Raw genomic sequence first — 56,247 nt, 5'->3', positions numbered from 1 at the left:
CGCGATCCAGCCATCCAGCGTGATATTTGTGCCACGGTCATTTACGTCGTAGAGGATAGGCGTCGCACCAGCGGCACCCGCAAACAGGAGTGCTGCCAAAGCGAGTGAAGTCCGTTTCGTCGATATCATGTCCATGTTCCTCTGTGCGGCGAGATCACTAGTGGGATAGCAAGCACATATCGTGCCAAGGCGGCTATAGACACAATTTTCAATACCTTGCCGCCGCGACTAAATCAGTTACAGAGGACACTGTAAGATATTTCGACACCCGCGAATCAAGGCGCCTCTCTGTTGAGGCGCCGGACAATCGACTAGCCGGTCTCGGCGCTCTGTATGGATTCGGTGCCTGGCTGCGTCCGCAGCAATCGAATCGAGCCGAGCTCACTGATGAACTGGTTGATGTGACTATAGTTCGGGCGGGTCGTACCAACGAGAGCAGTCACTACGGCGAAAAGCGCTGGGCCGATAGCGCCGCACAGCAACACCAGTTTTCGTCGACTCGTAGACACGATTGATACCAGGGAGGCAAACAACCCGCTCATCCCGCGAGCTTCTGCGTAAGGTCGCTAGCGGTAATCCTGCCTCAGAGCGCCGCCGGGGTCGCTGCCCAGGTATCGCGTTTGGAAGGCAGGAGATGGCCCCCCGAAAGAGGCCATCTCTGGTCGGCTCAGTCCTGCGGGCGCGGCGTATCGGCAACGCTCGGCGGCAGTACCGGATAGACCACCTGCGGCTGCTCGCCGGTCAGGCTGAGCAGGAACCCGGTGATGAGATCGATCTCTTCTTCGCTCAATTCGGCGCCGAGCTGGCTCACGCCCATGATGCCGACTGCCTGACGCAGGTCCCAGACCTTGCCGCTGTGGAAATACGGCGGGGTCAGTTCGATGTTGCGCAGCGTCGGTACCTTGAAGACGTACTCGTCACTCACGGTGTTGGTGACCTGGAAACGACCCTTGTCGTCCGGCGGCAGGATATCGGCGCCGGGTTTCTCCACTACGCCGAACGGCGCGTACTGGCCGCCGCCGATGTTGATGCCGCTGTGGCAACCGGCGCAGCCCTTGTTTATGAAGAGCTGCAGCCCGGATCGCTGATCCGCCGTGAGCGCAGATTCGTCGCCGGTGAGGTAGCGATCGAACGGCGCGTCCGGCGTCAGCAGCGTCGCCTCGAACAGCGCAATGGCGTCGCGGACGTTCTCGAAGGTGATCGGGTCGTCGGCCTCAGGGAAGGCGCGGTCGAATGCCTGCACATAACCGGGAATGCCCCGCAGCTGCTCGACCACGTGTTTCTCGGTCGTGCCCATCTCCACCGGATTCACCAGCGGGCCGCCGGCCTGCTCCTCGAGGTCTTCGGCACGGCCATCCCAGAACTGCGCGGTGTTGAATACGGCATTCAGTACCGTGGGCGCATTACGTCCGCCCCGCTGCCAGTGATGGCCGATGGAAGTCTGCTGCAGGTCCACGCCGCCCAGACCGACCATGTGGCAGGAGTTGCAGGAGATGGCGTGGCTCTCCGACAGCCGGGGCTCGAAGTAGAGCATCCGTCCGAGTTCGAGTCGCTCCGGTGTGGCGGCCACACCTGAGAGGGTGGGCGGCTCCTGCGGGATGGGTTTGAACAGGCTCTCGGCCTGGCTGCGCAGCGCATCCTGCGCATGGGCACCTGCGGCGGCCGCGAGCAGCACGCCCGCGGACAACAGAACTCTCAGTCCATTCCGTTTCATGAGGGATCTCCTTTTCCTTCGGCGTTGCACTCCGATTTTCGCGCCGTGAGACGGGCAGCGTCATGAGGGTTCTCCGCAAGACGCGCGGGATCGGAACCCCGGGGCCGGCCGTATCGGCACGGCCGGCACCGGGGGTTCGGGACGGGTTTACGGTTGCAGGTCTGCCGTACGATCCGCCGGCATCGTCGGGATCATCCAGAGATACGGGGTGGACGGCTCCACGTCGGCCGCCAGTGCCCCCGGCGTCGGCTCACCCCTGGCGCCCAGGAAGCGTACGTACCGGTACATCGCGCGCATGTCCTGCTCGCTAAGGCGGTTGACGTTCATCCAGGGCATGGGCGGACGGTCCTTGCGGTGCGTGAGCATGGCTACCCAGCCGTCTTCGTCGACCGACTGGGCCAGCAGCCTGAGATTGAAGGCATAGGTGGTGCCCCACGGGCCGCGCCAGCCGAGCGGCGAACCGGTGAGCCAGTCGCTCTCGGCGACCTGCCCGCCGTTCTCGGAATAGCCGGCCGTATGACAGTCGTTGCAGCCGGCGACGGTTATGAGATAGCGGCCCGCCTCGATTTCCGAGGCCGCCTGGACATGGGGTTGCGACTGGCGGGCGGCCTCTGCGCCGGGGTCCGGTCCCTCGGCGAGGCTGGAAGAGGCAACGAGACACAGGGCGATTGCGGCGAGCGCGTTGCGCTCAGGCGTGAAATGGGTCGTCATGGGTGTGGATCTCTCGCAGAAAAGCCAGAGACACTGGTCTGGCGGCAGGCCTGATCTCTCCATTCATCCCCCGCCCTCGGGCCGGGGAACCCGTCAGGCCATATTAGTCTACGCCGATCGCCGATGCCGGCAAGAACAAAAAAATTAGGCAAAACAGCCGGTTGAAGTGCGTCGGAATCGGCGGCTTCGCGCGCAGACGGGGCCTCGGGCCGGTTCCATGGCTGCTACCACAGGGCCCTCGCGGCTGGCGCTGATGTCATGCTGTGCGGAAGCGCTCGCCGCCATGCCGAGTGCGAAACATGTTGCGGCGGCCAATTTGTAGCGCATGGACTCTCTCCCCCTCGGATCAGTGTCGCCGCCCACTATAACGGAAGGTCTATTCGCGGCCCGTTCGGCTCCTCGAACAGCGATTTCTTCGGGAAGCAGATCAGGCCAGTGATGTGCGCGGTCAGCCAGCAGGTTTCCCGACGGTCAGGGCAGTCCACTTCGGAAATTCCTCTTTGAAGGCTACGCCGGTCGATTTGAGATCGTGAGGCGACTCCACACAAGCGACGGCCAGATGGACTTCGCCGGGCCATTTATCCGATCGGAACAGAATCCTCGTTCCACATGCCGAACAGAATCCCCTTTCCGACTCGGGTCCGGATCGATACCAGGTGAGCAGATCCTCGCCGGCGTCGATGCGGAACGCAGGCGTTTTCACGCCGACCCAGCAAACAGCTGTTGCACCGTGGGCTTGCCTGCAGGATTGGCATACACAATCGGCAACGAACCTCGGCGGGCCGGAGAAAGAGAACCGGACCGCGCCACACATACATGCTCCATGATATTCCTTGTTCACGTCGATCCCCCGGCACCAGAATCTCGAGCAATAATGAGGTCGCGCTCATCTACGCCGCCGTGCGGCCCGGCGACCCGCTGCTGCTACTATAGACCCCTCGCGGGGAGTATACGGATACCCGCCGAAACAGCATGCGCGACACCCTCATCTACCTGGACCCCGACAGCCAGCTGAATTTGCAGAACCAGATTCGCCGGAAGCTGGTGGACGGCATCCTCTCGGGCGCGCTGCCGCCGGGCCACAAGCTGCCCTCCAGCCGCAAGCTCGCGCAGCAGCTGGACGTGGCGCGAAACACGGTGGTGCTGGCGTATCAGCAACTGATCGCGGAGGGTTATCTCGTCAGCCGCGCGCGCAGCGGCATCTTCGTGAGCGAGGAGATGCTGGAGAACCGGGTGGGTTATCGCGGTGAGGTGGTGCCGGCGAGCGCCGCCCAGTCGGAGGCGTGGCAGAAGCGAACGAAGCGCCCGCTGATCGCGAGCCGCGCCCTGGCCCAGGACCTGCCCAACTGGAACCGCTACCCGTATCCGTTCATCGACGGCAAGTTCGACGCCTCGCTGTTCCCGCTGGCCGAGTGGCGCGAGGCCTCGCGGCTGGCGCTGAGCGTCGACGACGTCCGCCAGTGGTCGGCCGGCAGCGGCGATGCGGACGATCCCATGCTGATCGAGGAGATCCGCAGCAAGATCCTGAGCCGGCGCGGCATCCAGGCGGGCTCCGACGAGATACTGATCACCCTCGGCACCCAGAACAGCCTGTACCTCATCAGCCACCTGCTGGCGGATGCCAGCGTGACCGCGGCGATCGAGGAGCCCGGCAACAGCGAGATGCGGGAGCTGCTGCGCCAGAACGCGGCCCGCATCCGGCCCCAGCCCGTGGACGCCGAAGGCCTGGTGGTCGACGAGCATCTGGAGGACTGCGACCTGGTCTACGTGACGCCGAGCCACCAGGTGCCGACCGCCGTGCTCATGTCGGCGGAGCGCCGCCGCGCGCTGCTGGCGGCGGCGAAGCGCGACGACTTCCTCATCGTGGAAGACGATTACGAGTGCGAGATCAACTACCGCGACCAGCCGATCCCGGCGCTCAGAAGCATGGACGAAAGCGGCCGGGTCATCTACGTGGCGAGCCTCTCCAAGGTGCTGGCGCCGGGCATCCGCCTCGGGCTGATCGTGGCCGACGCCCAGTTCATCGAGCGGGCGCGGGCGCTCCGACGCACCATCATGAATCACCCGCCGCTCAACAATCAGCGCGCGGTGGCGTTCTTCCTCTCGCTGGGCCATTACGACGCGCTGATGCTGCGCCTCGGCCGCGTGCTGCAGGAACGGCGCATGGCGCTGCGCGACGCGCTGAACTGGATGCGCGGCGTGCCCATGGAGATATCGCCGGAAGTGGGCGGCACCACCTACTGGGTGCGCACGCCGGATCACTTCGACGTGGAGGGTTTCGCCCATGACGCCGCCCAGCACGGCATCCTGATCGAGCCGGTGCGCCATTACTACGCCGAGGCGGCGAACGCCGAGAACTGCTTCCGCATGGGCGTGACCAGCCTGCCCGTGGAGCAGATCCGCCCCGGCGTCACCCGGCTGGTGGAACTCATCAGGAAGCGGGTGAAAGGCCAGGTGGAGCATCTCTCCACCACCACCGGCGAGTGGCTCAGGGGCGAGGATCTCGTCGCCACCATGAGCGGTGCCACCATCCTCTACCGGGAGGTCTACGGCGCGCCGTGCACCATCACCTACCATCCCGGCGGTGCGATGAGCGGCGTGCTCGGCTATTCCAACGAGGAGCGCGACCAGGGCCGCTGGCGCATCGCCGACGACGTCTTCTACCGCCAGTGGAGCCGCTGGAACTACGGCGAGAAGAAGGGCTACTCCATCGTCATCGACGAAGACCAGATCAAGTTCTTCAATGCCGAGGGGCAGATGGTGGATTCCGCGTTCCTCCTGCGCGGCAGTGACGCCGCGGAGCCCGACCGGGCCGTCTGGACCGGCACGGACCGCGGATCTGGACCTATCTAGCACTGCCGATCGCGAGTAGTTTGAGCCTCCGGACCCGGGGGAGTGCACGGATGAGCGTGATCGGAATCGCTGCGCTGCAGCTCGAAGCCGCTAACGGCGACAACACGGATTCCATGGCGGCGGAGATCGACGCGGTGATGCGCCGGTTCCCGTGGGTGGACATGGTGCTGCTCGGCGAGCTGAACGCCTACGGCTCCGACCCGAAGTACGCCCAGCCCATGCCGGGCGAGTTCGAGACCCGTTTCGCCGTGCTGGCGCGCCGGCACGGCATCTGGCTGGTGCCGGGCTCCATCATGGAGCGGGACGGCGACGCCTGTTACAACACCGCGCCGGTGATCGATCCGGAGGGGCGGGTCGTCGCCCGCTACCGCAAACAGTTCCCCTGGCGTCCCTACGAGAAGGGCGTGACGCCGGGTTCCGAGTTCGTGGTCTTCGACGTGCCGGGCATCGGGCGCTTCGGCGTCTCCATCTGCTACGACATGTGGTTCCAGGAGACGCTGCGCACGCTCGCCTGGATGGGCGCCGAGGTGATCCTGCATCCCTCGCTCACCAGCACCATCGACCGCGAGGCCGAGCAGTGCATCGTGCGGGCGAGCGCGGCCATGTACCAGTGCTACTTCGTGGACGTGAACCTGGCCGGTCCGCTCGGCGTCGGCGGCACCATCGTGGCGGGGCCGGGCGGCGAGGTCATCCACCAGGCCGGCAAGGGGCGCGAGATCATGGTGATGCGCCTGGACCTCGAGCAGGTGCGCGAGGCACGCAGGAACGGCTGGCACGGACTCGGCCAGCCGCTGAAGAGCTTCCGCGACAGCCGCCTCGAGTTCCCGCCCTACGTGGAAGGGCACGACTCGGAATATCTGCGCTCGCTCGGCCCGCTGGGCCCGGCGGCCTCCGCGCGCAGGGACGAGAACGGCTGATGCGGGCGGTCGCGCCCAACAGCATGGCGGCGCGGATCTTCCTCGGGTTCCTCGCGACCGCGGGCCTGTTCTACGTGAACATCATGCCGGCGATTGTCGACGGCCTGAAGGAAGGGCTCGACTTCACCGATCGGCAGGCCGGTTTCGCGGCGTCGGCCAACGTCTACGGTGCCGCGCTCGGCGCCCTGCTCATCGTCTTCATCGTGCGGCGCATCCGCTGGCGGCCGGTCGCCTACACGCTGCTCGCGACCCTGATCCTGATGGATCTCCTGTCCATGCTGGTCGCGGCCCCCGGGGTCATGATCCCCACGCGTTTCGTGCACGGCTGCGTGGGTGGCGCGCTGGTGGGCGTCGGCTTCTCGGTCATCGCGCGGACGCTGCATCCGGACCGTACCTTCGGCGTGCTGCTGTTCATCCAGTTCGGGCTCGGCGGCTTGGGCAACCTCTACATACCCCGGCTGGTCCCGGTGTTCGGCACCGACGTGCTGTTCCTGTCGCTGATCGCCTTCAGCCTGGCCACCCTGGCGATGGTGCCGTTCCTCGGTCCCTACACAGCCGATCCGGCAGCGAGCCCTGTCGCCGACCCGGAGAAGGCGAAATCGGCCCTCGTGCCGATCGCGCTCGTGCTCGCCTCGATCTTCCTCTTCCAGGCGGCGAACAACGGGCTGTTCGCCTTCATCATCGGGCTCGGCAAGTTCGAGGGTCTCACCCTCAACTTCATCACCATCACGCTGGCCGTGGCGGGCTGGATCGGGCTGGCGGGCGCCGGTCTGGTCATCGTGTTCTATACCCGCTACGGGCGCACCATCCCGCTGGCGGCGGCCATGCTGGTGACCATCGCCGCCACCTGGGCCCTGCATTACAGCGAGAGCGGCATGGTCTACCTGCTGGCGAACTGCGCCGTGGGCATCACCTGGGCGTTCTGCATGTCGTATCTGCTCGGCCTCGTCTCCGCCTTCGACGAGACCGGGCAGATGGCGGCGCTCGGCGGTTTCGCGTCGAAGCTGGGCCTGGCCAGCGGCCCGCTCGCGGGCGGCCTGCTGCTCGGCGACAACAACTACGGCCTGCTCATCAACCTGGCCGTCATCGCGCTGGTGCTCAGCACCATCGCCAGTGTGATACCGGCGCGCCTGAAGGACCGGCCGGCGCCGCCGGTGCCACCCGTGTCCGATGCGCTGGCCGAAGAACTGGACTAGCGGGCGACCCGGAACTGGTACTACGCGGCCTCCGGGGGCTCGGGTAATTTGAAATTGCCAACGAAATAGCCGACGAGATCATCGAGCGGGATCGGGGGGAGAACCCAATGGAGAAGCAACTGGAACTGCGGCGCAAGCCGCTGGCCGTCGCCGTCACGGCGGCGTGCATGGCGATGTCGGCGAACGCGCCGGCTCAGGAAGGGGCCGGCCCGGTCATCGAGGAGATCCTGGTCACGGCCACCCGGCGCGAGGCGAGCGTTCAGGACATCCCGTACAACATCTCGGCGATGTCCGGGGACTACCTGGTCGATGTCCACAACGTCGTCAATCAGTACGACGTGCTGCGGGCCATGTACGGCGTGACCGTCGTGGACCGCGGCTACCGGAACTCCGGCACGGTCAACAACATCGTCATCCGCGGCCTGAACGTGGATAACGGCGCGAACGGCGACATCATGCTGAATGCCGTGCCGACCGTGGCCACCTACTACGACAACACGCCCCTGTTCGCCAACTTCCTGGTGAAGGACATCGAGCGGGTGGAGGTGCTGCGTGGGCCCCAGGGCACCCTGTACGGCTCCGGGTCGCTGGGCGGCACGGTGCGCTACATCGCCAACGTGCCGGACCCCCAGGCCTTCGACGCCAGCGTAGAGGTGGACTTCGGCACCACGTCGGGCTCCGGCGGCAACAACCTGGCCTTCGACGGCATGATCAACGTGCCCATCGGCGACCGCACCGCACTGCGGGCGGCCTACAGCCGCATCGATAACGACGGCGTCATCGACTACGTCAACGTCTACCAGCTGAACGAGTTCCGCGAGCCGCTGATCGATGTGGACGGCCAGTGCGTGGATCCCCGCGACGCTACCGACCAGCAGATCCTGTTCAACACCGGCTGCTTCCGGGAAGCCGAGGACGCCGATACCGTCGAGATCGACTATTACAAGCTGGCGCTGCGCAGCAACATCACGGACTCGCTGAGCGTACAGCTGAACTATCACCGCCAGGAAGACGAGATCGGCGCGCGGCGCTCGACCACCGTGGGCGACAACGGCCAGCCGCCGGGCTCCGACCTGTTCTTCGCCTACGGCGACGACGACAGCGGCCAGGTGATCCTGGAGCCGTCCTCGCGGGAGGTCGACCTGGCGAGCCTGGACGTGGAGGTGGACTTCGGCTTCGCCACATTCACGTCGACCACCTCCACCTACGACCACACGGGCGTGGGCGAGAGCGACAACGGCGGCCTGTGGGCGAGCGGCGGCCGCGACTGGAACTTCCTGTTCTACGGCGGGCAGTGGCCGCGGCCCATCCAGCGTGCCGAGCGCGGCTACGAGGACGAGGCATTCATCCAGGAGTTCCGGCTGGTGTCGAAGACGGGCGAGAGCTTCGACTGGATCCTGGGCGCCTATTGGATGGACCAGGAGACCAGCGTCTACCAGCTGAGCTGGAACCCGGGCATGAACCTCTTCAAGAATGCCTGCCGGGATACGGGGGACGTCATCTGCACCATCGGCGGCATCTACGGCGGCTTCTGGCCGCGCTTCTACGCCGGCGATCTCAGCGAGATCGACTTCGAGTACGTGCGCGACACCGATTACGAGGAGCGCGCCGTCTACGGCGAGGTGACGTACCACTTCAGCGATACCTTCCGGCTGACGGGCGGCTTCCGCTGGTTCGACAACGAGACGGTGAACGACACCATCCTGGGCTTCCCGCTGCCGCCGGGATCCACCTCGCCGGCTGCGCCCCAGTCCACCGACAGCGACGACGACGTGCTGGTGAAGCTGAACGCCTCCTGGGACCTGAACCCGAGCGCCATGCTCTACACCACTTACTCCGAGGGCTACCGCCACGGCGGTGCGCAGGCGGTGCCGAGCCTCGAGAACGGCGATCCCTTCGGCGAGCCGAATGCCGAGGCCATCCGCACCTTCGAGTCGGACTCGGTGAAGAACTACGAGATCGGCATCAAGGGCGGCACGGACGCATTCCAGTACACCGCCGCGGCCTTCTACGTGGACTGGGAAGACCCCCAGCTGAACACGACCTCGGCGTTCTTCGGCTTCTTCCTCGCCGCCAACGGCCAGGAGGCAACCACCCGGGGCATCGAGCTGGAATTCGAGGGCTACCTCACCGATACGCTGCACTACCGGGTGGGCTACACCTGGCTGGAGGCGGAGCTCGACAAGGACTTCATCAGTCCGCAGACCGGGGCCGTGGTGGCGCCGCAGGGCTCGGACCTGCCCGGGGCGCCGAACAACACGCTGAGCTTCAACGTGGACAGCCGCTGGCAGCTGGGCACCGACATGGAACTCGTCGCCGGCGTGAACGGCTACTACCAGAGCGAGGCGGAGAACTTCATCAACCAGTCGAGTGTGCTGAACGAGACCTACGAGTCGTTCCTGCTGCTGGGCGCCTCGGCCTCCCTGACCCGCGACAACTGGCAGGCGACGCTGTACGTGCGCAACCTCACCGACGAGGAGGGCGTGAGCGGCGGATTCCCGTCGGCCTACTGGAGCTACGACACCGGCATCTTCGAGAACTGGTACGGCAACGGCAATCGCCGGTTCATCGTGGAGCCGCGCACCATCGGGCTGAGGCTCGGCTACCGGTTCTAGTGTCGCATAATGTCCGGGCCATGCGCCCGCATCATCCGGACAAGCCGCCACCGGACGCGGCCTCCACGCTGGAGGCCCGGGTGCGCGAGCGGATGCGCAGCGGCGACCTCCGCGGCGCCGCCGCGGTCTGCCGGCAGCTGAATCATCAGCATGCGGATTACGCGCCGGGCTGGCTGGCGGCCAGCCAGCTCGCGCTGCGCATGCAGAACCCCGGGGGCGCGCTCGCCGCGGCGGAGAAGGCGCTCGAGCTCGAGCCCGAACGCACCGTCCTGCTGTTGCAGCAGGGACTCTGTCTCGCGGCGCTCGGCCACATCGAGGCACTCGGCGAACTCGTCGACCGGCTGCAGAGCCGGCGGCTGCGCACGGCGTTCGAGCATTCCACGCTCGGCCTGCTGCTGACCCGGCTGGAACGCCGGGAGCAGGCCGTCACGCACTACCGGCAGGCCGTCGCAGCCGAACCCGGACACGCGAAGCACCATTACAACGTGGCGGCGCTCGAGCGCTCCCTCGGCCGCATCGAAGCGGCGGAGTCGTACTTCGACGAAGCCATCCGGCTGGACCCGACCGACTACGAGGCATGGAAGATCCGCTCCGAGCTCCGCGGGCAGACGCCGGAGAAGAATCACGTGGCGGCGCTCACGCAACTGCTGGAAGCGGGTATTGAAGATGCCCGCGGGCGCGTCCACATCCTCTACGCGCTGGCAAAGGAGCTGGAGGACCTCGGCGAGTCGGTCCGCTCGTTCCGGTATCTGAAGGAGGGTGCGGATACGCGGCGCGAGTACATGCGTTACGACGTCGGCCGCGACGTCGAGACCATGGCCGCACTCGAGCACGAATATGGGGCGGATCGATTCGAGGGCGCCGTGCCCGGCCAAGACAACGCCGAGGCCATCTTCGTGCTCGGGCTACCCCGCACCGGCACCACGCTGGTCGAGCGCATCCTCGCGAGCCACACCGACGTCTTCGCGGCGGGCGAACTGACGAACTTCGCCGAGCAGATGATGCAGCAGGTACGAGCCGTCGGCTATGCGCCGCCGAAAGACCGGGACGAACTGGTCAGGCGCAGCACGCAGCTCGACTTCCGCGCGCTGGGTCGGGCCTACGTCGAGAGCACGCGGCCGTTCACCGGCCATACGCCGCGCTTCATCGACAAGATGCCGCTGAACTTCCTCTACGTGGGGCTGATCCACCTCGCCCTGCCGAATGCGAGGATCGTGAGTGTGCGGCGCCATCCGCTGGATACCTGCTACGCCATCTACAAGCAGCTGTTCGTGGACGCCTATCCGTTCTCCTACGACCTCACCGAACTCGGCCGCTACTACGTGGCCTACGACCGCCTGATGAAACATTGGGAACGCGTGCTGCCCGGCGTCATACATACGGTCCGCTACGAGGATCTCGTGAACGACCTGGAATCAGAGGCGCGCAGGCTCGTGGACTATTGCGTGCTCGACTGGCAGCCCCGCTGCCTCGAGTTCCACACCAACCCGGAGGCGTCCACCACGGCGAGCACGGTGCAGGTGCGCCGACCCGTGTATCGCACCTCGGTCGGCCGCTGGAAGGACTATCGGCGTCAACTCGCTCCACTGATCGAGGTGCTGGAGGCCGCCGGTGTGCCGCTGGAGGAATAGCGCAGCCGGGACGTGCGCGATCCTCGTTCTTCTCCTCGCGGCGACGGGTCACGCGGCGGAACCACGGGTTCTGTCCGCTGCGTTTCTCCTCGGTGACGCTCCGCTCGCCGAGCCGGTGCCGATGTCCGAGTACGCGCCGCCAGCCGAGGCGTCGTCGCCGCGGCATCGTTTCTCCGGTACGCTCCGACCGCAGACGACGTCGGCCGACGGCTTCCGGCTGTTACAGGACGAGTTCGACCGGGCGGCCGGCGTGGGCGAGGCGCTGCGTTCGCTCCCGCGCTTCGACCTCGGCTACCTGCAGGACGGCGGCGACCTCGTGCCGCTGACGCTCGGCGTGCTGCGCACCGACCATCCCTACTGGGAGCTGATCCTGCAGCCGGGCCGGGCCTGGCAGGAACCCGGCGACGGCGGATGGAGCCGGGCCTCGGTACCGTTTGCACTGCAGGAGCGTGCCGCCAACTGCACCCACTACGGGGTCATGACCTGGCTGTTCGACGATGCGGGGCGGGTCTCCCGGGCCGCGTGGCAGATCGTCAGCGAGACCTGCGCCTATCTCCGCTTCGACGCCTGGGGCGTCATGGATATCGACTACGAAGCGGCGGAGGCCGGGGCGTCGGCGGAGGCACAGGTCGCGCGCTTCCGCCGCCACGAGGCCGCGCGCCTGCCGGTGCGCCCGCTCGCCCGCCTGGCCGAGGACCATCCGGGCGTGAACCCCTCGTCGCTCGGTGATGCCGACGGCCTGAAGCGTGGCGACCTCACGGTGATGGGCCTGGTCGCCGGCGGCATCCACTACCGCAGCGATTGCCCGACGCGCTACGGGCCCTACCCCTGGTGCACGAGTCTGCCGCTGCCGTCCTATTCCACGGCCAAATCCCTGTTCGCGGGTGTCGGGCTGATGCGGCTCGAGCAAATCAGTCCCGGCGCATCACAGGCGCCGATCGCCTCGCTGATCGAGGCCTGCGATCGCGAGCGCTGGGGCGACGTCACGCTCGAGAACGCGCTCGACATGGCCACGGGCAACTACGACTCGGCGCGGCCGTACGAGGACGAGGATGCCGCCGGCCACCTGCAGTTCATCTTCTCCGACAGCCACGCGGAGAAGCTCCGCCTGGCCTGCGGCCTGTTTCCGCGCCGGGCCGAGCCGGGCGCGCGTTTCGTCTATCACACCTCCGATACGTATCTGGTTGGCACGGCGATGCAGCGCCTGCTCGACAGGGGAGGACAGGCCGACGTCTATCGGGAACTACTGGTCGACTCGGTCTGGCGTCCGCTACGGCTGGGCCCGCTGCTGGACGATACGAAGCGCACCTACGACCGCGCGGCCCAGCCTTTCACCGGCTACGGCCTGACCTACGAGGCGGACGACGTTTTGCGCGCTGCCCGCTGGCTTATGGACGGCGCCGGCCGGATCGGCGGCACGCAGGTGCTGGACCGTGCATTGCTGGACGCCGCGCTGCAGCGGCGCCCCGACGACCGCGGGCTCGCGGCCGGGGATGCCCGCGTCCGTTACAACAACGGGTTCTGGGCTTACGATGCCGGCCCCGATTTCGATTGCGGGCATCCGGTGTGGGTGCCCTTCATGTCCGGTTTCGGCGGTATTGCCATAGCCATGTTCCCGAACGACGTCATCTACTACTACTACTCCGACGGCCACCTGCACCGCTGGGGCAGCGGCCGGGAGGCGGCCCAGGCCATCGGGGATCTCTGTGACGCGGCGGCGCGGCCCGCCGGATGATCCGGTGCCGGGCCGCTTGCCGGACGCCCGTCAGTTATTCGCCGTCAACGGATCGATGATCTGCGGCACCTCCGTGATGCTCGCCACCGGAATCCCGCTCAGCTCCGCATGCTTGCGCACGGTGTCCTCGTCCTTCGCCAGGTACACGCAGTAGGTCTTGTCGCCGCCCACGTAGCTGTGTTGCCACTGGATGTCCTTGCCCAGCTGGTCGATGGCCTGATTCGACGCCCGGGCGGCGCCGCAGAGCTCGGTGGTCGACATGGCTCCGACGCCCGGGATCTCGCGCTCGATGATGTATCGCTTCAGTTGTCCCATGGTTCTGCTCCGCCGTTGTGCGGGGAACTATTTTCTCCGATCCGACCGATCGATCAATGTAAATATTCTTCCTCTTGCTAAAGCTGACCTTTATTATTGGCCGATGCCCGGGACGACCCATCTCAGAGCATTGCAGGCCCTGGAGCTGGCGCTACGCACCGGCTCCATGAAGACCGCGGCGCGGGAACTGGCCATTTCGCCGGCCGCGGTCGGCCAGCGTATCCGCGCCCTGGAAGACTACCTGGGCTACGACCTGCTGGTGCGCGGCCGCTCCGGATTGCGGCCCACGCGCGAGCTGGAGGCGGCCATGGCGCACCTCGGCGCGGCCTTCCGCGAGCTGGATACGGTCTCGCAGATCCTCGACTTCCAGCGGGTCGAGGAGATCCACATCACGGCCGACCCGGACCTGGCCGAGCTGTGGCTGCGTCCGCGTCTCGAGGCGTTCAGGGCCGAGAACCCGAATTCGCTGTTCTGCCTGAACGGCATCGGCGACGTGCCCGTGCGACTGGGCGACGCCGACTGCGAGATCTGGTTCGGCCGCAGCCGGGGAGGCGAGGAAGAGCAAACGCTGTTCCATGATTACCTTCTTCCGGTGAGCTCACCGGCCAACACGGAGCGCATCTCGAAGCTGCCCGAAGAGAGCCGGCTGGAGGGTTTCCCGCTGCTGCACCTGGACCGCTACACCGTGGATGCCGGGGAGATCGGCTGGAAGGAATGGATCCGGGAGTACGGGCATCGCCGCACGGCACCGGATCGCGGCATCCGCTACAAGCGTGTGCAGCATGCGCTGGAAGCGGTCTATGCCAACGCCGGGCTGATGATCTGCGGCCTGTCGCTCGTGCTGCCCGAAGTGGAGGAGGGCGGTCTCTCGCTGCCCTTCGACGTCGACAAGGGAACCTGGACCAGGGCCGCTTACTGCGTGGCGTTCCGCCCGGACCGCCTGCGGCGTGGCTCGGTGGACCGGTTTCGCGAGTGGTTGGGAGAGCAGGCCGAGGAAACGCTGGGCCGGCTGCAGGCGCGAGTCGGTGTCGCGTGAACCGGGTGATCCGGTGGGTGGCGCCGGAGCGGCCGAGCCGCCCCATGGGAGCGGCCCGGCCGGCGCCGCAGCGTGGCTACTCCAGCAGCCGCGGATTAACCTTCGTGAATATCCCGTCCGGGTTGTGCCGCCACACCCAGACATGCAGAGTCCAGAGGCTCCCATCCGTGAACGGCGTCCAGAAGTCGCTGTCGCCGGTGAATCCCTCCGGAGCCGGGAGCGTGCAGACCGGCGGTCCGCCACAGAGAGTGACGTACTCGATCGCGCGCAGCTCGGCCTTGCCGCCCTGTCCCGGGGTGCAATCCGCGTAGATGAGGATCTCGGGCCGCTCCGCTTCGAACCGGTCGTCCAGCAGGCCCTGGTTGAGCAGATGGCAGCCAACGCCGTCCAGGAAGAAGCCGATGTCCACGAAACCGTCGGCGTAGGCGGCGTCGATATCGTGGTACCGGGCCGTGGCTTTGCGGGCCGCCGCCAGCTCCGCGTGCATTTCAGCCGCTGCCGGTGGTGCGGCGGATGCGACCTGTGCGAGCGTGATGCTCTGCACGAGCAGCATCAGCGCTGCGAATGTCGAAAATGCCCTTGTGCTGATCATTTTTGTTGTCATGGCGAAACCTCCAGTTTGTCTTCTGTACTCGTCGACGCCCGATCGGATTGCGGTCGACCGGACGTCGATTCGATTTTCGGTAAGGGAGATTTTTCGGCAAGCTAAGATTTCTTTTTGCCATTAAAGATAATCTTTACCGGGAGCGGAGCATCCCGCGCGCGCGCCGTTCCGGACGGTCGTCGCTTGAAATTTTGCTTTTGGCATCAATGTCTAACGTATAAGCGGTCGATACGAGACCAGCGCCGACCGTTCCCGATCACACAGCCGGCGAGCAGGAGCAAATGCGATGACCGAAGAAGTGACAGCGACCTACGGCGACGCGACGCCCGTTAAGAATGTCGAAGAAGATCTTCGTGCGCTTGGTATTCCCAGTGAGACCATCTACGTCGACCGGGACAACCGGAAGATACGGGTGAAGACCGCCGAATCGACGAAAGCCGAGATCATGGAAGTGCTGAAGCGGCACGAACCCGTGGAATTGAGTTGAGAAGGCCACGGGAAGATTCCGACAACGGGGTGTAGGCGTTACTCCGGCCCGTTCCGGCTACTGACTGTCCCCACGCAGCGTTTGGCCTGTGGCCTGCGGCTGCCCCCCGCCTCTTACCCGAACCGGCGCATGGCGGCGCGGTTTCGGCTACCCTCCTGCATGACGGGTAAGTCTCGCAGGATGACAGCGTGGCCGCCGACCGCTTCCAGCGCGTAAAGCAGATATTCAATGAGCTGGCCGAGCTCCCGCCGGACGAGCGCGCTGCGCGACTGGATGCCGCCTGCGAAGGCGACGAGGAGCTGCGTGCCGAACTGGAGGCGCTGCTCGCCGGACTCGACCTGAGCGACGATACCGTGCGCCGGGTCGTCGGGGGCGCTGCCTCGAATGCCCTGGGTGACGCGCCCCCTTCCGGCGCAGGCCGTGTCTACGGCCCGTGGAAGCTCACGCGGCTGATCGCGCGCGGCGGCATGGGCGCGGTGTATCTGGCAGAGCGTGCCGACGGCAGCTATGAACAGCAGGCGGCGGTGAAGCTGGTCAACGCGGCGTTGATGTCGCCGCTGGCCCTGCGGCGCTTCGACGACGAACGGCGGATTCTGGCGCGGCTCCAGCACCCGAACATCGCCCGCCTGATCGACGGTGGCACCACGGCCGACGGCGAGCCCTGGCTCGCCATGGAATACGTCGACGGGCTGAGGATCGACGAGTACTGCCGGGCCCGCGCTCTGGATATCCCTGCGCGGCTCGCGCTGTTCCGCAAGGTATCTGCCGCCATCGACTATGCCCACCGCAACCTGGTGGTCCACCGCGACATCAAGCCCTCGAACGTCCTCGTGGATGGCGAGGGCGAACCGAAGGTGCTGGACTTCGGGCTGGCCCGACTGTTCGAGGACGAGAGCAGCCAGGCGGCGCCGACGGTGACCGAGCACCGTGCGCTCACGCCCCGCTACGCGAGCCCCGAGCAGCTGAAGGGCGAGCCACTGACCATCTCGACCGATGTTTACTCCCTCTCCGTCCTGCTGTACGAACTCCTGGCCGGCGCGAGCCCCTACGAGGCCACCGCCAACGACCCCGCGGCATTGCACTTCGCCATCTGCGACGGCGATCGCGAACCGCCGAGCGCAGCCGTCACGCGGGACGGCGGCGACGGGTACGGGAACGGGCGCGAGACCGCACGCGAGCTCAAGGGCGATCTCGACAACATCGTGCTGAAGGGCCTGCGCGCCGAGGTGGAGCGCCGCTACGGCACGGTCGGCGAGCTGGTGGAGGACATCGGGCGCTACCTGCGCGACGAACCGGTCATGGCGCGGTCGGACACCTGGCAGTACCGCACCGCGAAGTTCATGAAGCGTCGCCGCACGCCGGTGCTGGCCGCGCTGGGCGTCATCGCCGCCATCGCGACTCTCAGTGCGCTGTTCGTCGACCGCATCCTCACCGAGCGCGACGCGGCCGAGGCCGCCCGGGCGCGGGCGGAGCAGGTGACGGATTTTCTCACCGATCTGTTCGCCGGCGCCGATCGCTTCGAGAGTGCCGGCGAGGAGGTGACGGTGCGCGATCTTCTCGATGCGGGCGCCGCGCGCATCCGCACCGAACTCGCGGACCAGCCGGTGGAGCGGGCGCGGCTGATGCAGCGCATCGCCGACACGTACAACGCGCTCAGCCTGCGCGAGGAGGCCGCGGCACTGTCGCGGGAAGCGTGGACTGTGCGGCGCGAGACGCTCGGCGACAAGCACGCCGAGACGCTTGGTTCGAAGCGGAACTACGCTGATTTCGTATGGTTGGCGGGCAATGACGTCGACGAGTCGATTGCCTTGCTGCGCGAGGTGCTGGCCGCGCAGATCGACACCATGGGCCCGGCTTCCCACGAAGTGGCATCCACGCGCAACGCCATCGCCAAGGCGCTGCGCCACAAGGGGGATCAGCTCGGCGCGCTGGAGGAGTTCCAGGCGGCGCTCGCGATACTCGAGGACCTGCCGCCGGGACACCGCGATCGCCGTTTCCGGGTGAACGTGCTGAATCAGATCGGCAACATCGCCGAGTCCCTGGGCGACGTCGACGGAGCCATCGACCACTACGGCCGGGCACTCGACATTCTGGAAGAGCGCGGCGAGCCGAACCATCCCCTGGTGGGGGCGCTGCTGAACAATATCGGTGTCGCCCTCCGTCGGCAGGGCGACCTGGAAGAGGCGCTGACGTACCTGGAACGGGCGGTGGAGCACACCCGCCGGGTGCTCGGCGAGGAGAGCGAGGACTACGAGGTGCAGCTCTCGACACTCGGCAAGTCGCTGGGTCAGCTGGGCCGCTTCGAGGAAGCCAACCAGGCGCTCGACCGGGCGCGCGGCGTGGCGGAGAAGCTCTACGGCACCGATCATCCGTTCTACGCGTGGCACCTCGTCAACAAGGCACGGATGCGCCAGCTTCAGAACGACCATGCGGCTACGCTCGCCCTGCTCGACCAGGCGATCCCGATCTACCGGGCCGCCTACGGCGACTATCACCCTTTCCTCGCCGCTGCGGAGATCGGCTATGCCGAGTCTTCTTTCGAGACGGGAGACGTGCAGGGCGCCGCGGCACAGGCCCGCGAGACGCTGGAGCGCATGCGTGAGTATCCCGACCACGAGCGCCACATCGAGGCGCTGGGCCGCAGCATCCTGGGCCGCGCGCTCGGCCGCCTCGGTCAGGATGCCGAGGCACGCGAACTCCTGACCGGGGCGGTGGCAAGCCAGCGCGAGCTGTACGGCGACGAGCACCCGCTCACGGCGAAGACCGCCGGTTACCTCGTGGAGTTCCTGGATGCTCGGGGCGAGACCGGCGAGGCCGATCGGTACCGGGGGCTGACGGTGGCTCGGTAGCCCGACTCTACTGCATCGCCTATGCTTGGAGGCATTATGGGTGTTTCCGAAGAAATAACCGGGCTCCTGCAGGCCTGGCGCGGCGGCGACGAGAGTGCGCTGGAACGGCTGGCACCTTTCGTCTACGACGAGCTGCGCCGGCTGGCCGGCAGTTACATGCGCTCGGAACGGGACAACCATACGCTGCAGCCGACTGCGCTGGTGAATGAGGCCTTCATGCGAGTTGCGGGCAGCGCCATCGACTACGAGGATCGAAAGCACTTCTTCGTAGTGGCGGCCCGGATGATGCGGCGGGTGCTGGTCGACCATGCCCGCCGCACGAATCGGGAGAAGCGCGGCGACGGCGCGGCGAACGTCACGCTGACCGGAGCAGCAGGCGTGGACGATACTGCGTTGGAGCTACCGATCATCGCGCTGGACGAGGCGCTTACTTCGCTGGCGGATTCGGATCCCCGTTCTGCGAAGGCGCTGGAACTGGTCTACTTCGGCGGACTCTCGGTCGACGAAGCGGCGCACGCCCTGGAGGTGTCGCAAAGCACGGCCTACGAGGACGTGCGCTTCGCGCGTGCATGGGTGAGGAAGGCGCTGAGATAGGTTGCGGCGCCGGGCCGCCGGGGCGTCTCATCGTTCGGTCGTGCCGCCGGTCCTCAGCCGGTTGATCCAACCGGCGAGTGCGCGGTAGCGTCCGCTGTCGCCGATCTCATCTTCTTCGTTCAGCAGGGATCGGACCGTACTGTCGACCGTCGTGCGGATGATCTCCCTGTCATCGTTGGCCGCCTCGAGGAGGGTGTCCAAGAGTTCGCGCAGGTCTGCGTCATCGCCGCAGGCGCGATCCAGCCATCCCCGCCGGTCGTGCTCTTCGACGGCCAGCGCGCGGTCGAACAGCTGCCTGAGGCGACTCTGGTCCACGATAGGGTTCCCAGTGGCTGAATCCGGAAAAGAGCCCGGGCGGCCATGTGGCCGCCCGGGCGTGTCAGGGTTACCCGTTGCTCACTCGAACTGTGTCACGTAGGGCATTGGCTGGTAGACGATACCGGCACGATCGAACCCGACCAGGTCCGCCCGGTTGTCGCCGTCGACGTCTCCCACCTGGCGCGGGAAGAACTCTCGGCAGGGTGTCAAATCGCAAGGTGTCGGGTCGTCAGCGAACCAGCGGTCGTCGCCGTTCCCGTCCAAGTTCGCACCGAGTTTGAAGTCCGTGGCCACGATCCTCTCCTGTGCGAAGGCCGGCGTGCCGTCGATGCCGAGGCGATTGATGCCTATGGCAGCACCCCCGCCATTATAGCCGACGAGATCCTTGTAGCCGTCCGCATTCACATCCGCCAGGTAGCGGACATGAATATCGCGAAAGGGCGCCCAGCCGCTGCGGTTGGTGAAGGCGTCACCGAAGTCCCGTAGTTCGGCAAATTTGATATCGCCCGACGCGGACTGGTTGACGAGCACGAGGATCCGATCCGAGCCGACGGCCACGATGTCCGGCAGTCCGTCGCTGGTGATGTCGTCCACCCAGCGCTCGTTGCGCACCACGTCCCAGCCCCGGTCGTCGTTCCGGCCAAAGTTGGGGGTGAGGACCACGAAGTCCTCGAACGAGCCATCGCACCGAGCCTGCGCTACCCAGGTATCCGTGCTGCCGAAGTAGACGACATCCGCGCAGCCATCGCCGTCGAGATCCGCGACCTCGAGTGGATAGGTGGTCCGATCGATCACCTCGCCGGCTGGCAGGGGCGTGGCGTCGCGCTGGGTCAGCTCCAGACTCGAGCCGCTGCTCGTGTAGGCCTGAATGGCGTCGAGTTCGGCGCTGGCATGGACGAAGTCCGGGAAGCCGCTGTTGTCGACGTCAGCGACATACGCGTTGTCCGACGCTCCCCTCCAGGCCAGATCGGCGATCCAGACCAAAGGATCCTCAAACGCCGAGCCGCTGTTGCGTCCGTACCGGACGACAGCAGTACTCAAGGCACCACCCCCGGTGATGTCGACGCCGACGATCTCCAGGCCCCGGGCGCCGTCGATATCGGCGAACAGCCTCGGCTCCGAGTTCACGTCATCGTAAATGCCGTAGTGCCAGTTGCCGGTCGACCACACTTCGCGCGGTGAGAATCCGCCCGGGGAACCCAGCGCCACCGTGGTGTCGCTGTTCGAGAGGCCGACGATGTCGGCATGCCCGTCCTCGTCGATGTCGATGACCTGCCGAACGTGCCGCTGCGTCCGCCACCCGTTCACGTAGCCGTAGACGTTCTGCGGACGGGTGGGCTCCGTGAATACGATGGTGGCGGTTTCGGTCAGGCTGTTGGGCGGCGTGGAGTCGTCCACCGCGTCCAGCGTGAGCGTCCACTGCCCCGCTCCGTCATACAGGAACTTGCTGTCGATACTGAGGCTCGCGTTGCCGCCGCTCAGCACCTGGAACGATGTTACGTCCGTGCCATCGGAGCGCCAGTCGATGTCCACATTGGCGGGGACATTCGGCGCGTTCGCCGTGACGCTGCCGGTCAGCTGAACCGCGTACTCGCTCTCAAGCGCGGCATCACCGAAGGGATCGCTACCGAATGCCACTACCGTGCTGTTCACGAGCGGCAGGTTCCCGTTGTCCGTGTCGGTGAAGTCGTCGATCCCGTCGCCGTCCGTGTCCCGGTTGTAGGGATCGAGGCCGCGGTCGCGCTCGTCGGCATCTGCGACCAGGTCGCCGTCATAGTCGGCTGCAATCGGCGACGACGAGACAGTGGCAGGATAGCGGTTCGGGTCGATCTGGTTCACGGCGGTCACGGTCCAGGTTTCGCGGATCTCTTCGAAGTCGCTGAGACCGTCGCCGTCGGTGTCCGGTTCGTCGGGGTCGGTGCCGTGCAAGCGCTCCTCGCGATAACCGATGCCATCCCCGTCGGAATCCTCGAGCAGCACCAGCAGCACCTCGTCACGCGCCCGCACCTCGATGTCTGCCAGGGCGTAGTTTGCGTCCTCGGGATCGAAGATGGCGGTCTCGGTCTCCGTGTCGCGCTTGCGATTCCGCGTGACCACCCAGCGGCCGACCGCCGACTGCTCGCCGCGCACGGTGGTGAGGCCGCTGCCATCGCTGGTGGTCGGCACGCGCAGAAACTCGTCGAGCAGGACCTGCAGCGTCTGACCCGGCGCGTTAGGCACCGTATTCGTCGCCACCTGGTAGAACTCGGTCTCCCGGTATGGGCCGTAGTCGATCACGATCTTGGCCGTGTTGTTCGCGATATCCTGCTCCTGGAAGGGGAAGGGCAGGCCGTTGCGGTCGGCGATCTCGTACAGGGGCTCGACCTGGATCGAGCGCGTGTTGTTGAGGAGACTCCTGACCGTGCCCAGGTCGATGTCGTTCTGTTCGAAGGTCAGCAACGGCGTCTCGTTGCCCTGGCTGATGCTCGTGGCGGGAAACGATTGCGCGCCGTCGAGATTTAATGTGCCCGTCGGAGTGAAAGGGTCCTTGCCCTCGCTGGTGCGAGTGGAGGCGAGCGACAGACTCTCGATGCGGAAGGTGAGATGGCCGCCGTTCTCGATGCGGACGCCGAAGCGCATGAAGCCGCTCTCGGTGTCCCTCGTCGTCTCCACGTTGTTCGCCTGCATCTCCTCCCAGGCCGTCCGGTTCTCACTGGTGTTGGTCTGGTCGAAGCTGACCGTCGCGGAGGCCGACACCGATACGGACTGGCTGACCTCAGCGGAAGGCCCGGAGACGCTCGCGCCGACAGTCGCCGTGGTTGTTGCCTCCACGCCGATCGTCGTGCTCGCGCCATAGGAGGTAGACGTCGAGTTGGTCTGCGCCTGCGATCGGCTGGTGCTCGTCGTCGTGCCCTGAGCCGTCCCCTCAACGTAGTTCCAGCCGATGATCGGGGTCTCCTGGATACGGATGAGCACAACCGGGACGTCGGCGACCCGGGGGTTGAAGACGAAGTTGTTCACCGCAGGATCGAAGCCGTTGGTGATGAGCTCGTCGAAGTCCGAGTAGCCGTCACCGTCAGTGTCGGCCAGGATCGGCGAGGTACCGTACTGTTGAAGCTCTGCGCTGTCGGTCAGGCCGTCGCCGTCGGTGTCCGTTGCCGCCGTATTCGTCTCGCACGCGACTGCGACGTCGGTGACATCCGCCGTGGCAGTGCCGGAGCCGTTGGTCACCGTACAGGTCTGATCCGGAGAGGCAGGCTGAGTGGCGACCGTGACGCTGTAGGTGTCGCCGCTGTCAATCTCGGTGGCGAAGGCGAAACTGCCGTTCGCGGAGACGGCTAGATCGTCGCCGCCGTTGTTTCGCAAGGTGAGTCCGCTGCCCGCGAGCCCGGACACGGTACCACCGATGCTGTAGGTCGATGGGGGCGGTGGCGGCGGCGGTGGCGGAGGAGGGTTGGTCGTGGTGTCCCCGCCACCACCACCGCCGCCGCAGGCGGCGAGCGCGAGCAGCAGGGCGAGGCCCGGGATGGCTTTCAGGCCGGCAGCCGGCAGGGTATCGATTCTGGTTTTCATCGGAACGTCCTCTCTCCTCGAATGGGTGGTGCCTTACCCATTCATGCGACGCGGAGGCGGGATATTCCGACGGGAGATCGAAATTCTGCGGAGAGGGAGGCAGCACGGGTATCCGACCTGATTCGGGCCGCAGGGGCCAGGCCGAATAGTTGAACCCGTTTCCGACCAGACGGCGCCATCGTTGGTACGTTCGCACGCGCGGTGCCGCACTCCGAAGGACTATGTTAAATCGCTGGTCGCGTATTGACGCGGCGCAACATGCGTGTCTCGCCTCGTTGTCTATACTCCCGGGGGACACGCTGCACGAAAACAAGAGGGGGAGTCATTATGCGCAAGCTGTTCACGCCTGGTCTCGCACTCGCACTGCTGTCCATCACCGCAACGCCGGCGCTCGCCGACGGCTGGGAGCGGATCGACGCGCCGGATCACTTCACCGACCGCAACGGCGTAGAGCGTAGTCCTTCCTGTTCAGGCGGGCCCGTGCCGGTCCCCGGCGCTTTGCCTGATCAGGCGGACACTGACTATGCATTCTTCGTCCGTCCCGGTGATCCGCGTCGCTTGGCGATCTTCTTCGATGGCGGCGGTGCCTGCTGGGACAAGAACACCTGCATCGGCACACCGCTGCTCGGCTCGTCGGTCTATACCCAGGAGATCGACGAGACGGTCGAGTCGCTGAATGCCTCGCCGGGGCTCGCCGATGCCTCCAACCCCGATAATCCCATCGGTGACTACACTCAGGTCTACATCCCTTACTGCACGGGTGATCTGCACACGGGCTCCAATGATCAGGAGTACACGCTGCAAACGGAGCTGGGGCCGCTAGACTGGACCATCCGTCACCGCGGCGCCGACAACGTGGCCTTCGTGCTGGACTGGCTGGCGAAGCATTACGGCGAGCTCGGTTATGCCCCCGGCAAGGTCTTCCTCAGCGGCGCCAGCGCCGGTGGCTACGGTGTCACTTATCACTACCCGGCGATCGCGCGGATGCTGCCCTGGTACACCCGTACCCGCGTCCTGGTTGACGCGGCCAACGGCGTCATTACTGATGATTTCTACAACCGCACGCTCACGCCGGACGGCGTCTGGGGAGTCTGGGAGAACCTGGCACCGGAGCTGCAGTCCGCGTTCTCGTCCGGCGCCGACCAGATCACGGTCGAGCTCTTCAAGTCGCTGGCCTGGAACTATCCGGGCGCGCGGTTCGGGCAGTACACGACGGCCTTCGACGAGGTTCAGATCGGTTTCTTCAACCTCGCGCGGAATACGGACCGACCGGATCTGTGGGAGGATCCGAACGAGCTCGCGCTGTCCGCGTTCGAGTGGACCATCCGGGCCCGGACTTACATGAACCTGGTGGCGTTGCAGACCTGGAATTATCGCTACTACATCGCGGCGGGCGGCGATCACACCGTTGTCGGCAGCGACAAGTTCTACGCCGAGGACTCGGCGGCCGGCGTGCCGTTGGTCGACTGGGTCGACGACATGATCAACCGCCGCTGGCTGTGGTGGGGCAGCGACTGGCGCAACGTGTCCTGCACACCCAATTGCCTCGAATGATGGCTTGAGCCGCGCTCCGGCGCGCTTTGGATGAATGCCCTGCGCGGTTACCATTTCCGCGCAGGGCATTTCTTCCTGGTTGCGCGCGTGGCGGGTTTGCGACGATGACCGACGAGCTGCATGGTTCCCTCTCGGATCGGCTGCTTCGGCGGGTGAATCTGCTGGAGGGCTGGCTCGAGCGCACGCAGTCCCGCATGAGCCTTCTTCCGCTGCGTCTGCTTGGCTATGCTTCGATCGTACTGCTCCTGCTGACCAGCAATTTGATCGCCGTCATCCGCTGGCCGTTCGCCGCGTTGTTCCGGCCGCGGCCCGTTGCGGTGGGGCCGACGGAGGACGAATTCGCCGGGTTGCGCGGGGGGAAGCCGCTGGATGCCGACGAGCAGACGCTCAGAAGGATGATCGCTTGCGGCCGGCCCGTGCTGGTGGATTTCTGGGCGGCCTGGTGCGGGCCCTGTCTCATGATGAATCCGGCGCTGGAGCGTCTGGCCGCGGAGCTGGGTGATGCCTGCATCGTGGCGAAGGTGGACACGGTGCGTCACTCCGCGCTGGCGGGGGAATACGGCGTACGTGGCTTGCCGGCACTGGTTGTCTTCCGGGATGGTATGGAGATCGCGCGTCACGCCGGCGCCCTGAGCTACGGCGAGTTACGCGAATGGATTTTGAAGGCGGGGGTCTCGGCGCCGGCCGAGGAGAGCAGGGTCTGACCGAATTACCGGGCAACAGGCTCACGCAGCGGGACCGGATGCCGCACTGCCGGCGTCGCTCTTCAGTGTCTTGTGGGCGACGAGGTTCGCGAATCCGTGGGGCATCCCGCGATCGGTCGATTGTATGCGGTTATCATGGCGGCGGTGCATTCACCTTGGGAGATGCTGATATGTCCTGCCCCATGCGCTATGCCGCAGCCTTCGCCGTAGCTCTGCTCCTCGCTTTCCTGCCCGACGCCGCGACCGCGGAGAACGACTCCATCTATGTGCCCCTCGACGAGATCGGTGTCTATTCCGCGGACGACTATTCCTCCGGGATCACCGATTGCGACCGGCTCGCCGGACATCCGTCCGACCCGAATTCGGTCACGGACGGCGTGAGCCGGGCCGGGATGGACAAGCCCGCCGCCATCGAAGCCTGCAAGAAGGCACTGGCCGTGGACCCGGACAACCCGCGCCTGAACTATCAGCTGGCCCGCGCGTATGGTTACTCCGGCATGCATGCAGCGGCCGAACCGTACCGCGAGGCCGCGCTGCGCGCCGGCTATCCCCAATCGCTGTTCGTGATGGGCTACATCCTCGTCACCGGCTGGAGCGGCACCGAGACCGATCCCTGCTACGGCGGCGAACTCATCCGCCGTTCGGCCGAGGCCGGTCGCTATGCCGGTCTCGTGGGCTTCCCGTATTACGCGGTGAAGGGCACGTTCACCGATTGCGACGGCCTGGAAGTCTCCGCCGCCCAGCTCGAGGCCATGCTGGACGCGGCCACCGAGCGGGGCCCGGACTACTATCAGGGCCTGCTGATCGACCTGCTGCGAGACCGCGTCAAGACTCAGTTCCGCTGATTTGCGAGCCCGCTCTGCAACCGGTCGGCCTTCCCGGACGCCGGCAAAAAACTGCGCTCTTCCTGATCGGATTCGGACCGGGATCCTGCTTGTACGGATAAGGCCCACCGAATCACCGTCAGGGAGAGATGAACAGGCACCATATATTCGATCGCTGCTCGACCCGAGTGACGCCGATGGGTCGATTCAGTGGCCGGAGACTTCTGCTCGCACTGAGCGGCTCTCTCCTGATGCCGTTGGGCAGCGCGCATGGCGACCTGCAGGAGCGGCACGGGCAATTGCTGCCGACCCCACAGGAGCGCGAGGGTTCGTTCTATCCCACCGCGCTGCCCGTCGACGTGGACAACGATCTGCTGCGCATCGTGCCGCCTCGCTCGAGCCCGGCGCACGACGCGCGCCGAGGAGCGGAAGCGGATGGCCGCAGCTTTCCCCTCGCCGCGGGCCGCGCCGTCTATCTGTCGGGCCGCGTGCTCGACACCGGCGGCGGAGCTGTCCGTGCCGCGCGGGTCGAGATCTGGCAATGCGACGCCGGGGGCGTATACCGTCATCCACAGGCCTCGGGGCGCCCCGATCGCAACTTCGCAGGTTATGGCGTCACCACCGCGGACTGGGCTGGAAATTACCACTTCCGCACCCTGCGCCCCGTGCCCTGCGCGGAACGCACGCCGCACGTTCACATGCGTGTGACGGCGCCCGGCCACGTGCCGCTCACCACCCGGATCTACGACGCGGGCCAGCCCGAGCGTAACGCCGCCGATTCGATCTACCGGCGGCACTCGCCGGAAGCGCGCAGACAACTGACCGTCGAATTCCAGCCGCTCAAGACGGGCCCCTCGGCCCCGATGAGCGCCACCTTCGACGTAGTACTCGCTCTGGACTGACCGATGTCGGCGCCCCGTCAGAGTCTCGTTTCCACTTGGGGTCGGTCGCCGGCCCGAACTTCCGCCACCCGCCGCCCGCATGCCGGGCCTGGATTCATGGAGTCAGCATGTACCGTCTCGTCATCCACCTGATCGCCGGCTTCGCACTTGCTGCGCTGTTCGCCGCGCCTGAAACCAGCCACGCGGTCGACTTTGCTGCCATGGAATGCGGCAGTCTCGGCCAGCCGGCGTGCTCGGTCGCGCCCGCAACCTACGAGAGTCAGAAACCGAAGGGTTGCCCGGACGGGTCGTTCTTCGATCCCATCAACGGCGGTAGCTGCTGGAGTTGCCCGTCGGGCACGGTCCGCCAGGTGACGCCGGTGAATTCCGGTAACGCCTGCCTGCGCCCGCCGGGTGAGACGACGGCACGGGCGAAACGTAACGGGCGCGGGACGGGCCTGCTCGGCACCGATTGCCCGAAAGGCCAGTTCTGGGACCCGAACGGCTCTTGCTGGAGTTGTCCGAGCGGTTACGCCCGCACCGCCGCTCCCGTCACCGCGAAGAATGCCTGCACGAAATGGCGAGGTCCGTCGTTTGCCCGAGCCACGTTGCGCAAGCGCCTTGCCTGCCCGGACGGGTCCTTCTTCGACCCGACCCGTGACGGCAGCTGCTGGTCCTGCCCCGAAGGATACGTGCGCACGCTGGTACCGGTGAACGAACCAAACGCCTGCGCCGCAGGCAATCTCGTGGCCGGGGCCAGCCCGGTGTTCGGGCTGTGCGACGACGGTCTTGCCAATGTCGGCGGACGCTGTTTCGAGCGCAACCGCTGCGGCGCCCTCGGCGAGCGTCCGTGCCTGCTCGTGGAACGCCTTCCCTCCTGCGACGCCGGATTGGCCGAAGACTTCCTCAACAACCGATGCGTGGAAGATCGCCTCGGCCAAACGGCCTGCCGGGCACTCGTCGATGCGCTGTGGGGCGGTCAGGAAGTTGCGGCGTTGCTGAGCCAGGCCCCCAAACCTGCCGACCTGCTCGATCTGGCCCTCGATCAGCATCGCACCACGGCGGAGCTAAGGCGTAAGGCGGAGGCGGCACGCCAGCGCGGCGAAGAATTCATGAGTGATGCCATCGTAAGCCGGGTCATTCCGGAAGCGGGCCCGATCCTGGCGAAGCTCAACGATCCCGCCAGCCGCACTCTGGTCCGGGAGATGTTCTCGGCCGAGACGGTCTGCGGCGGTGATCTGGCGAGGATGGACCGCCTGGTCACGATGTACGACCTGGTGCCGCCGAGCCTCCTCGCGGAGATCGAGCAGGCGCGCCCGAATCCGGCCATCATCTTCGGCGCGCTGCCGATGCTGGGCATCTCGAGTGCCCATGCCGACGACAACTGGGACCCGATTCCACTGGCCGACCCGCTCTGGCGACATTTCTTCATCGGCTACCAGGTGACGTTGTCCGGGGCCAAGGGCCTCGGCGGCGGCATCAGCATCATTGGCGTCACGGATCTTCGCGGCAATGGCGGCTTCTATCTCGAACCGCAGGTCAAGGCGGTGACCAATGTCGGCGGTGGTGCGGATGTTCGGGTCCTGTTCTTCTGGGAGGCCAACATGAACACTTTCGGAGGACTGGGGTTCGGTATCGGCGGCACCGGGCCCAGTCCAAAGGGTCAGGGCGTCGTGAGCCTGGGCGTGGACCTCATCCTCGAATCGAACCTGTTCCTGCCCGGTATCGGTCTCGGCGCCGGTGTCGGCAAGTCGAAGCTGCCTGTTGATGGGAGCCTCAGCGCGGCCTGGGCCTTTCCGCTCAGCCAGTACTGCGCCTCCACGCCCGAGAGGTCCTGTGATAACTGCAGCTGCCTGAAGTGAGTCGGCCGGTTGTCAGCAGATCGGTATTGCCGCGGCCGGATTGACGAATCCGAATGACACCCGGGCGATCGGCGTGCATTGGTAGACTATGACTGCACTACGATCGCCGGGCTCGCCTCGGCACTCACTGCAAGGGAGGCGTTCATGAAGATCACGTACCGTAGCACTACCATCGGGTTCGTCGCGCTGCTGCTCACCGCCTGCGGCGGCGCGGGCGACGCGCCGGAGTCTGTTGTCGTGGCTGAAGATGCTGCCAGGGAAGGTGCGGCAAAGGAGGCGGAGTCCGCGCCGCCGGCGCCGGTTGCCGAAGAAGAGACCGAAGCGCGCGGTGGCCCCGCACTGACGCCGGAGTACCTGGAGGGCACCTGGTGCTTCGCCTACACCGATCTGGGCAAGGGCAACCGGGAAGAGCAGGGCATCGAATACGTCTTCAACGCGGACGGCACGCTAACCTACCAGCGCAATCCGACCAGCGGCGAGATGGATCCGGGCAGCTACGAGATCCAGGGCGACATGGTCGACCTGCGGCCGATGTTCATGGTGTTCGATCTCAGGATCGACTCCGTGGAAGACGACGAGTTCGTGCTGAAGGGCATGGGGCGCCATTACTTCATACGCGGCGTCTGTCCCGAATAGCGCCCGGCACCCTGCAGATCGTTTGCCGAACGGCCGCGTAGCCGGCCTGACATTGCGGGCTCCCGCCGGTACGCTTGGGGCGCAGGTTACGGACAGGGAGATTCGCCATGGCGGGTATCGACATCACGAAGCACCCCATCCACCTGGGTCCCGGTGCCACTGCCGAAGTGGAGCCTGCGTTCACCGGCGACATGGACTGGTACCAGGGCTATGGTGAGCGGCACGGTGCCGACGGCGTCGAGGCGCGGCTCGTCTCCATGCACTCGTTCAGCGAGCCCTGGGACACCTGGGAGGTTCATCCCCATGGCAGCGAGGTGGTGCTTTGCATCGCCGGGTCGATGACCCTGCACCAGGAGCGGCCGGACGGTTCGAAGACGACTGTCGAGCTGCAGGCCGGCGAGTACGCGGTGAACGAACCGGGGGTGTGGCACACCGCTGATGTGGATAGCAAAGCCACCGCCCTGTTCATTACGGCGGGGCTGGGAACAGAGCACCGTCCGAGAGACTGACGCGGAGCGATCCGCCAGACCGGGAGATATCATGGCCAGACTGATCGAAGCCCCCACCGTCGTGCCCGCCGTCGGCGAGCCGCCGAAGCGCATCGAGGAATACGTGGGGCATGCCAACACGCCGGAGCACGCGCCGGTGAGCGTCGCCCGCATGGTGAGCCCGGAGGGCTGGTCTGAACCGGGCCAGCGGCCGGAGTTCGACGAGTTCACCGTCGTGCTGCAAGGCGCGTTGCGGGTGGAGACCGAGTCGCAGGCGTTCACCGTGGGCGCCGGCCAGGCGGTCGTCGCGGAGAAGGGCGAGTGGGTGCGCTACAGCACGCCGGACCCCGGCGGCGCGGAGTACGTCGCCGTGTGCCTGCCGGCATTCTCGCCGGACACCGTGCACCGGGACGACGACTGACCACCGGAGGCAGCTCATGGAACTCGAAGGCTCCTGTCACTGCGGCGCGGTGCGTTTCCGCCTGCAGTCGAAACACCCGTATCCGTTCAACCTCTGCTACTGCTCCATCTGCCGCAAGACGGCGGGCGGCGGCGGCTACGCCATCAACCTCAGCGGCGACTCCCGCACGCTGGCGGTGGAGGGCGGCGAGCACATCACCGTGTTCCATGCCAGGGTGCCCGATGGTGAGACCGGGGAGCGGCGCGAGAGCCGGGGCGAGCGCCGTTTCTGCAAGCACTGCGGCAGCGCCCTGTGGGTATGGGACCCGCGCTGGCCGAACCTGGTGCATCCGTTCGCCTCGGCCATCGACACCGACCTGCCGCAGCCGCCGGAGCGCACCCATCTGCTCACGGGCTCGAAAGCCAACTGGGTCCCGGTGCAGGCCGAGGAGCAGGACAAGGTGTTCGAGGGTTATCCCGACGAGTCCATCGCCGAATGGCACCAGCGCCTGGGCCTGGAAACGTGACACACATGTAGGAGGGCCTTCAGGCCCGACCCCGTGATGGGCATGTAGGAGGGGCTTTAGCCCCGGTTCATTAAACAGTCGGGCCTGAAGGCCCTCCTACATGATTCTGCAGGTATTCGCGGTGGCCGTAGTAGCGGCCCACCTCGCCGCGGTAGGGGTTCTCCGCCTTCTCCCCGGCTGCCGCTCCCTCGGGATACCGGCCCATGCCGGACAGGATGCAATACCAGGAGTAGGGCGCGTAGGACGAGCCCCGGACGTGGCGCTGCAGCACCGGGAGGAAGTCGGGCGCGTCGCTGTCCCAGCCTTCGATCACGCCGCGCATGACGTCGGAGACGTTCTCGTTCGCCGCGCAGTCGCGCCAGTAGGGGGTGTCCCTGCGCGTCGTGAGCTTGTAGTGCATCTGGATGTAGTCGAGCGTCGAGTCGAAGGCGTCGTTCACGATGCGGTTGAAGTGATCCCGATACGTCGGCTCGAAATTGCCCCGGACGAACTGGGTGACGAAGCGATTGATGCTGAACTGCACCAGGCCGAGTGCGGTGGCCTCCAGCGGTTCGATGAAACCCTGCGACAGGCCGATGGCCACGCAGTTGTTCTTCCAGTGCTCCGAGACCCGACCGGTCTGCATCTTCAGGTGGCGGGCCGGCTGTTCCTCCGCCGGCGCGCCGATGAGCTCGCGCAGCTCCCGTTCGGCCTCCTCGGGCGTGATGTAGTCCGAGCTGTGCACGTAGCCCCAGCCGATGCGGTTGGTGAGGGGGATGCGCCACGCCCAGCCGGCGCTGAGCGCCCGGGACTCGGTGTAGGGCGGGATGTCGCCTTCCCCGGGCAGCGGCGTGCGCAGGGCCACGGCGCTGTCGTTGAAGAGGCGCGGCTTGTAGGAGGTGAATTCCGCGCCCAGCTTCTGGCCCAGCAGCCGCCGCGCGAAGCCGGTGCAGTCCACGAAGAAATCTCCGTGCAGGTCGCCGCCTTCCTCGGTGACCAGGTGGCTGATGTCGCCGTTCTCTTTCAGCACCACGTCGTTGACGTGATCGATGACGTGATTGATGCCGTTGGCGCGGCAGCGCTGTTTCAGGAATTCCGCTAGCAGGCCGGCGTCGAAGTGGTAGGCGTAGTCGATCTTGTCCGGCGTGCGCGGCGGCGGTCCGGCAGGTGCCTTGCGCTGGGCGGCGAGTTCCGCAGCGAAGAAATACCCGGCGGGATCCGTGTCTGCGGCCTCGCCCCGCCGCCGCCGGTTGCAGGCCTCGAAAAACGTCCCGTCGTATTGGCTGAAAGCGGGCGAGGCGAAGGGATGGAAATAGCTCGCGAACTGGTCGTTGGCCGTCCAGTCCGGGAACTCGATGCCGTGCTTGTAGGTGGCGTTGCAGGCCGCCATGAACTCGGCTTCGGGGATGCCGAGGAAATTCAGGAAGCGCTTGAACAGCGGCGTCGTGCCCTCGCCGACGCCGATGGTGGGCACGTTGCTCGATTCGATGAGGCTGATCCTGCTGCCCTGACGCCCGAAGCTCGCCAGGAAGATGCTCGCCGCCATCCAGCCGGCGCTGCCGCCGCCGACGATCACGATGTGTTCCGGGGGTCTGGCCATCTCCGCTCCGTATCAGCCTTGCCGGTATGGACGCGGACGACTTTACCAGAAGCGCTCCCGCGTGCCCCGGGGTGCGACCGGTCGGGTACCGGACGGGTCAGGCGAAGGCGGCCACGCCCAGGATGACGACCATGACGCCGCCGATGATCATCTTGGCGACGGTGCCCCAGAAGCGGCCGACCGCGGCGCCCTTGCCCGCCTCCATGGTGTGGATTAGCGGCCGGCCAGCCCAGACATCGCCCAGGATGGAACCGGCGAACGCGCCTATGCAGGCGCCGATGAGGGTGCCGAGCAGCGGCACCACCGGCGTGCCCAGGATGGCGCCGACGATGCCGCCGACGATGGCCAGAGCAGCGGCCCGCCGCGAGCCGCCGGCGCTGCGAGAGCCCGCCGCCCCGAGGACGAACTCCAGGATCTCGCCGAGCGTGGCCAGCCCGGCGCAGGCCAGCAGGATGGTCCAGCCGAACATCGGCGCGTCGGCCAGCAACCAGTCGACGAGCGCGGCTGAGAGCAGCATGAGCCAGGTGCCCGGCAGCCCGAACAGGATGGATGCCCAGAACACGAGGTTCAGCAGGATCAGCAGGATGGCGTAAGCGGCGGTCAGCATGGTGGGCGATAGGTTCGCGGCGATGCGGTCACTATAACGCAGCGGGCCGGCCTTACTCGATCGCCATGGACTCTTCCCGCACCTCTTGCTCGGCCGCTTCCAGTGCCTCTTCCTTCCTCTCCGCCTCGACGATCTCCGCCGCGGTTCCTTCCCCGTTGAACAGCGTCTCCCCGCCGAACACGCCGCCCGGCAATACGAAGAACACACCCAGCAGATAGCCCAGCGCCCAGCCCCGGTTGACCTCCACCCGGCGTCCGAGCCATTCGGCGGAACGGATCGGCAGGTCGCGCAGGAGGGGTATCACGAGGAAGACGCAGACGCCGGCGAGATTGTAGAAGAGATGCACCAGCGCGATCTGGAGCGCGACCATCTCGTAGGGACCCGTGATGGCCGTGGCCGCGAGCAGCGCGGTGATGCAGGTGCCGATGTTCGCGCCCAGGGTGAAGGGATAGATCTGACGCGTGGTGAGGATGCCGGCGCCGGCCAGCGGGACCACCAGGCTCGTCGTCGTGGAGGAAGACTGCACCAGCACGGTGACCGCGGTGCCGGAGGCAACCCCGGCAGCGGGTCCGCGGCCGATGGCGCGGTCCACCACGCCCTTCGCGCTTCCCATCATCACCGCGCGCAGCAGCCTGCCCAGATAGATCACCGAGAAAATGACCATGGCCATGCCGAGCGCGATGGCCAGGGAGGCGCCCACCGTGGTCGGCAAGGCCTTGAATACGCCGGTGAGAGCCGCGGCCACGGGTTTGGTGATGGCGCCGAGGAAATTCAGATCGCTGATGGAGGCGCCGCTGCCGCCGCTGAACCAGCCCGCCGCGACGCCGGCGGCGCGCTCCAGCGGGTGGAACAGCATCTCGACGGGCAGGAAGATGAGGATGCTGTAGAGATTGAAGAAATCATGGACGGTGGCGGCCTGAAAGGCGCGGTTGAAGGCCGCCTTCTCCCGCAGGCTGCCCAGGCTGACGATGGTGTTCGTGATGGTGGTGCCCATGTTCGCGCCCATGATCATGGGCACGGCGATGGAGACCGGCACGCCTCCCGCGACCAGGCCGACGATGACCGAGGTCACGGTGCTCGATGACTGGACGAGCGCGGTGGCCAGCGTACCCAGGATGACGCCGACGATCGGATTGCTCGCGAAAGCGAAGATGCGTTCGGCGCCCTCGGCACCGCCGGACAGCCACTTGAAGCCGTCGCCGATGACGCCGACGCCCACCAGCAGCATGTAGGCGAGCAGGGCGACGCCGGCCCAGGTCAGGGCATGGCCCGACTGGCGTACGGATGGCTCGCTGGCGGTCGGCCGGTTTTTGGTCAACGCGTCATTCCGTGGGGAGTCGTGCAAACGGCCCGTGATCTTCTCCCGGACTTTCGCCCCACGGAAGAGGCGTAACCAAAATTTAATATTGAGCTTTGTTGTCTGCAGTCGGTACTGGACGATCATCCCGCATCGCGGTGTCGAAAAACTTTCCAGATCAGTCCTGCCAGGCGGTGCTGCTGAGCGACACCCCGGCCCAGCTGACTGTTTTGTCGAATTTTCTAGAAATCGGCATGAATCTTGCTCAACTCCTAGCGAGCATCACACGGACTGAAGGGACTCAAGATGAAAAAATCTTTTTCTGTTTTCGCCACCATCCTTCTCTTCTCTGCATCTGTCGTACAGGCAGACGAGATTGAATGGACGGATTGGCAAGAGTACGGCGGCGACCAGGCGTTCGGCCTCTTGGACGACATCACGGTGACATACACTGGCGATTACGCCTTCGTACAGACCGGAAGCGGTACGAATTTTTGGACGGAGAATGGAGACCCCGCGCCTTACACGTCTAGTTCTACGATAGATAACGCGCCAACTGCTTCGGAGATGGTTGCTCTGGATTCGTCGGCAAGTCATACGATCACCTTCTCGGAAGCCATTCTGGATCCGATCATTGCAATCGTTAGTCTCGGCAGGACGAATTTGCCGGTTTCCTATACTTTCGATCAGAATTTTGCCGTGCTCAGCAGCGGCGTTGGATATTGGGGTGGCTCGGCGGGTGCCTACAGTCTGACGGGCAACACGCTTACCGGTTACGAGTTTCACGGAGCTTTACAGTTTGATGGGCTTCTTACCTCCATTTCTTGGAGTTCCAGTCCCGACGAGTACTGGCATGGCATCACTGTCGGCTCTGTCAAGGTGCCGGAGCCTAGTAGCCTGGCACTGCTCGGTATCAGCTTGCTCGGCCTCGCTCTTGTGCGCCGACGGGCGTTCTGAGCCGCGGCGATGCACGATTTTGACCAAAGATAAAGACCCCGGCACGAGGCTCGGGCCTTTCTTTGGCTAGAGCAAACCGCTAGTCAGAGCCGCCAGGCGCCCCTCCCGGATCAGCCGTGCCGACTTGTTGATGTCCGGCGCGAAGTATCGGTCGTGATCGTAGAAGGGCACCGCCGAGCGGATCAGCGCCCTGGCCTCTTCCACCTTCGGGCTGGATTTCAGCGGCGCGCGGAAGTCGAGACCCTGTGCGGCGGCCAGCCACTCGATGGCCAGGATGTTCTCGGTGTTCTCGTAGATGTCGCCCAGCCGCCGCGCGGCGAACGTGGCCATGGAGACGTGGTCCTCCTGGTTGGCCGAGGTCGGCAGCGAGTCCACCGAGGCGGGGTGCGCCAGGGTCTTGTTCTCGCTGGCCAGTGCCGCGGCGGTGACCTGCGCCACCATGAAGCCGGAATTCACGCCCTCGTTCTCCACGATGAACGGCGGCAGGCCGCTCAGGCTGGAGTCGATCAACAGCGCCATGCGGCGCTCCGACAGCGCGCCGATCTCCGCCAGCGCGATGGCCAGCATGTCCGCGGCCATGGCGACGGGCTCGGCGTGGAAGTTGCCGCCGGAGAGGATCTCGCCGGTGTCGGCGAACACCAGCGGGTTGTCGGAGACGCCGTTCGCCTCGGCGATCAGGATGCGGGCGGCGTGTTCGATCTGCTGCAGGCAGGCGCCCATCACCTGGGGCTGGCAACGCAGCGAGTACGGATCCTGCACCTTCTCGCAGCCCTCGTGGGAGCGGCCGATCCCGGAAGACTCGCCGAGGATCTCCCGGTAGCGCCGGGCGATCTCGCTCTGGGCCGCCTGGCCGCGGATGGCATGGATGCGCTCGTCGAAGGGCACCCGGGAACCCTGCGCCGCCTCCACCGTCATGGAGCCGACCAGCAGCGCAGAAGAGAGCGCGTTCTCCGCGTGGAACAGACCCTCCAGGCCGTAGGCGGTGGACGCCTGCGTGCCGTTCAGCAGCGCGAGTCCCTCCTTCGGCGCGAGCGGCGTCGCCTCGATGCCGGCGTGGCGCAGGGCGGCATCCGCGGGCACCAGCTCGCCGTCCACGAAGGCCTCGCCCTCGCCGAGCAGGATGGTGCTCATGTGCGCGAGCGGCGCCAGGTCGCCGGAGGCGCCCACGGAGCCCTTCTCGGGGATGGCCGGGCACACGCCCGCGTTCACGAGTGCGACCAGCCGGTCGACCAGTTCGGGGCGCACGCCGGAATAGCCCCGCGCCAGGGACTTGATCTTCAGCACCATCAGCAGCCGCACGGTACGAGGCGGCATGAAGTCGCCGACGCCGGCGGCGTGCGACAGTACGATGCTCTTCTGCAGGGTCTCGAGCGCATCCGGCGGGATCTTCGTGTTGGCGAGCCGCCCGAACCCGGTATTCACGCCGTAGACGGTGCGTCCTTCGCCCAGCACCCGTGCCACGGTCTCGGCCGAGCGCGCCATGGCGTCGCGGCAGGCGGCGTCGATGGTGAGTTCCACCGGCCCCGCGCTGACCCGGCGGAGCTCCTGCAGGGTCAGGTCGTTCGCCGTGATCTCGAGTGTGTTCATCCGCCGTCACCTCCCGTCTCCACCATGGGCAGGTCCAGCCCGTTCCTGCGGGCGCACTCGACGGCCCGGTCGTAGCCCGCGTCCGCGTGGCGCATGACGCCGGTGGCCGGGTCGTTCCAGAGCACGCGGCCGACGCGCCGGGCCGCCGCCTCCGTGCCGTCGCAGACGATGACCAGCCCGGCGTGCTGGCTGTAGCCCATGCCGACGCCGCCGCCGTGGTGGATGCTGACCCAGGTGGCGCCGCTGGCCGTATTCAGCAGCGCGTTCAGGAACGCCCAGTCGGAGACCGCGTCGCTGCCGTCCAGCATGCCTTCGGTCTCCCGGTTGGGCGAGGCCACCGAACCCGAGTCGAGGTGATCCCGCCCGATGACCACCGGTGCCTTCAGTTCGCCGCTGGCCACCATCTCGTTGAAGGCCAGGCCCAGGCGCGCGCGGTCGGCCAGGCCCACCCAGCAGATGCGGGACGGCAGGCCCTGGAAGCTGATGCGTTCGCGGGCCATGTCCAGCCAGTTGTGCAGATGGGCGTCGTCCGGGATGAGTTCCTTCACCTTCGCATCGGTGGCGTAGATGTCCTCCGGGTTGCCGGAGAGCGCCGCCCAGCGGAACGGGCCGATGCCCTCGCAGAACAGCGGGCGGATGTAGGCCGGCACGAAGCCGGGGAAGTCGAACGCGTTCTCCACGCCCTCGTCCTTGGCCATCTGGCGCAGGTTGTTGCCGTAGTCGAATGTGACCGCCCCCTGCTGCTGCAGCGCCAGCATGCCGCGGACGTGGACGGCCATGGACTCCATGGCGGCGCGCACCACCCGGTCCGGGTCCTTCTCACGCGCGGCCTTCGTCTGCGCGAGCGACCAGCCGCGGGGCACGTAGCCGTTCAGGGGATCGTGGGCGCTGGTCTGGTCCGTGAGCGCGTCCGGCACCACTCCCCGCTCGGCCAGCTCGGGCACGACGTCGGCGGCGTTGGCCAGCAGGCCGACGGACACCGCGCGGCCTTCCGACTTCGCCTTGTCGATCAGGCGCAGCGCCTCGTCCAGGGAGCCGGCCTTGCGGTCCAGGTAGCCGGTGCGAAGCCGGAAGTCGATGCGGCTCTCGTCAACCTCGACGGCCAGCATGGAGAAGCCCGCCATGGTGGCCGCCAGCGGCTGGGCGCCGCCCATGCCGCCCAGCCCGGCGGTGAGGATCCAGCGGCCGCCCGCATCGCCGTCGAAGTGCTGGCGGGCGACGGCGCCGAAGGTCTCGTAGGTGCCCTGGACGATGCCCTGGGAGCCGATGTAGATCCAGGAGCCCGCAGTCATCTGCCCGTACATCATGAGGCCCTTGCGGTCGAGATCGTTGAAGTGCTCCCAGGTGGCCCAGCGGGGCACCAGGTTGGAGTTGGCGATCAGCACCCGGGGCGCGTCGGCGTGGGTGCGGAACACGCCCACGGGCTTGCCGCTCTGCACCAGCAGCGTCTGGTCGTCTTCCAGCCGGCGCAGTACCTCGACGATGCGGTCGTAGGACTCCCAGTCCCTGGCCGCGCGGCCGATGCCGCCGTAGACCACCAGGCCCTCCGGGTGCTCGGCCACGTCCGCGTCCAGGTTGTTCATGAGCATGCGCAGCGGCGCCTCGGTGAGCCAGCTCTTCGCCGAGAGCTCGGTGCCGTGCGGTGCGCTGATCACGCGCTCGGGGTCGTATCGGTTCATTTCTTCCCCCTGTGGGTATTGTCGTCGCGCCGCTCGTCATGGCGGGCGGGCGCGCGGAAATCGAGGTGGCTGCCCAGGCGGTAGCGGTTGCCCGGGTAGGTGAGCCGGGCGAAGGTGACCACCGCCCGGCGGCTGAAGGTGCGCCGGGTGACGCGCAGGCAGGGCGCCTCCGGCCGGATCTCGAGCGCCCGCGCCACGCCGGGCATGGCGGTGGTGGCCTCCACCACGTGGTCGGCCTCGGCCAGCGGCGCCACCGCCGACAGGTATTCGTTCGGGGTGGTGCCGGCGAAGTCCTGGGCCAGATAGTCCGGGGCGCAGGCCGGGTTCACGTAACGGTCCTCGTGCTGGATGGGGACGCCGTTCTCCCGGTGGACCAGCACGGAGTGGTAAAGCTCGTCATCGGGTTCGACGTCGAAGTAGCGGCCCAGCTCCTCGCCGGCGGTCACGGATTCGAGCCGCAGCACCTCGGCGCTGTGGCGGTGGCCGCGCTCGGCAATCTCGTCGGCGATGTTGCGGACCTGCAGCATGGAGCTCATCGGCCGGGAGTCGGCCACGAAGCTGCCGAGTCCGCGGGTGCGCAGCAGGAATCCGGCGTCCGCCAGCTCCTGCAGCGCCCGCCGGGCCGTCATGCGGCTCACGCCGAAGCGCGCGACGAGTTCGTTCTCCGAAGGCACCCGCTCCCCCGCGCGCAGCCGGCCGCTCTCGATATCCTCGAGCAGTTGGTCGCGGATGATACGGTAGCGGGGTGTGGCCATAATCCGTTCGGCGGCTGTGCAGACGGCTTGCACTGGTTGTCCATGCAAGGCCGTCTATACAAGGGTTGTATATACAACTAGAATTCGGCCAAGCATAACGGCAGGGAGGCGCCCGTGGCAATCTTCTCCGACACCCTGATCCACAACGTGAACCTCGCGCCCGCGGTGCCCGACGGCCGGGGCCCGGGCGGGCTTGCCGGTACGCGCATGGCCCGGGTGGCCATTGCCGACGGCAGCATCGTCTACGCCGGCGCGGAGGACGACGGACAGGAGGTGGCCGCCGATACCCACGTGGACGGCCGCGGCGGCTGGCTCACGCCCGGCCTGGTCGATTGCCACACCCACCTGGTCTGGGGCGGCAACCGGGCGGACGAGTTCGAGCGGCGCCTGCAGGGCGAATCCTACGAGGCCATCGCCCGCGCCGGCGGCGGCATCCGTGCCACCGTTCGCGCCACCCGGGCGGCGAGCGAGGACGAGCTGTTCGAGGCGTCCTCGCGGCGCCTGCAGCGCCTGCTGGAAGAGGGCGTCACCACGGTGGAGATCAAGTCCGGTTACGGCCTGGACACCGCCACCGAGCTGAAACTGCTGCGGGTGGCCCGTCGCCTCGGCAGGACCCATCCGGTGACGGTTCGTACCACCTTCCTCGGCGCCCATGCGGTGCCTGAAGAATACGAGGGGCGGGCCGACGACTACATCGCGCATGTCTGTGACGAGATGATCCCGGCCGTGGCGGAGCAGGGGCTGGCCGACGCGGTGGACGTGTTCTGCGAGGGCATCGGCTTCAGTCCGGCCCAGTGCGAGCGTGTGTTAGAGGCGGCGGGCCGGCACGGCCTGGCCGTGAAGGCCCACGCGGAGCAGCTCTCCGACCTGAAGGGTGCCGCGCTCGCCAGCCGCTACGGCGCGCTGTCGGTGGACCACCTCGAATACCTCGACCCCGCCGATGCGCCCGCGCTGTTCCAGGCGGGCACGGTGGCCGTGCTGCTGCCGGGCGCCTTCCACTTCCTCGGCGAGACCCGGCTGCCGCCGATCGATGCCCTGCGGGAGGCGGGCGTGCCCATGGCGGTGGCCACCGACCTCAACCCGGGTACCTCGCCGCTCGGCTCGCTGCTGACGGCCATGAATCTCGCCTGCACGCAGTTCGGGCTGGCGCCGGCCGAGGCACTGCTGGGCGCGACACGCTGGGGCGCCGCGGCGCTGGGGCTCGAGCGCAAGGGCCGCATCGAGGAGGGTGCGGATGCCGACCTGTGCCTCTGGGACGTGGACTCGCCGGCGGAACTCGCCTGGGGCATCAACCTCGTGCGCCCGGCAGCGGTATGGCAAGGTGGACGGCGTGTGGACGCGAGCTGATCTCTCGCTCTGGAGCGGCCGGACCGACCGCGGCGTGGCGGCGCTGCGCTGGCACCAGGTCATCGACGATCCGGACGACGGCGCTCCCGGCACCTGCCTGTTCGGCTTCGCCTCCGACCGGGGCGTGCGCCTGAACCAGGGTCGGCCCGGCGCGTCCGAGGGGCCCGATACGCTGCGCCGCGCGCTGGGTAACCTGCCGGCGCCGGCGGAGCGGCCCGTCTACGATGCCGGTACGGTCACCGTCGCCGATGACCTGGCGGCGGGCCAGGATGCGTATGCGGAGCGCGTGGGCCGGTTGCTGGGTGCCGGCCACACGGTGATCGGGCTCGGTGGCGGCCACGAGATCGCCTGGGGCAGCTACCGGGGGCTGGCGCGGCACCTGGACCGGGGCGGCGAGCCGGCGCGCATCGGTATCGTCAATTTCGACGCCCACTTCGACCTGCGCGAGCCCGTCGACGGCGGCACCTCGGGCACGCCGTTCCGCCAGATCGCCGACGACTGCGGCCGCCGGGGCACCGGCTTCCACTATCTCTGCCTCGGCGTCAGCGAGGCGGCGAATACCCGTGCACTGTTCGACTTCGCGGATGCCGCCGGCGTGCGTTATCTCGTCGACATCGACTGCAGCGAGGAGCGGGCGGCGCCCATGCTGGAGGCGCTGGTGGCTGAAGTGGACGCGCTCTACGTCACGGTCTGCCTGGACGCCCTGCCGGGCGCCGTGGCCCCCGGCGTCAGCGCCCCCGCCGGCTTCGGCATCAGCCTGGAATTCGTGATCCGCTGCCTGCGCCGCATCCGCGCGATGAGCCCCGAGCGTCCCTGGCCCGTGGCCGACATCGCGGAATTCAACCCGCGCTACGACGTCGATGGGCGCACCGCCCGGACCGCCACCCGGCTGGTCTGGGAGCTGGCCCGCTAGTCCGCGCTACTTCCGGCGCCACTGGCCGCCGGCGTCCCGGTAATACCAGCCGCTCTCGGCCTTGGCGATCCAGCGGTCGGCGAATACCTGGCGGATCTCGTCTTCCCATTCCGGATGGCCGTTGATGCGGGCGATTTCCCGGTACAGCGCCTCCCAGTCCGCGTTCTGCTCCGCCACCAGCTGGCGTACCCGGTTGCGCTCGTTCAGCGGCACCAGGGAGCGGTCGCGGATCTCGATGGTGCCGCGGGCGGTCAGGCCGATGGCGCCGGAATCGTAGAACGGCTTCAGCTGCGGGAAGCGCTGCTTCAGCGATTGCTCCAGCGCCCGTTTCGCCGGCGAGGAGGCATCGAAGTCCGGCCGGCCCTGGGCATGGGCGGCGGGGACGAGGAAATCCGCCACCGCCGCGGCGAAGCGCGCGGGCAGCGCCTCCAGCGGCAGCCGGCTGGTGGTGTCTTCACCCTCGTTGCCGCCGGTGCCCCGCACCTCGTCGATGATGCGGTCGGCCGCTCTTTCGGCCTCGGCCGCCGGGAAATAGACGTTGATGGTCACGCACGCGGCGAGTAGCAATGCGGACAGCGACAGCCAGGCCGCCGGGTGCGTCATGACGCGGGTCTTTGCTCTGATCATCTGCGTTCCTCGCTTTGCGGTGACGTGGAGACTTCCCTGGATTTCAGCGCCTCGGTGATCTGCGCTACCAGTCTGGGCCAGTTTACCTCCCGGGAATGACCGATGACATCGATGCGGGGCAGACCGCTGCCCTTCACCAGGTAGTAGCCCTGCTGCGCCGGCTGCACGCCGCTCATGTTGCAGACGTCGCCCTCGAGGACGCAGCGGATGCCGAGGCTGTCGTAGCGGAACTCGTCGAACAGGCTGAGGAAGCCGGCGGAGAGCGCCGCGGTGCCGGAGCCTGCGATCTCCGAGATATTGCTGAGCGCCCGCCGGCTGATCCGGTGCCGGCTGTCGTCGTCGGCCGGCGTGTAGAAGCGCGCGTCGAAGGCGATGGGACGGCCCTGCAGCATCTCCAGGCTGCGGATGGACCCGTCCAGCCGGCCGGTGATGCGGCCGAAGGTGAAGACGTCGGTGACGAGGGCGAGATCCAGATTGTCCAGCGTGACCTCGCCGGAGGTGCGGCGGTTCGCGCCGAAGGGCTGTTCGATGCGCAGCTCGGAGATGCGGGCGGTGCCGTCGAATACGCGGGCCACCAGGCTGCCGCCGAGCGTCACGGCGCCCTCGCTCACGCTGAGCAGCGGCAACTCGCCGGAGATCTTGCCGGGCAGGGCGGGCCAGCCCAGCGCGGTGGTGATGCCGGCGAGGCTGACCGGCTCCAGCCGGGCATCGAACTCCACGGCCGGTTCGTCGCCGGACAGCCCGCGTGCCGCGAAGGTCTCCACGAGAAGTGCGCCGTCCAGCACCGGCACACGCAGCGTCTCCTGCAGCGTGATCCGGTCCGGCGTGGAGGAGAACGCCGCGGCGCCGGCGCCGAAGCCGGCGTCGTAGACGAAACCGCCGTCCCAGGCCAGGCGGGACGAGCGGGGCGGGGCGTCCGCTCCGCCGTCCCAGGCGACGTTGCCGCGGGCGCCGTAGATCGCCAGCCGTCTCTCGGCATCGTCCGCGTGGAGATCATCCAGCGCGAGATCCAGGGCGGTGATCCCGCCGTCGTCCAGCTTCACCCGGCCCGATACGCGGCCGCGGGTCTCGAGCTTCGCGAGCGGCGTGCCGGTCAGGAAGCCCTGCAGGTAAGTGGTGTAGACGCCGGGGAAGACCGCGTCGGCGATCTCGACGTCGGCCCGGGCCACGGCGGGTTCCTCTCCGCGCCGCAGGACGGCCTCGCCGCTCGCGGCCAGTACGTCGCGGTGATCGAGGACGAAGCTGTCGATCCAGACGGGACCTGCGGCCGGGTCGAGGCCGCCGCTCGAGTCGAGCGTGAGTGGCGATGCAGACAGGTTGAAGTAGGCGGGCTCCACGTAGGCCTCGCCGGCATCCGCGGTCAGCGTCGCCGTGTAGTCGAGCCGCCCGCCGGACGCCGGAATCCGGGCCTGCGCCTGGAGTGTGGCGGCCAGCCCCTCCGCGGCGAGGCTGCCGGAGGCATTCGCCAGGCTCAGGTCCCGCAGCGTTATCGTGCCGTCGATGCGGGAGACACCGCCGTCCTCTCCCTGTGCGCGCAGCCGGAATCCGGCGGTCCCGGCGGCGATCTCCAGCTCCGGTATGGCGGATGCCGTCGACATCATGGATGCCATGGCGCCCATTGCACCGTAGACCCTCGCGGCGTCCACGTCGGCGCCTTCGACCGCGGCCGTCCAGACGCCGTCGGCCAGTTCCGCCGATATACGCAGCTTCATGCCCTGCCACGGGAGATCCGGCGATTCGAGGACGAGCCGGCCGTCCGCCCGCCGATAGCTCCCCGACAGCGAGAACGCTACCGGGTCCAGCGGCGAGTGCCGCGCCAGGGCCCGGCCCCGTTCGCAGCGGTAGCCCGCCGCGGCCGGCGTTATCGCGACCGTATCGCAGCGCAGTGTGACGTCGCGCAGCTCGCCGACCGGCTCCGGCAGCAGGAGGCGTTTCACACGGACGGAGGCGGCGATGTCTCCGGACCCATCGCCCGGGAGGATACGGAGCTCGATGCCGTCGGCGGACCAGCCTGCGCCGGTGATCTGATCGATGTCCAGGGTCAGCAGTTCGACGGCGGCGGCGAACGGCATGCGGGCGAGCGACAACACGCAGAGCAGCAGCGTTGCCACGGCTACGACTACCGCTGCAGGCTGCCACCGTGAACCGGGAGTGTCGTCGGCGTCCATCGTGGCCCCATTGTGTTCCACCCGGGCCGTGCGACGACAGCGGTGGATTACCGCCGGCGATCTCTGCGCGAGCGGGCGAGACGAAGCAATGCGGGCGATACCGGTGTGTCCGGCGCCAGTTCCGGATCAGCCTCCGGCGCCCCCAGCACCTGCTCCACCGGCACGACCCCCGCCCACACGGGCAGGGCGTAGTCCTCGTCCTCGTCCTCCGGCGGGCCGGCCGTCACCTTGGCGGAAGCGGATTCGATGGGCAGGGCGATGACGCCGGTCATCTTCACCTCCCGGTCGTGGGGCGGGCGCAGCTCATCCCAGCGTCCCGGCATGAGGTGTTCGGAGATGAGCCGCATGGCCTCGATCTTCTCCGCCTCGTCCGCCACCAGCCAGGGCCGTCCGAAGACGGTGACCGAGCGGTAGTTCACCGACGAGTTGAACGCCGAGCGCGCGGCGACGATGCCGTCGATCAGGGTCACGTTCAGCGTCGCCTCCGCGCCGCCTTCGAGGAGGCGCACGATGCGTGCCTTGCGCGCGCCATGCAGATACAGCGTCTCCCCGTCGCGGGCGTAGATCATGGGGACGATCACCGGCCTGCCCTGCTCGCAGAAGGCCACGTGGGCACTCAGCCCGGCATCCAGGATCGCATGCACGGTGGCGCGGTCGTAGCGCGCCGCTTCCCTGACCTGGCGTACCCGGTTGCGATCGCCGATTTCGTAATCCGCTCCGTTCTCCGTCTTCATTGCTGCTCTCCACGGATTCGTCCGGCCAGTATAGCCGGCCTGCCATCGGAACCTCGCCCGCCACACCCTTATGCCGCCATAATGGGCGCATGGGAGAGCAGAGGAAGAGACGGGCGGGCGACGGCGTCACCCGCCGGGACTTCGTCCAGGGCATGGCTCTGGCGGGGGCGGCCGCCGGACTGCCCGGTGCCGCCGGCGCGCAGATGTTCGGCTTCGGCGAGGAGGAGTATTACCCGCCCGCGCTGACCGGGCTGAGGGGCGCCCATCCGGGTTCCTTCGAGGTGGCCCATGCGCTCGCCCGCCGCGGCGAGCGATACCCCGGCGCGAAGCCCGCCGACGGCGGCCGGGTCTACGACCTGGTGGTGGTGGGGGGCGGACTCAGCGGGCTCGCCGCCGCCTGGTATTACCGGCAGCAGGCCGGCGAGTTCGCCCGTATCCTGATTCTGGACAACCACGACGACTTCGGCGGCCACGCGAAGCGCAACGAGTTCCTGGTGGCCGGCAAGAACCTGATCGGTTACGGCGGCAGCCAGTCCATCGATACGCCCTCGGCCTGGAGCAAGCCCGCCCGCGGCCTGCTCGAGGCGCTGGACGTGAATCTGGACCGGTTCTACTCGGCCTACGACCGCGGCCACCGTGAGCGCTTCGGTCTGGCCCGAGGCATCTTCTTCGCCGACGCGCCGGAGGGGGAGCGCCTGGTGCGCAGCGACGGCGGCCGGGGTGCGAACCGCCTGCCCATCGACTCCGACGCGGAAGGCTGGGTGCGCTCGCTGCCCCTGCCCGATGCCGATAGGGTGACGCTGTTTCGCATCCTGATTGCCCAGCCGGCGAACCTGCCGGCGGCCAGCCGGGAGACGCTGGAGAAGATCCTGCGCCGGGTGAGCTACAACGACTATCTGCGCCGCTATTTCGACGCGGGCCCGGCGGTCATCCGGCTGTTCCAGAACTCGAGTAATGCGTTCTGGGGCATCGGTACCGACGCGTTGTCGGCGCTGGAGGCGGTGCGCATGGGCTACCCGGGATTCACCGGACTGGATATCGGCCCGTGCCGGGTGAGCGGCGCCTACGAGGGCTGCGAGCACGACGAGCCCTACATCTTCCACTTCCCGGACGGCAACGCGTCGCTCGCGCGGCTGCTGGTCCGGGATCTGATACCGGCGGCAGCGCCCGGCGACGACATGGAGGATATCGTCACCGCCCGCTTCGACTACGAGGCGCTGGACCTGCCCGACGCCTACGTGCGTCTGCGGCTGAATGCCACTGCTGTGCGCGCGGTGAACCGCACGCTGGAGCCCGGCCGCGAGGGCGTGGAGGTGGACTACGTGACGGACGCGGGCACGTTCCGGGCGCGGGCGCGCCACGCCATCCTGGCCTGCAACAATCTGATGGTGCCTCATCTCTGTCCGCAGCTGCCGGCCGGGCAGGCCGAGGCCATCGCCGAGTATCCCCGGGCGCCCATCGTCTACGTGAATGCGGCCGTCGAGAACTGGAAGGCCTTCGCGGAACTCGGCATCGAGAGCGCCTATTTCCCGGACGATTTCTATCACAGCGTGTCGCTGGATTTCCCGGTCAGCCTCGGCCGCTATCAATACCCCTCGACGCCCGATGAGCCGATGGTGCTCCACCTGGTGCACGTGCCGACCACGCCGGAGGCCGGCCTGACGCCCCGGGAGCAGTTTGCCCGCGGCCGCTACGAGATTCTGCGGATGGCATTCGAGGACTACGAGCGCCCCCTGCGCCGCCAGCTCGACGCCCTGCTGGGCCCGGCCGGTTTCTCGTCCGGCCGCGACCTCCGCGCCGTCACCGTGAACCGCTGGCCGCACGGCTACGCCTACGAACAGATCGATCTCCACGATCCGGACTGGCCGCCCGGCGAGGCACCGTGGGAGATCGGCCGCCGGCCCGTGGGCCGCATCGCCATCGCGGCGTCCGATTCGGAGGGCCGGGCCTATGCCGATGCGGCCATCGACGCCGCCTGGCGCGCGGTGGGCGAGACGTTCGGGCATCCGGCGGGCATGCCGGGGGCGGAAGCGGCCGAGTAGAGCCGGCCCGCCGTCGCGCCGTCACGCCGTCGCGCAATGGCGAGCGCGAGCGCGACCGCGGATCGCGCGGACCCCTGTGCGCCCGTCAGGGCACCAGCACGGCGGCGCCGGAGAGACGCCCGTGTCTCAGGTCCTCCAGCGCGGCGTTGGCCTCCTCCAGCGGGTAGGTGGTCACCTCCGTGCGCACGCCGGCGCGGGGCGCGAGATCCAGGAACTCCACGGCGTCCTGCCGGGTGAGGTTGGCCACCGAGCGGATCCGGCGCTCCTCCCACAGGATGCGGTAGGGGAAGCTCGGGATGTCGCTCATGTGGATGCCCCCGCAGACCACGATGCCGCCCTTGCGCACGGCCCTGAGCCCGGCCGGCACGAGCTCGCCGACCGGCGCGAACAGGATGGCCGCGTCCAGCTCCGCCGGCGGCGCCTCGTCGGACCCGCCGGCCCATTCCGCGCCCATGCGCAGCGCGAACTCCTGGGCCTGCGTGTCGCCGGGACGGGTGAAGGCGTAGACGCGCTGGCCGCGGTGCCGGGCCACCTGGGTCAGGATGTGGGCCGCCGCCCCGAACCCGTACAGGCCCAGGTTGCGGCCCTCGCCGGCCATGCGCCAGGAGCGGTAGCCGATGAGTCCGGCGCACATGAGCGGCGCGGCCTCGGCGTCGTCGTAGTCGGCGTCGATGGGGAAGGTGTAGCGGGCGTCGGCCACGGTGTGGGTGGCGAAGCCGCCGTCCCGGTCGAAGCCGGTGAAGGCGGGTTCGTCGCAGAGATTCTCCTGGCCGTGCTCGCAGTACCAGCAGTGTGCGCAGGTGGCGCCCAGCCAGGGCACGCCGACCCGCTGGCCTTGCCGGAACCCGCGCACGGAGGCACCGCACTCCGCCACCCGGCCGATGACCTCGTGACCCGGCACGACGGGCAGCTTGCCGCCCGGGAGCTCGCCGTCCACCACGTGCAGGTCGGTGCGGCAGACCCCGCAGGCACTCACCTCGATGAGGAGTTCGTTGTCGCCCGGCGCCGGGGTCTCGCTCTCGACCGCCTCCAGCGGCCGCCCGACTTCTTTCAGGACCATGGATTTCATGCTGCCGAGCATAGGCGATTCGCGGCCGGCTGCCGATCGTGGAAAGCGCAGACGGCGGCTCAGCCCGGCCGGCGGTATTTCGGCAGGCTGAGGCCGGTGAGGATGGCCGCCGCACGCAGCCCGAAGCCCGCCGCGAGCGCGGCCAGGGTGGCCGCGGGGCTCGCCACACCGGCGGCATCCAGCGCGACGTAGACACCGGCGCCCGCCAGCGCCGCGGTGGCGTAGATCTCCGAGCGCAGGATCAGCGGTATGTCGTTGCACATGATGTCGCGGATGAAGCCGCCGAAAGTGGCGGTCATCATGCCCATGCCCGCGGCGATCACCGGCGAGACGCCCTGGGCCAGTGCCGCCTGGGTGCCCGTGACGGCGAAGACGGCGAGGCCCGCCGCGTCCATCCACATCAGCGCCCGCAGGCGGGAGGCAACCAGTCGGGCGCCGACGAAGGTGAGGCAGGCGGCCACCACGCACACGCTGATGTATACCGGCTCGTCGATCCAGAATACCGGCGTGCTGCCGAGCAGCAGGTCCCGCAGGGTGCCGCCGCCGATGCCGGTGACCGAGCCCACGAGCACGAAGCCGAGCAGGTCCATCTCCCGGCGGGCCGCCTCCAGCGCACCGGACACGGCGAAGACCGCGACGCCGGCGAGGTCCAGCCAGCCTATGGATTCGGCAAGGAGTTCCGCGAGGGGCGGCAGGCTCATGCCGTCGTGCCCCGGCCGGGGCGCGGCAGCGTCCGGTTCAGCAGCGGATGGCCCGCCAGCAGCAGGTTCTCTATCCACCAGGCTTCGCGCAGCCGCGCCCGGCGGCAGTCGGCGACGAAGGTGCAGCCGCAGGCCGGGTCGCAGGCAACGCTCTCGATCAGCCGCATGCCGGGCGCCTTGTCCTCGGCGGCGAGCAGGGCCAGCCATTCCTCCAGCACGGCGGGTTCCCGCGAGGGCCGGGCCCGGCGGAAGCGCTGCGGCGCGTCGTCCCAGAGCGGCAGCGGGCGCTGCCATGGCCCCTGCAATGGCCGCGGCCGTTCCGCCAGGGCGCGCAGCCACACCCGGCCGGCACGGATATGACCGAGCAGCCTGGCCCGGGGGCGGCGGGTCTGTCCCACGTAGCAGACGAGTCCGCTGTCGGGTTCGGCGAGGACGTAGAGGAGGGCGCCGCGCCGGGGCGGCGGGCTGTCCACCTCGGGGAGCCGGCAGACGGGTCCGGCGGGCCTCATCCCCGGTCCTCCAGAAGGGATTCCAGGAGCTCCTTCGTGTGGCGCACCGTCTCGGCGACATTGAAGTGCCGGTCCAGCCGTTCCCTGGCGCGCCGGCCCATCAGCGCGCGCTCGGTGGGGTTGTCGTACAGGAAGCGGATGGCGTCGGCGATGGCGCCGGCGTCGCCGGGCGCCACCACGATGCCGGACTGGCCGTCGAGCACCAGCTCCGCGCTGCCGCCGGTGTCCGTGACGATCGGCGGGACGGCGTAGGCCATCGACTCGATGACCGTCTTGGGCAGGCCCTCGCGCTTCAGCGACGGCAGTACCGAGGCCGAGCAGGCGGCCACCAGCGCGGTGGCGTCCCGTCGGAACCCCGCCACGTGGATGCGCCCGCGCATCGGGCTCGCGCCGATCAGCCGGGCCAGTTCCGGCTCCTCCAGCCCGCCGCCCACCAGCAGCAGATGGATCGCGGCATCCCGGGGCAGCCGGTAGGTGGCCTCGACCAGCACGCCGAGACCCTTCCGCGGCCGGTTGTTGGCCACGCAGATCACGGTGAAGGCACCCGCCGGGATGCCGAACTCGCCGAGATCCGCGGGCGTTTCCCGGTACCAGTCGAGGCTGTGTCCCTTGTAGACGGTGCGCACGCGGCCGGGACGCGGGTGCTGGGCCCGCAGGCTGTCGCGCACGGCGTCGGCCACGCAGAGGATGAGATCGATCCGGGGATTGAGGTGGGTGAGATAGGCGCTCGGGTCCCAGCGATGGATGTTGCCCGTCTGCCCGCGGTACGTGACCACCTTCACCGGCAGCCCGACGGCGGCGAGGTTCGTGTTGGCGATGGCCTTGTTATTGAAGGAACAGACGACGTCGATGCGCCGTTCCCTGAGTTCGCGGCGGATGCGCCGGATGGCCTCCGGGGAGACCTTGCGCCGGGGCACGAAATCCACCACCTCGATGCCCGCCTCCCGCATGGGGCCGGCGTACACCGAATCGCCCTGTGTCATGACCGTCACCGCGACACCGGCTTTCTGCAGGCCGATGAAGAGCTCGGCCTCCGGCCGGACGCTGTTCAGGGTGTCCCCGTGGGAGGTGATGCAGAGCAGCCGCATGGCTCAGCCGTCGCGGCGCCAGAACAGATCCACGTGCCGGTCGCTGGCCAGCAGTTCCTCGCGCTTGACCGGCGCCAGCGCCCCGTCGCGCAGTATCGCCGGCGTGTAGCCCTGCTCCCTCATGAAGTCCAGCAGCGCGGCCGGCTCCATGCCGGCGGCGCTCATGTAGCGGGGCGAATATTCGAGCATGACGCAGGGACACCGCGCCAGCACGCCGGCGGCGCCCCGCAGCGCGGCCAGCTCGAAGCCCTCGATGTCCATCTTCAGGAAGCGCGGGGTGCGGTCGCCGAGCTCCTCCTGCGCCCAGAATTCGTCCAGGGTGGTGGTGCGGATCTCGATCGTGCCGCCTTCGTGGATGGGCAGCATCGAGTGCCGGCCCCGGTTGGAGCCGCCGAACAGATGCAGCTCGAACGTGCCCGCGCGGTCCGAGACGCCGAGCTGGACCGGGTGGACCCGCTGCGCGGCGTTCAGCGCCCGGTTCTCGCCCAGCAGGGCGTAGTTCTCCGGGTCCGGCTCGAAGGCGTAGATGTCGGCCCGGGCCTCGCCGGCGATGCGGTCGAGCACGAGCGAGTACCAGCCGATGTTGGCGCCGACGTCCAGGATGACGTCGCCGTCCCGGATGTCGAGGGTGCGCTTCAGGAAGTCCGTGGTCTCGGGCTCGTGCGCGCCGTACTTGTAGATGTGGCGGCCGATCACGTCGTCGGTGCGCACCCGCAGGCGCAGGTCGAAATGGTCCGCCTTCGCCAGCAGGCGCGGCCGGCGCAGTATGAAGCGGTTGACGACGTAGGCGGCGGCGCGGAGATCCATGGGCGTGATGCGGTGGCGGCAGGTGCGTGTGGCGCGGTGACGCGCTAGAGTTTAACCGCTTTCGTTGCCCGGAGTCGGCCATGCAGCATTGTCGGACAGATCGTTGGACAGACGGTCGGACAGACGGTCGGAAAGATCGTCGGGAGACTCGTCGCACGGGTCTTCGATCGATTGATGGCGCGCAGGCGCGCGCGGCCCGCGGCCGGCTCACCGCCGCGGCGGTGGCGCTGGTCGCCCTCGCCGCGGCGGGTTGTGCCAGCCAGGAGCCGCCGCCGCCGACCTTCATCGGCTTCATTCAGGCGCAGACCGCGCCGGTGGAGCCGTGGAGCCCCTATCCCGGCGTAACCGCCCGGCGCCTCAGCGCGGACGAGTTCACCGGGCGCAGCGCCATCCACCTGAGCGTGCCGCTGGGCTGGCGCTGGACCGGCATGGTCAACGGCGCCTTCACCCGGGAGTGGCTCGTGCTGGAGGGCCGTGTGCAGGCGGGCGAGCGCCAGCTGCAGGGCGGCGATCTCCTCTACGTGCCGCCGGGCGCCCAGCCGCCGTCGATCACAGCCGTGCGCCCCGCGAAGATGCTGGTGTTCACCGATCCGGCCGATCCGGCCTCCGGGCTGGGGCAGATCTTCGTCGCCAGTGCCCGTTCGCTGCCCTGGCGGCCGGGCACGGTGGCCCGGGATGCCGGCGTGCCGCTGGACCTCAGCGTCAAGGACCTGAAGAACGATCCCGGCACCGGCGCGCGCACCTGGCTGGTGAAGATCGGTCCGGGCGTCGAGGTGCCCTGGGAGAGCCATTCGGTGGTGGAGGAGGGCTACCTGCTGGAGGGCGACTACCGCCTGTCGGAGTGCCTGCCGGAAGGCCGCAAGGACGGCGACTACCTGCCCGGCGGCTATTTCTGGCGCCCGGCCAACTGGATCCACAGCGGCCCGGATTCCGGCACCGACGGCGGCGCCGTCTGGCTGATGCGCTCGCCGGGAGCGCTGGATGCGACCTTCCACGACGCGTGCCGGCCGCCGGCGCGCTGAGGACCGCCGCCGCTCAGGTTCGCTCGGCGACGAGGATCGCGCGCAGCGGCGCGACGTGGCCTTCCACCGTGCGCCGCGGGTCCGCGGAATCCAGGGCGTCCTGCAATGACTGAAAAGGCATCCACTCGGTGCTCCGCTGTTCGGCAGTGCCGGTGGCGGTAACGTCCACGCAGCGCACGCCGGCGAATCCGGCGCGTTCCAGCCAGACCGTGAGCGCGGCCACGGAGGGCAGGAACCAGACGTTGCGCATGCGGGCGTAGCGCCCGGGCGGCACCAGCACCGTGTCGGGCCCGCCCTCGACCACCAGCGTTTCCAGCACCAGTTCGCCGCCGGGCCGCAGCCAGCGCCGCAGCCGGGCGAGATGGCCGAACGGCGAGCGGCGGTGGTAGAGCACGCCCATGGAGAACGCGGTATCGAGGCCCGCCGGCGGCTCCGGCACGTCCTCGAGGGGAATCGGCAGCAGCCAGAACGGCAGCGGCGGCGTGAAACGGCGGATCGCCCGGTACTGGAGGCTGAACAACCGCGTCGGATCGGCTCCCAGCACCCAGCGGGCGCCGGCGTCCAGCATGCGCAGGGCGTAGTAGCCGTTGCCGCAGCCCACGTCCAGCACCCGGCGATCGCCGAGGTCGGAGACGTGGGGCGCGAGCCGGTCCCACTTCATGTCCGAGCGCCACTCGGCGTCCACCTCGACACCGTGGACCGCGAACGGCCCCTTGCGCCAGGGCGCCAGCGCCAGCAGCGCCTCGCGGATGGCCTCCCGCGTCCCGGCATCGGCGTCGCTGCCGATCCGCACCGCCGGGCCGTCGGCGATTGGCATGGTCGGTGCCAGGGTGGGGAGACGCTCGATGGCCGCCTCCCACCGCGGCTGGTCGCCGTGGGGCCGTGCCGTCGCGGCCGCGGCGGCGGCCGCGAGCGCCTCGCCCCAGTCGCCGGTCCCCTCGGCGGTGAGCGTGCGGCGCAGGAGTTCGAGATCGGCCGGGGGCATGGGGCTGGGGTCAGCAGCGGCCCGCCGTCAGGCGACCGCGACGAACGAGGCGAAATTGAGTTCCTGCATCCAGCAGGCGGCGTGGCCGAAGCCGGCGCGGCGCAGCCGCTCCAGATGGGTGTCGGCGGTGTCGGGGACCAGCACCTTCTCCAGGGCGGCCCGCTTGCGGCTGATCTCCAGGTCGCTGTAGGCGTTGGCCCGCTTGAAGTCGTGGTGCAGCTCGACGAACAGGGCGTCCAGCACCGGATCGGCGAAGCGGATCTTCTCCGACAGCACCAGGATGCCGCCCTCCCGCATGCCGTCCCGGATACGGGCGAGCAGGCCGGGGCGGTCGTCCCGGGGTACGAACTGCAGCGTGTAGTTGAGCACCACCAGGCTCGCGTCCCGCACCGGCGTCTCGCGCAGATCCTCGGTGCGCAGCTCCACGGCCACGCCTGTCCCCTCGATCCCGCTCTCGTCGAGGACCTGTCGGCAGCGCCCGATCATGGCCGGAGAGTTGTCGACGGCCACGATGCGGGCGTCGTCGTAGTGGATGCCGCGGGCCATGGCCAGGGTGGCGGCACCGAGGGAGCAGCCGAGGTCGTAGCAGGCGGAGCCCGGGGTCACGGCTCTCGCCGCCAGGCGCTCGATCTCGGCCAGGGTGCGGCCGTAGCCGGGGACGGACCGGCGGATCATGTCCCCGAACACCTCGGCCACCCGTTCGTTGAATTCGAAGGAGCCCCGGTTGCCACCGGAGTCCCGGTAGATAGAATCGCGTTTCGAGCCTTCCATGGAAAGATGGTCCGGTGGCGCCCCTGCGGCGTCAAGCTCGGCCGGGGCCGGGGAACACGGCGGCCGGTGACCGGTCACAGGAGTTGCGATGCTGGCAGAGCTGCACAGGGAACTCGGTATCCCGCCGGACTACGGCAAGGCGCCGCCGCGGCCCCGTTTCGAGGAGGCCAGCGGCCTGATCGACGTGGGACCCAATCTCGTGGGCCGGCCCCAGAAGCTCACGCCCCGGGCCGCCGACCGCTGGCAGGCCATGCGCGAAGCCGCGGCCGAGGAGGGCATCCGGCTGCTGCTGGTCTCCGGATTCCGCAGCGTGGAGTACCAGGCGGCCCTCATCCGCCGCAAGCTGGAGGCCGGGCAGTCCATCGAGGACATCCTCGCGGTGAACGCGGCGCCCGGCTACAGCCAGCACCACACCGGCGAGGCGATCGACATCGCCACGCCCGGGTTCCGGCCGCTGACGGAGGAGTTCGAACGCTCCCCGGCCTTCCGCTGGCTAGGCCGCCGGGCCGGCGATTTCGGCTTCGGCCTGAGCTACCCGCCGGGCAACCCCGAGGGGTTCGTCTACGAGCCCTGGCACTGGGCGCTCTGAGGGCGCCGCCCCGCCGCCCCGGCCCGGGACCTCGTGTTGACAGCAGGGGGGCCATGGTTGGACAATAGCGGGCTTGTTTCCGCGGAGGGGTACTCAAGCGGTCAACGAGGGCAGACTGTAAATCTGCTGGCTATGCCTACGTAGGTTCGAATCCTACCCCCTCCACCAGAACAAATGGCGGTGGCGGCAAGCCGGAAGAAGTACTGAAACAGCCCGGGGCATACGGCCTCGACCGGGCTGTTTGCTGTGGAAAAAGGTACGGAATCGGCGGTTGTCATCGGCGAGGAGTCATCGAAGAGGATCCTGAGAGGACGGGGAAGCTGACCGGAGTGGCAATTGCGGCGGCACAGGTTGGCGGGTGTAGTTCAACGGTAGAACCTCAGCCTTCCAAGCTGATGATGTGGGTTCGATTCCCATCACCCGCTCCATCCGCCCCGTTCTTCTTGTGTGTAGGGAGTGCATAAGCCCACATAGCTCAGGCGGTAGAGCACTTCCTTGGTAAGGAAGAGGTCACTGGTTCGAGTCCAGTTGTGGGCACCAGATCAAGAGAGCCGCGACGCGATGGGCCGGGAGCGACGGTCCGCGGCGAAGGAGAAGAGGGCCACGGCGTGCGCAGCCTGCGGCCGAGGAAAATTCGAGAGGCGAGAGCCGCCGCGATCCGGCACGGATGCGCGGGCCCTGGCGACCATTGTCACGAGTGTTCGATTACGAGCGTGTTTGAAAAGCCCGACTGAAAGGTAGGCAGAGATGTCCAAAGCGAAGTTTGAGAGAACGAAGCCCCACGTGAACGTAGGCACGATTGGCCACGTGGACCACGGTAAGACGACTTTGACGGCTGCGATGACGAAGGTGATGGCCGAGAAGTTTGGTGGTGAGGTGCGGGCTTACGACCAGATCGACAATGCGCCGGAGGAGAAGGCACGTGGTATCACGATTGCCACGGCGCACGTGGAGTACGAGAGCGAGGCGCGCCACTACGCGCACGTGGACTGCCCGGGCCATGCTGACTACGTGAAGAACATGATCACGGGAGCGGCGCAGATGGACGGTGCGATCCTGGTGGTGAGTGCGGCGGACGGTCCGATGCCGCAGACGCGCGAGCACATTCTGCTGGCGCGCCAGGTGGGCGTGCCCTACATCGTGGTGTACCTGAACAAGGCGGACATGGTGGATGACGAGGAGCTTCTGGAGCTGGTGGAGATGGAGGTGCGCGATCTCCTGTCGACCTACGAGTTCCCGGGCGACGATACGCCGATCATCACCGGCTCTGCGCTGAAGGCGTTCGAGGGGGACGAGTCGGACATCGGCGTGCCCTCGATCTACAAGCTGATCGAGGCGATGGACAGCTACATTCCGGAGCCCGAGCGTGCGGTGGACGGTGACTTCCTGATGCCGGTGGAGGACGTGTTCTC

Annotated in this window: 51 protein-coding genes and 3 tRNA genes (1 of these 54 only partly in view); 29 read left to right on the top strand and 25 right to left on the bottom strand. The window is 67.8% G+C overall.

Annotation, left to right across the window (positions count from 1 at the left end; genetic code table 11):
• The 4 genes from ACJMK0_RS10175 to ACJMK0_RS10160 all read right to left on the bottom strand — a co-directional run.
• Positions 1–129: the 5' portion of a PEP-CTERM sorting domain-containing protein gene (locus tag ACJMK0_RS10175; RefSeq protein WP_405238046.1), read on the bottom strand. It extends 537 nt beyond the left edge of the window; the window shows 129 of its 666 coding nt (coding positions 1–129); it begins with the start codon at positions 127–129; its stop codon lies off the left edge, out of view.
• Positions 130–667: 538 nt separating this feature from the next.
• Positions 668–1,714, bottom strand: coding sequence for a cytochrome-c peroxidase (locus tag ACJMK0_RS10170; protein WP_405238044.1), 1,047 nt, complete (start codon positions 1,712–1,714; stop codon positions 668–670).
• A 147-nt stretch (positions 1,715–1,861) separates the two neighbouring features.
• Positions 1,862–2,425, bottom strand: a complete 564-nt coding sequence (locus ACJMK0_RS10165; protein ID WP_405238042.1) for a c-type cytochrome — start codon at positions 2,423–2,425, stop codon at positions 1,862–1,864.
• Positions 2,426–2,873: 448 nt separating this feature from the next.
• Positions 2,874–3,266 (bottom strand): GFA family protein, encoded by a 393-nt coding sequence (locus ACJMK0_RS10160; protein ID WP_452233285.1) that lies wholly within the window; start codon positions 3,264–3,266, stop codon positions 2,874–2,876.
• A 131-nt stretch (positions 3,267–3,397) separates the two neighbouring features.
• Between ACJMK0_RS10160 and pdxR the strand changes: the two genes are divergently transcribed.
• The 6 genes from pdxR (at position 3,398) to ACJMK0_RS10130 (ending at position 13,372) form a co-directional block, all read left to right on the top strand.
• Positions 3,398–5,278 (top strand): MocR-like pyridoxine biosynthesis transcription factor PdxR, encoded by a 1,881-nt coding sequence (gene pdxR, locus ACJMK0_RS10155; protein ID WP_405238040.1) that lies wholly within the window; start codon positions 3,398–3,400, stop codon positions 5,276–5,278.
• Between the two features lie 50 nt (positions 5,279–5,328).
• Positions 5,329–6,195, top strand: coding sequence for a carbon-nitrogen hydrolase family protein (locus ACJMK0_RS10150; RefSeq protein WP_405238038.1), 867 nt, complete (start codon positions 5,329–5,331; stop codon positions 6,193–6,195).
• Complete coding sequence (locus tag ACJMK0_RS10145; RefSeq protein ID WP_405238036.1) at positions 6,195–7,391, top strand: MFS transporter; 1,197 nt, start codon at positions 6,195–6,197, stop codon at positions 7,389–7,391. The genes ACJMK0_RS10150 and ACJMK0_RS10145 overlap by 1 nt, the downstream gene beginning before the upstream one ends.
• Positions 7,392–7,498: 107 nt before the next feature.
• Entirely contained in the window at positions 7,499–10,006 is a 2,508-nt protein-coding gene (locus ACJMK0_RS10140) for a TonB-dependent receptor (protein ID WP_405238034.1), read from the top strand.
• A 20-nt stretch (positions 10,007–10,026) separates the two neighbouring features.
• Positions 10,027–11,637, top strand: a complete 1,611-nt coding sequence (locus ACJMK0_RS10135; protein ID WP_405238032.1) for a tetratricopeptide repeat-containing sulfotransferase family protein — start codon at positions 10,027–10,029, stop codon at positions 11,635–11,637.
• Between the two features lie 121 nt (positions 11,638–11,758).
• Positions 11,759–13,372 carry a serine hydrolase gene (locus ACJMK0_RS10130; RefSeq protein WP_405238030.1) on the top strand — a complete coding sequence of 538 codons (1,614 nt, stop codon included), beginning with the start codon at positions 11,759–11,761 and terminating at the stop codon, positions 13,370–13,372.
• A gap of 30 nt (positions 13,373–13,402) precedes the next feature.
• On the opposite strand, the gene ACJMK0_RS10125 is transcribed toward ACJMK0_RS10130, so the two are convergent.
• A complete protein-coding gene (locus tag ACJMK0_RS10125; RefSeq protein WP_405238028.1) occupies positions 13,403–13,687 on the bottom strand; it encodes a DUF4242 domain-containing protein in 285 nt (94 codons plus the stop codon).
• A gap of 103 nt (positions 13,688–13,790) precedes the next feature.
• Here ACJMK0_RS10125 and ACJMK0_RS10120 point away from each other — a divergent pair, with 103 nt between their 5' ends.
• On the top strand, positions 13,791–14,723 hold the full coding sequence (locus ACJMK0_RS10120; protein WP_405238026.1) for a LysR substrate-binding domain-containing protein: 933 nt from the start codon (positions 13,791–13,793) through the stop codon (positions 14,721–14,723).
• A 76-nt stretch (positions 14,724–14,799) separates the two neighbouring features.
• On the opposite strand, the gene ACJMK0_RS10115 is transcribed toward ACJMK0_RS10120, so the two are convergent.
• Both ACJMK0_RS10115 and ACJMK0_RS10110 read right to left on the bottom strand, forming a co-directional pair.
• Complete coding sequence (locus tag ACJMK0_RS10115) at positions 14,800–15,210, bottom strand: hypothetical protein (protein WP_405238024.1); 411 nt, start codon at positions 15,208–15,210, stop codon at positions 14,800–14,802.
• 1 nt (position 15,211) lies between these two features.
• Entirely contained in the window at positions 15,212–15,448 is a 237-nt protein-coding gene (locus tag ACJMK0_RS10110) for a hypothetical protein (protein ID WP_405238022.1), read from the bottom strand.
• Between the two features lie 165 nt (positions 15,449–15,613).
• Here ACJMK0_RS10110 and ACJMK0_RS10105 point away from each other — a divergent pair, with 165 nt between their 5' ends.
• The 3 genes from ACJMK0_RS10105 to ACJMK0_RS10095 all read left to right on the top strand — a co-directional run bounded on the left by ACJMK0_RS10105 (position 15,614) and on the right by ACJMK0_RS10095 (position 19,257).
• Positions 15,614–15,814, top strand: coding sequence for a hypothetical protein (locus ACJMK0_RS10105; protein ID WP_405238021.1), 201 nt, complete (start codon positions 15,614–15,616; stop codon positions 15,812–15,814).
• Positions 15,815–16,002: 188 nt separating this feature from the next.
• Positions 16,003–18,663, top strand: a complete 2,661-nt coding sequence (locus ACJMK0_RS10100; RefSeq protein ID WP_405238019.1) for a serine/threonine-protein kinase — start codon at positions 16,003–16,005, stop codon at positions 18,661–18,663.
• A 36-nt stretch (positions 18,664–18,699) separates the two neighbouring features.
• Positions 18,700–19,257, top strand: coding sequence for a sigma-70 family RNA polymerase sigma factor (locus ACJMK0_RS10095; protein ID WP_405238017.1), 558 nt, complete (start codon positions 18,700–18,702; stop codon positions 19,255–19,257).
• A 27-nt stretch (positions 19,258–19,284) separates the two neighbouring features.
• On the opposite strand, the gene ACJMK0_RS10090 is transcribed toward ACJMK0_RS10095, so the two are convergent.
• Together ACJMK0_RS10090 and ACJMK0_RS10085 are read right to left on the bottom strand one after the other, a co-directional pair.
• A complete protein-coding gene (locus tag ACJMK0_RS10090; RefSeq protein WP_405238015.1) occupies positions 19,285–19,572 on the bottom strand; it encodes a hypothetical protein in 288 nt (95 codons plus the stop codon).
• Positions 19,573–19,653: 81 nt separating this feature from the next.
• Complete coding sequence (locus ACJMK0_RS10085) at positions 19,654–23,127, bottom strand: hypothetical protein (RefSeq protein WP_405238013.1); 3,474 nt, start codon at positions 23,125–23,127, stop codon at positions 19,654–19,656.
• A 327-nt stretch (positions 23,128–23,454) separates the two neighbouring features.
• Here ACJMK0_RS10085 and ACJMK0_RS10080 point away from each other — a divergent pair, with 327 nt between their 5' ends.
• The 9 genes from ACJMK0_RS10080 (at position 23,455) to ACJMK0_RS10040 (ending at position 31,002) form a co-directional block, all read left to right on the top strand.
• Positions 23,455–24,681: a pectin acetylesterase-family hydrolase gene (locus tag ACJMK0_RS10080; RefSeq protein WP_405238011.1), complete on the top strand. Its 1,227-nt coding sequence runs from the start codon at positions 23,455–23,457 to the stop codon at positions 24,679–24,681.
• A gap of 104 nt (positions 24,682–24,785) precedes the next feature.
• The gene (locus tag ACJMK0_RS10075; RefSeq protein WP_405238009.1) at positions 24,786–25,385 is read left to right on the top strand and encodes a thioredoxin family protein; all 600 of its coding nucleotides are present in this window, start codon (positions 24,786–24,788) and stop codon (positions 25,383–25,385) included.
• Between the two features lie 170 nt (positions 25,386–25,555).
• Positions 25,556–26,230 carry a tetratricopeptide repeat protein gene (locus tag ACJMK0_RS10070; protein ID WP_405238007.1) on the top strand — a complete coding sequence of 225 codons (675 nt, stop codon included), beginning with the start codon at positions 25,556–25,558 and terminating at the stop codon, positions 26,228–26,230.
• A gap of 176 nt (positions 26,231–26,406) precedes the next feature.
• Positions 26,407–27,111, top strand: a complete 705-nt coding sequence (locus ACJMK0_RS10065) for a dioxygenase family protein (RefSeq protein WP_405238005.1) — start codon at positions 26,407–26,409, stop codon at positions 27,109–27,111.
• 107 nt (positions 27,112–27,218) lie between these two features.
• A complete protein-coding gene (locus tag ACJMK0_RS10060; protein WP_405238003.1) occupies positions 27,219–28,952 on the top strand; it encodes a hypothetical protein in 1,734 nt (577 codons plus the stop codon).
• Positions 28,953–29,096: 144 nt separating this feature from the next.
• Entirely contained in the window at positions 29,097–29,588 is a 492-nt protein-coding gene (locus tag ACJMK0_RS10055; RefSeq protein WP_405238001.1) for a hypothetical protein, read from the top strand.
• 107 nt (positions 29,589–29,695) lie between these two features.
• Positions 29,696–30,097, top strand: coding sequence for a cupin (locus ACJMK0_RS10050; RefSeq protein WP_405237999.1), 402 nt, complete (start codon positions 29,696–29,698; stop codon positions 30,095–30,097).
• A 31-nt stretch (positions 30,098–30,128) separates the two neighbouring features.
• A complete protein-coding gene (locus ACJMK0_RS10045; RefSeq protein ID WP_405237997.1) occupies positions 30,129–30,497 on the top strand; it encodes a cupin domain-containing protein in 369 nt (122 codons plus the stop codon).
• A 16-nt stretch (positions 30,498–30,513) separates the two neighbouring features.
• Positions 30,514–31,002 carry a GFA family protein gene (locus ACJMK0_RS10040; protein ID WP_405237995.1) on the top strand — a complete coding sequence of 163 codons (489 nt, stop codon included), beginning with the start codon at positions 30,514–30,516 and terminating at the stop codon, positions 31,000–31,002.
• Between the two features lie 70 nt (positions 31,003–31,072).
• Here the strand turns inward: ACJMK0_RS10040 and ACJMK0_RS10035 are convergent, their stop codons facing one another.
• From ACJMK0_RS10035 to ACJMK0_RS10025, 3 genes are all read right to left on the bottom strand, one after another.
• A complete protein-coding gene (locus tag ACJMK0_RS10035; protein WP_405237994.1) occupies positions 31,073–32,581 on the bottom strand; it encodes a tryptophan halogenase family protein in 1,509 nt (502 codons plus the stop codon).
• A 97-nt stretch (positions 32,582–32,678) separates the two neighbouring features.
• On the bottom strand, positions 32,679–33,188 hold the full coding sequence (locus ACJMK0_RS10030) for a DUF456 family protein (protein ID WP_405237992.1): 510 nt from the start codon (positions 33,186–33,188) through the stop codon (positions 32,679–32,681).
• A 52-nt stretch (positions 33,189–33,240) separates the two neighbouring features.
• Positions 33,241–34,506 carry a Na/Pi symporter gene (locus ACJMK0_RS10025; protein WP_405237990.1) on the bottom strand — a complete coding sequence of 422 codons (1,266 nt, stop codon included), beginning with the start codon at positions 34,504–34,506 and terminating at the stop codon, positions 33,241–33,243.
• A 285-nt stretch (positions 34,507–34,791) separates the two neighbouring features.
• Here ACJMK0_RS10025 and ACJMK0_RS10020 point away from each other — a divergent pair, with 285 nt between their 5' ends.
• On the top strand, positions 34,792–35,442 hold the full coding sequence (locus ACJMK0_RS10020) for a PEP-CTERM sorting domain-containing protein (RefSeq protein ID WP_405237988.1): 651 nt from the start codon (positions 34,792–34,794) through the stop codon (positions 35,440–35,442).
• Positions 35,443–35,508: 66 nt separating this feature from the next.
• On the opposite strand, the gene hutH is transcribed toward ACJMK0_RS10020, so the two are convergent.
• Genes hutH through hutC form a run of 3 tightly spaced genes read right to left on the bottom strand, consistent with a single transcriptional unit; the run spans position 35,509 to position 39,463 of the window.
• On the bottom strand, positions 35,509–37,029 hold the full coding sequence (gene hutH / locus ACJMK0_RS10015; RefSeq protein WP_405237986.1) for a histidine ammonia-lyase: 1,521 nt from the start codon (positions 37,027–37,029) through the stop codon (positions 35,509–35,511).
• Positions 37,026–38,708 (bottom strand): urocanate hydratase, encoded by a 1,683-nt coding sequence (gene hutU, locus ACJMK0_RS10010; protein WP_405237984.1) that lies wholly within the window; start codon positions 38,706–38,708, stop codon positions 37,026–37,028. Before hutU ends, hutH begins: the two co-directional genes overlap by 4 nt.
• The gene (gene hutC / locus ACJMK0_RS10005; protein WP_405237982.1) at positions 38,705–39,463 is read right to left on the bottom strand and encodes a histidine utilization repressor; all 759 of its coding nucleotides are present in this window, start codon (positions 39,461–39,463) and stop codon (positions 38,705–38,707) included. The genes hutU and hutC overlap by 4 nt, the downstream gene beginning before the upstream one ends.
• Positions 39,464–39,577: 114 nt before the next feature.
• Here hutC and hutI point away from each other — a divergent pair, with 114 nt between their 5' ends.
• On the top strand, positions 39,578–40,810 hold the full coding sequence (hutI, locus tag ACJMK0_RS10000) for an imidazolonepropionase (protein ID WP_405237980.1): 1,233 nt from the start codon (positions 39,578–39,580) through the stop codon (positions 40,808–40,810).
• Positions 40,794–41,723, top strand: a complete 930-nt coding sequence (gene hutG, locus ACJMK0_RS09995; RefSeq protein WP_405237978.1) for a formimidoylglutamase — start codon at positions 40,794–40,796, stop codon at positions 41,721–41,723. Before hutI ends, hutG begins: the two co-directional genes overlap by 17 nt.
• 6 nt (positions 41,724–41,729) lie before the next feature.
• Here the strand turns inward: hutG and ACJMK0_RS09990 are convergent, their stop codons facing one another.
• From ACJMK0_RS09990 to ACJMK0_RS09980, 3 genes are all read right to left on the bottom strand, one after another.
• On the bottom strand, positions 41,730–42,350 hold the full coding sequence (locus tag ACJMK0_RS09990; protein ID WP_405237976.1) for a YdbL family protein: 621 nt from the start codon (positions 42,348–42,350) through the stop codon (positions 41,730–41,732).
• Positions 42,347–44,461, bottom strand: a complete 2,115-nt coding sequence (locus ACJMK0_RS09985; RefSeq protein ID WP_405237975.1) for a hypothetical protein — start codon at positions 44,459–44,461, stop codon at positions 42,347–42,349. Before ACJMK0_RS09985 ends, ACJMK0_RS09990 begins: the two co-directional genes overlap by 4 nt.
• 104 nt (positions 44,462–44,565) lie before the next feature.
• Positions 44,566–45,252 carry a pyridoxamine 5'-phosphate oxidase family protein gene (locus tag ACJMK0_RS09980; RefSeq protein ID WP_405237973.1) on the bottom strand — a complete coding sequence of 229 codons (687 nt, stop codon included), beginning with the start codon at positions 45,250–45,252 and terminating at the stop codon, positions 44,566–44,568.
• Between the two features lie 89 nt (positions 45,253–45,341).
• Here ACJMK0_RS09980 and ACJMK0_RS09975 point away from each other — a divergent pair, with 89 nt between their 5' ends.
• The gene (locus ACJMK0_RS09975) at positions 45,342–47,294 is read left to right on the top strand and encodes an NAD(P)-binding protein (protein WP_405237971.1); all 1,953 of its coding nucleotides are present in this window, start codon (positions 45,342–45,344) and stop codon (positions 47,292–47,294) included.
• 85 nt (positions 47,295–47,379) lie between these two features.
• On the opposite strand, the gene ACJMK0_RS09970 is transcribed toward ACJMK0_RS09975, so the two are convergent.
• Genes ACJMK0_RS09970 through ACJMK0_RS09950 form a run of 5 tightly spaced genes read right to left on the bottom strand, consistent with a single transcriptional unit; the run spans position 47,380 to position 51,468 of the window.
• Positions 47,380–48,363 carry a zinc-dependent alcohol dehydrogenase family protein gene (locus tag ACJMK0_RS09970; protein WP_405238534.1) on the bottom strand — a complete coding sequence of 328 codons (984 nt, stop codon included), beginning with the start codon at positions 48,361–48,363 and terminating at the stop codon, positions 47,380–47,382.
• Between the two features lie 59 nt (positions 48,364–48,422).
• Positions 48,423–49,064: a trimeric intracellular cation channel family protein gene (locus ACJMK0_RS09965; protein WP_405237969.1), complete on the bottom strand. Its 642-nt coding sequence runs from the start codon at positions 49,062–49,064 to the stop codon at positions 48,423–48,425.
• The gene (locus ACJMK0_RS09960; RefSeq protein ID WP_405237967.1) at positions 49,061–49,573 is read right to left on the bottom strand and encodes a GIY-YIG nuclease family protein; all 513 of its coding nucleotides are present in this window, start codon (positions 49,571–49,573) and stop codon (positions 49,061–49,063) included. The genes ACJMK0_RS09965 and ACJMK0_RS09960 overlap by 4 nt, the downstream gene beginning before the upstream one ends.
• Entirely contained in the window at positions 49,570–50,661 is a 1,092-nt protein-coding gene (locus ACJMK0_RS09955) for a glycosyltransferase family 4 protein (protein WP_405237965.1), read from the bottom strand. The genes ACJMK0_RS09960 and ACJMK0_RS09955 overlap by 4 nt, the downstream gene beginning before the upstream one ends.
• Positions 50,662–50,664: 3 nt before the next feature.
• Positions 50,665–51,468 (bottom strand): FkbM family methyltransferase, encoded by an 804-nt coding sequence (locus ACJMK0_RS09950; protein ID WP_405237963.1) that lies wholly within the window; start codon positions 51,466–51,468, stop codon positions 50,665–50,667.
• 221 nt (positions 51,469–51,689) lie between these two features.
• Here ACJMK0_RS09950 and ACJMK0_RS09945 point away from each other — a divergent pair, with 221 nt between their 5' ends.
• Positions 51,690–52,490 (top strand): DUF4437 domain-containing protein, encoded by an 801-nt coding sequence (locus ACJMK0_RS09945; protein WP_405237961.1) that lies wholly within the window; start codon positions 51,690–51,692, stop codon positions 52,488–52,490.
• Positions 52,491–52,503: 13 nt separating this feature from the next.
• Here ACJMK0_RS09945 and cmoB read toward each other — a convergent pair whose 3' ends face one another.
• Together cmoB and cmoA are read right to left on the bottom strand one after the other, a co-directional pair.
• On the bottom strand, positions 52,504–53,475 hold the full coding sequence (cmoB, locus tag ACJMK0_RS09940) for a tRNA 5-methoxyuridine(34)/uridine 5-oxyacetic acid(34) synthase CmoB (protein WP_405237959.1): 972 nt from the start codon (positions 53,473–53,475) through the stop codon (positions 52,504–52,506).
• Positions 53,476–53,502: 27 nt separating this feature from the next.
• On the bottom strand, positions 53,503–54,246 hold the full coding sequence (gene cmoA / locus ACJMK0_RS09935; protein ID WP_405237957.1) for a carboxy-S-adenosyl-L-methionine synthase CmoA: 744 nt from the start codon (positions 54,244–54,246) through the stop codon (positions 53,503–53,505).
• 88 nt (positions 54,247–54,334) lie between these two features.
• Here cmoA and ACJMK0_RS09930 point away from each other — a divergent pair, with 88 nt between their 5' ends.
• The 5 genes from ACJMK0_RS09930 to ACJMK0_RS09910 all read left to right on the top strand — a co-directional run.
• Positions 54,335–54,835 (top strand): M15 family metallopeptidase, encoded by a 501-nt coding sequence (locus ACJMK0_RS09930; RefSeq protein WP_405237955.1) that lies wholly within the window; start codon positions 54,335–54,337, stop codon positions 54,833–54,835.
• Positions 54,836–54,918: 83 nt separating this feature from the next.
• Positions 54,919–55,003, top strand: a tRNA-Tyr gene (locus ACJMK0_RS09925).
• Positions 55,004–55,189: 186 nt separating this feature from the next.
• Positions 55,190–55,263: transfer RNA gene (locus ACJMK0_RS09920), tRNA-Gly, on the top strand.
• 36 nt (positions 55,264–55,299) lie between these two features.
• Positions 55,300–55,375, top strand: a tRNA-Thr gene (locus ACJMK0_RS09915).
• Between the two features lie 207 nt (positions 55,376–55,582).
• A partial coding sequence (locus tag ACJMK0_RS09910) for a GTP-binding protein (protein WP_405237953.1) occupies positions 55,583–56,247 on the top strand: 665 nt, incomplete at its 3' end.

The organism is Lentisalinibacter orientalis (genome assembly GCF_040706535.1).
Classification (GTDB): Bacteria; Pseudomonadota; Gammaproteobacteria; order Steroidobacterales; family Woeseiaceae; genus Lentisalinibacter; species Lentisalinibacter orientalis.
Note: the sequence above shows the minus strand (reverse complement) of the source record. Positions and strands in the feature narration are given on the sequence as shown.

What these genes read in the sequence shown, in the direction of transcription:
- ACJMK0_RS10030 (WP_405237992.1), bottom strand. Translation starts at nt 33,188, where the DNA reads ATGCTGACCGCCGCTTACGCCATCCTGCTGATCCTGCTGAACCTCGTG.
- hutH (WP_405237986.1), bottom strand. Translation starts at nt 37,029, where the DNA reads ATGAACACACTCGAGATCACGGCGAACGACCTGACCCTGCAGGAGCTC.
- ACJMK0_RS10075 (WP_405238009.1), top strand. Translation starts at nt 24,786, where the DNA reads ATGACCGACGAGCTGCATGGTTCCCTCTCGGATCGGCTGCTTCGGCGG.
- ACJMK0_RS09930 (WP_405237955.1), top strand. Translation starts at nt 54,335, where the DNA reads ATGCTGGCAGAGCTGCACAGGGAACTCGGTATCCCGCCGGACTACGGC.
- ACJMK0_RS09970 (WP_405238534.1), bottom strand. Translation starts at nt 48,363, where the DNA reads ATGAAATCCATGGTCCTGAAAGAAGTCGGGCGGCCGCTGGAGGCGGTC.
- ACJMK0_RS10130 (WP_405238030.1), top strand. Translation starts at nt 11,759, where the DNA reads ATGTCCGAGTACGCGCCGCCAGCCGAGGCGTCGTCGCCGCGGCATCGT.
- ACJMK0_RS10070 (WP_405238007.1), top strand. Translation starts at nt 25,556, where the DNA reads ATGTCCTGCCCCATGCGCTATGCCGCAGCCTTCGCCGTAGCTCTGCTC.
- ACJMK0_RS10055 (WP_405238001.1), top strand. Translation starts at nt 29,097, where the DNA reads ATGAAGATCACGTACCGTAGCACTACCATCGGGTTCGTCGCGCTGCTG.
- ACJMK0_RS10080 (WP_405238011.1), top strand. Translation starts at nt 23,455, where the DNA reads ATGCGCAAGCTGTTCACGCCTGGTCTCGCACTCGCACTGCTGTCCATC.
- ACJMK0_RS09965 (WP_405237969.1), bottom strand. Translation starts at nt 49,064, where the DNA reads ATGAGCCTGCCGCCCCTCGCGGAACTCCTTGCCGAATCCATAGGCTGG.
- ACJMK0_RS10050 (WP_405237999.1), top strand. Translation starts at nt 29,696, where the DNA reads ATGGCGGGTATCGACATCACGAAGCACCCCATCCACCTGGGTCCCGGT.
- ACJMK0_RS09975 (WP_405237971.1), top strand. Translation starts at nt 45,342, where the DNA reads ATGGGAGAGCAGAGGAAGAGACGGGCGGGCGACGGCGTCACCCGCCGG.
- ACJMK0_RS10140 (WP_405238034.1), top strand. Translation starts at nt 7,499, where the DNA reads ATGGAGAAGCAACTGGAACTGCGGCGCAAGCCGCTGGCCGTCGCCGTC.
- ACJMK0_RS10045 (WP_405237997.1), top strand. Translation starts at nt 30,129, where the DNA reads ATGGCCAGACTGATCGAAGCCCCCACCGTCGTGCCCGCCGTCGGCGAG.
- cmoB (WP_405237959.1), bottom strand. Translation starts at nt 53,475, where the DNA reads ATGCCCCCGGCCGATCTCGAACTCCTGCGCCGCACGCTCACCGCCGAG.
- ACJMK0_RS10095 (WP_405238017.1), top strand. Translation starts at nt 18,700, where the DNA reads ATGGGTGTTTCCGAAGAAATAACCGGGCTCCTGCAGGCCTGGCGCGGC.
- ACJMK0_RS10120 (WP_405238026.1), top strand. Translation starts at nt 13,791, where the DNA reads ATGCCCGGGACGACCCATCTCAGAGCATTGCAGGCCCTGGAGCTGGCG.
- ACJMK0_RS10020 (WP_405237988.1), top strand. Translation starts at nt 34,792, where the DNA reads ATGAAAAAATCTTTTTCTGTTTTCGCCACCATCCTTCTCTTCTCTGCA.
- ACJMK0_RS10110 (WP_405238022.1), bottom strand. Translation starts at nt 15,448, where the DNA reads ATGGCAAAAAGAAATCTTAGCTTGCCGAAAAATCTCCCTTACCGAAAA.
- ACJMK0_RS09960 (WP_405237967.1), bottom strand. Translation starts at nt 49,573, where the DNA reads ATGAGGCCCGCCGGACCCGTCTGCCGGCTCCCCGAGGTGGACAGCCCG.
- cmoA (WP_405237957.1), bottom strand. Translation starts at nt 54,246, where the DNA reads ATGGAAGGCTCGAAACGCGATTCTATCTACCGGGACTCCGGTGGCAAC.
- ACJMK0_RS10035 (WP_405237994.1), bottom strand. Translation starts at nt 32,581, where the DNA reads ATGGCCAGACCCCCGGAACACATCGTGATCGTCGGCGGCGGCAGCGCC.
- pdxR (WP_405238040.1), top strand. Translation starts at nt 3,398, where the DNA reads ATGCGCGACACCCTCATCTACCTGGACCCCGACAGCCAGCTGAATTTG.
- ACJMK0_RS10150 (WP_405238038.1), top strand. Translation starts at nt 5,329, where the DNA reads ATGAGCGTGATCGGAATCGCTGCGCTGCAGCTCGAAGCCGCTAACGGC.
- hutC (WP_405237982.1), bottom strand. Translation starts at nt 39,463, where the DNA reads ATGGCCACACCCCGCTACCGTATCATCCGCGACCAACTGCTCGAGGAT.
- ACJMK0_RS10060 (WP_405238003.1), top strand. Translation starts at nt 27,219, where the DNA reads ATGTACCGTCTCGTCATCCACCTGATCGCCGGCTTCGCACTTGCTGCG.
- hutU (WP_405237984.1), bottom strand. Translation starts at nt 38,708, where the DNA reads ATGAACCGATACGACCCCGAGCGCGTGATCAGCGCACCGCACGGCACC.
- ACJMK0_RS10145 (WP_405238036.1), top strand. Translation starts at nt 6,195, where the DNA reads ATGCGGGCGGTCGCGCCCAACAGCATGGCGGCGCGGATCTTCCTCGGG.
- ACJMK0_RS10115 (WP_405238024.1), bottom strand. Translation starts at nt 15,210, where the DNA reads ATGCACGCGGAGCTGGCGGCGGCCCGCAAAGCCACGGCCCGGTACCAC.
- ACJMK0_RS09950 (WP_405237963.1), bottom strand. Translation starts at nt 51,468, where the DNA reads ATGGATCTCCGCGCCGCCGCCTACGTCGTCAACCGCTTCATACTGCGC.
- ACJMK0_RS10040 (WP_405237995.1), top strand. Translation starts at nt 30,514, where the DNA reads ATGGAACTCGAAGGCTCCTGTCACTGCGGCGCGGTGCGTTTCCGCCTG.
- ACJMK0_RS09980 (WP_405237973.1), bottom strand. Translation starts at nt 45,252, where the DNA reads ATGAAGACGGAGAACGGAGCGGATTACGAAATCGGCGATCGCAACCGG.
- ACJMK0_RS10165 (WP_405238042.1), bottom strand. Translation starts at nt 2,425, where the DNA reads ATGACGACCCATTTCACGCCTGAGCGCAACGCGCTCGCCGCAATCGCC.
- ACJMK0_RS10085 (WP_405238013.1), bottom strand. Translation starts at nt 23,127, where the DNA reads ATGAAAACCAGAATCGATACCCTGCCGGCTGCCGGCCTGAAAGCCATC.
- ACJMK0_RS10065 (WP_405238005.1), top strand. Translation starts at nt 26,407, where the DNA reads ATGGGTCGATTCAGTGGCCGGAGACTTCTGCTCGCACTGAGCGGCTCT.
- ACJMK0_RS09990 (WP_405237976.1), bottom strand. Translation starts at nt 42,350, where the DNA reads ATGATCAGAGCAAAGACCCGCGTCATGACGCACCCGGCGGCCTGGCTG.
- ACJMK0_RS10170 (WP_405238044.1), bottom strand. Translation starts at nt 1,714, where the DNA reads ATGAAACGGAATGGACTGAGAGTTCTGTTGTCCGCGGGCGTGCTGCTC.
- ACJMK0_RS10135 (WP_405238032.1), top strand. Translation starts at nt 10,027, where the DNA reads ATGCGCCCGCATCATCCGGACAAGCCGCCACCGGACGCGGCCTCCACG.
- ACJMK0_RS09955 (WP_405237965.1), bottom strand. Translation starts at nt 50,661, where the DNA reads ATGCGGCTGCTCTGCATCACCTCCCACGGGGACACCCTGAACAGCGTC.
- ACJMK0_RS10125 (WP_405238028.1), bottom strand. Translation starts at nt 13,687, where the DNA reads ATGGGACAACTGAAGCGATACATCATCGAGCGCGAGATCCCGGGCGTC.
- ACJMK0_RS10105 (WP_405238021.1), top strand. Translation starts at nt 15,614, where the DNA reads ATGACCGAAGAAGTGACAGCGACCTACGGCGACGCGACGCCCGTTAAG.